Source organism: Methylobacterium longum, assembly GCF_022179385.1.
In the GTDB taxonomy this organism is placed as follows: Bacteria; Pseudomonadota; Alphaproteobacteria; order Rhizobiales; family Beijerinckiaceae; genus Methylobacterium; species Methylobacterium longum.
Genome location: NZ_BPQS01000003.1, coordinates 167,326 through 224,159 on the forward strand (window position 1 = coordinate 167,326; position 56,834 = coordinate 224,159).

Genomic DNA, 56,834 nt, shown 5'->3' on the forward strand with positions numbered 1-56,834 from the left:
GTCGCGCCAGCACCCCGCCGGTCAATTCCTCGCGCACCCCGGTGGTCGACGGAAGGGTGATCGGGAGACCTTTCAGCGAGCGCACCGCGAGATACGCGAAGGCCTGCGCCTCCAGGTAGGCGGAGGACCAGCCGATCGCGTCGGCGGTCGTGATCTCGGCGCGCAGGTGATAGTTCAGCAGCCGCACCAGCTCGCCGTTGCGGGCGCCGCCACCGGCCACGATCCAGCGGGTCGGGACCTCGGGGGCGTGGTCGAGGGCGCGGGCTACCGCGCGCGCCGTGAAGGCCGTCAGCGTCGCGGCGCCGTCCTCGGTGGAGAGCTGGCCGGCGAGCTTGTGGGAGAACCAGTTCCGGTCCAGCGATTTCGGCGGCTTGCGGAAGAAGAACGGGTGGGTCAGCAGCCAGGCCAGCAGCTGCTCGTCGGGACGGCCACGGGCCGCGGTCCGGCCGCCGTCGTCGAGGTTCTTGCCCTCGCGCTCCTGCATCCACTCGTCGATCAGGGCGTTGCCAGGTCCAGTGTCGAAGGCGATGACGCCGCCCTTCGAGTCGATCAGCGTGGCGTTGGCGACACCGCCGATATTCAGGATGCCGAAGGGGCCGTCGAAGCCCGACGCCTCGGCCAGGGCCTTGTGGAAGACCGGCACCAGCGGCGCGCCCTGCCCGCCCGCCTCGATATCCGCCCGGCGCAGGTCCGAGACCACCGGGATGCCGAGCCGGCTCGCCAGCGCCTGCCCATCCCCGATCTGGATCGAGATGCGCTGGTCCGGCCGGTGGATCACGGTCTGCCCATGGAAGCCGATGACGTCGATCTCGGACGCCGCCAGCCCATGCTCCTCCAGGAACCGCTCCACGGCCTCGGCATGGGCGAGGGTGACGAAAGCCTCCGCTTCCGGCAGACGGCCCGGCCTGTCGCCGGGATGGAGGACCGATTCGGCATCCTTGGTGGCCGCGCGCAGCAGCGCCTTCTCGTCGTCGGCATAGCCACGGTAGCCGGTCGGGCCCAGTGGTTCGAGGAAGTTGTTATGGCCCTTGACGACGTGGACCCGCTCGCCGTCGGTCTCGATCAGCGCGATGTCGACGCCGTCCAGCGAGGTGCCGCTCATCAACCCGATCGCGCGCATCATCGCCATCCTCACCTGCCCCGTGCCTTTCCGCGAACGCCCTGCTAAGAGCGCGCCGTATCCTGTACCCAGCGCGAGCTAGCACGCGGAGCCTCGGCCTGTCGCGCGAAGCCCGCGACCCGAGATTGCATCCATGACCGCCGACAGCTTCGCGCCGAAATCCGATTTCCTGCGGATCCTGACCGAGCGCGGCTATATCCACCAGACATCGGACCTCGCCGGCATCGACGCGGCGGCGCTCGAAGGTCGGCTGACGACCTATGTCGGATACGACTGCACGGCGCCCTCGCTCCATGTCGGGCATCTCCTGTCGATCATGATGCTGCACTGGCTGCAGGCGACCGGGGGCAAGCCGATCGCCCTCATGGGCGGCGGCACCACCCGGGTCGGCGATCCGTCCGGCCGCGACGAGACCCGCAAGATCCTCACCGTCGAGCAGATCGACGCCAACAAGGCCGAGATCCGCAAGACCTTCGACCGGTTCCTCCGCTTCGGCGATGCGGACGGCGACGCCGTGATGGTCGACAACGCCGAGTGGCTGACCAAGCTCAACTACATCGAGATGCTGCGCGACGTCGGCCGGCATTTCTCGGTGAACAGGATGCTGTCGATGGACAGCGTGCGCCTGCGCTTGGAGCGCGACCAGGAATTGTCGTTCCTCGAATTCAACTACATGATTCTGCAGTCCTACGACTTCGTGGAGCTGAACCGCCGCTACGGCTGCGTCATGCAGATGGGCGGCTCGGACCAGTGGGGCAACATCGTCAACGGCATCGATCTCGGCCGCCGCATGGGCACCCCGCAGCTCTACGCGCTGACATGCCCGCTGCTGACCACTGCCTCGGGTGCCAAGATGGGCAAGACCGCTGCCGGGGCGGTGTGGCTCAACCCGGACCTGCTCAAGCCCTACGATTACTGGCAATTCTGGCGGAACACCGAGGACGCGGATGTCGCCCGCTTCCTCAAGCTGTTCACGCTGCTGCCCATGACGGAGGTCGAGCGGCTGTCCACGCTGGCCGGCTCCGAGATCAACGCCGCCAAGACGGTTCTGGCCACCGAGGCCACCGCGCTGATGCACGGTCGCGAGGCTGCAGATGCCGCCGCCGAGACCGCGCGCAAGACGTTCGTGGAGGGCACGCTCGCCGCAGACTTGCCGAGCGTCAGCGTCCCGGCGGCGGTGCTGGATGCGGGGCTCGGTGTGCTGACGGCGTTCGGGCCGGAGGTCGCCAAGCTGGTGCCATCGACCAGCGAGGCGCGGCGCCAGATCAAGGGCGGCGGCCTGCGCGTCAACGACGTTCCCGTAACCGACGAGAAAGCGCTGCTCGGCCCGAGCGATCTGATGCAGGACGGTGTGATCAAGCTGTCGTTCGGCAAGAAGCGGCACGTCCTCCTGCGCACGGAATGAGTCGCGCATCGGGGCGAGCGGATCGAGATACCGTCAGGTGAGCACATCGGGCCGCATTCTCGTCATCGACGACGAGCCACCGATCCGCCGCCTGTTGCGGACCGGCCTCGGCACGCAGGACTACACCGTCGTCGAGGCGGGTGATGGCGGGTCGGCGCTCGCGGCGCTGGGCGCGGGCGAGATCGACCTCGCGATCCTTGATCTCGGCTTGCCCGACATGGCGGGCCACACTCTTCTCGCCGCGATCCGGGAGCGCTGGCCGAGCCTGCCGATCGTGGTCCTGTCGAGTCGCGACGACGAGCGCGGCAAGGTCGAGGCGCTGGATCTCGGGGCCGACGACTACGTCACCAAGCCGTTCGGCATGAACGAGCTCCTCGCCCGGATCCGTTCTGCGCTGCGCCATCGCCTCGCGATGCAGGGCGAGCGGCCGGTGTTCCGCATCGACGATCTCTCGGTCGATCTGGTGCGGCGCATCGTGCGCATGGGCGAGCGCGAGGTGAAGCTGTCGCCGCGGGAATACGATTTCCTGCGGGTGCTGGTCCAGCACGCCGGCAAGGTACTGACGCACGCGCAGCTCATGCGCCACGCGCCGTCCTCGTCCGATCCCCAGTACCTGCGGGTCTACATGCGCCAGCTCCGCCAGAAGCTGGAGCCGGACCCGGAGCGACCGCGCTACCTGCTCACCGAAACCGGTGTGGGCTATCGGCTGCGGGCCCCGGATTGACGTCAGGCCGCGCCGACGGTCGCTTGGCCCGTACAGCGCGGCAACCCGGCGGCGCCACATCGGCGGCGCACCCGCTTCACGACGTTTGGCCGGCGACCCGACTGAGGCAGCCGAGCCGGGCCGTCAGGGCTCCAACCCGTCCTCGATCCGCCGCGCGGCGCGCAGCCGCTCCACCCGGGTCACCGAGAATATTGAGGCCTCGTAGAGGAGCAGCATCGGCAGCGCCAACGAGAGCTGCGAGATTACGTCCGGTGGGGTCAGGATGGCGGCGGCCACGAAGACCAGCACGATGGCGTAGCGCCGCTTCTCCCGCAGGAACTTCGCGTCGATGATGCCCACCTGACCCAACAGCGTCAGGATCACCGGCAGCTGGAACGCGATTCCGAACGCGAAGATCAGCGTCATGATCAGCGACAGGTACTCATCGACCTTCGGCAGCAGCTTGATCGTCGGCTCTCCGGCCACGCCCACCTGCTGGAGCGACACCGAGAACTTGATCAGCAGCGGCATCGCCAGGAAGAACACCACCAGCGCGCCGAGCAGGAAGAAGATCGGCGTGGCCACGAGGTAGGGCAGGAACGCCTTGCGCTCGTTGCGGTAGAGGCCGGGCGCCACGAAGGCGTAAATCTGCGTGGCGATGACTGGAAAGGCCAGGAAGGCCGCGCCGAACACGCTGAGCTTGATGTTGGTGAAGATCTGTTCGAGGAAATGCGTCGCGATCAGCTCGGCGTTCTGTGTCCCTACGATGGACGTGTAGGGATAGACCAGGACGTTGTAGATGTCGCGCGAGAAGAAGAAGCAGGCGAAAAACATCAGCACGAAGGCGATGAGCGACTTGATCAGCCGCGCGCGCAGCTCGATCAGGTGTTCGAGCAGAGGTGCCCGGGAGGCTTCGATCTCGGCCTCGTCCGCTTCGGTAATCATCGGACAGCGGCGCCGTTCTTCGGGTCCACAATGGTGTCGTGCGCGGTGGGCGGCTCCGGCGACGGTCCGAAGGGGTCGTCCACCGAGCCGGGCACCGGCAGTGGCATCTCCGCCGTATCGGGCGGGGAACTCGTATGCGACGCGACCAGTGGCGCGGGCTCGGGTAGCGCGGGTTCCGCCACTTGGGACGCGGCTTCCTGCTCGGCTTTCAGCTGCGCCGTCGCATCGGCGAGGGATCGCGTCTCCACGGTAGGCAGCTCAGGGCCGAGCTTCTCGGGGCCGGTCTTGGCCCGTCCCTCGACCGCGCCTTTCAGCTCGTCGCGGATGGTCTGCACGGGGTTGAAGGTCGAGCTCGCGGTCCGCACGGTGTTGCGGATCCCGTCGACCTCGCGCCGGACGTCATCGAGCTCGGCCTCGCGGATCGCCTCGTTGAACTGCATCTGAAACTCGCCGGCCATGCGGCGCAGCTTCGACGTGACCTGGCCGACGGTGCGCAGCGCCTTCGGCAGATCCTTCGGCCCGATGACGATGAGGGCGACGCCGCCGATCAGCATCACCTCGCCCCAGCTCATATCCAGCATGTCGTCGACGGTCCTGCTGCCCTGCGGCCCGGACCTCAGTCCGGACCCCGTCAGGCTCTACACGAGCACGCGTCCCCTGACAGTCCTTAAGACCGCCCTCTTCCTCAAACCGGCTTGCGCTCGCCGCCGGGCAGGTGGCTCGCCGGGATGGCGGTGCCGGGGCTGGTCTCGGCCGCGTGCGGGATGGTGCGGACGGGCTCGCTCGGCGGGGTCACCGTCTGGCTCGCCTGGGGAGTCTCATCCTCGGCCATGCCCTTCTTGAAGGCCTTGATGCCCTTGGCCACGTCGCCCATCAGGTCCGAGACTTTGCCGCGTCCGAAGAGCAGCATCACGATGACTGCAACGATGACCCAGTGCCAGATACTCATGCTGCCCATGGCAACCTCCTGCGGGCGCCCCGAGAAAGCGGGAGCGTAACGCCACGTCCGGTTGAGGATTTCGGGGCGAACCTAGGGATCGCGCGGCCCGAACACAAGCAGAGGCGACTTCGGCACCGGTGGAAGGCCGCGATGGAAAGCCGCGGGTCAGGCGGCCGCGAGGGCGGCGGCGAAGCGCGCCCGGGCTTCCGGGACGTCGAGCGGGTCGCCGGCGGGATCGAGCCGTGCCAGCGCGGCGGCCGCCCTGGCGGCGGCCCGGCCATCGAGGAGAGGCGCAGCCGTCGCGACATCCTGCATCTCGTGCATCGCGCCGTTGCAGTGCAGCCCGACATCGACGCCCGCCGCGAAGGCGCGTTCGGTCCGCTCGCGGAACGTGCCGGTCAGCGCGTGCATCGACAAATCGTCAGTCATCAACAGGCCGTCGAAGCCGATCGCTCCGCGGATCACGTCACGGATGACGGTGGCCGATTGTGTCGCGGGCCGCTCGGGATCGATGGCCGTGAAGACCACGTGCGCGCTCATCGCCATCGGAAGGTCGGCGAGTGCGCGGAACGGCCCGAAATCCTGTGTCGCCAAGTCGTCGCGGGTCGCATCCACGACGGGCAGGCCGTGATGGCTGTCGCAGGCGGCGCGCCCGTGGCCGGGGATGTGCTTCATCACGGGCAGGACGCCGCCGGCCATCAGGCCTTCGGCGATAGCCCGGCCGATCTCCGCGACCGACGCCGGGTGGGTCCCGTAGGCCCGGTCGCCGATGATGTCGTGAGACCCGGGCGCCGGCACGTCGAGGACCGGCGCGCAATCGACATTGATCCCGACCTCGGCCAGATCGTGGGCCATCAGGCGTGCGCCGAGGTGAGCGATCGCCGCGGCACGGCCTTCGAGCCGGCCGTAACGCCCCCCCGCCGGATAGGCCGGCCAGTGCGGCGGTCCCATGCGCTGAACGCGGCCCCCTTCCTGATCGATCAGGATCGGCGTTCTGTCGGAGCCGACGCAATCCCGGAGCGCATCCGTCAGGGCACGCACCTCCTGCGGTGTGCCGATGTTGCGCTTGAACAGGATGAAGCCCCACGGCCGCGCGTCGCGGAAGAAGGCCGCCTCGTCGGCGGAGAGCGACTTGCCGGCGCAGCCGAGGATCAGGGCACGGGATGTCATCGGGACGTCTCGGGGACTCGTCAGTGGCGGCGCGGGGATGAGAAACGCCCGTTGACTCGGATCGGTGACCGCAGACTCGGGCGGGAACAGGGACGCTGCAAGACGAAACCACGATTCCGGGGGTTTCGACCGCTCTGCGATGGCTCGGGTGTTGCGGGCGGGACTCGGAGCCGGCGGACACATCCGGATGGGTGGTTCGCCCGCCGTCTTGCCCCGCGCAGCGGTAGGGTACCGCGCGGGGGCGTCTCCTCAGACGCTCCTCCTAGGCGTGACGGCCCGGCTTCCGGCCTATCAGTTCTTTGCCACGAAGCACTGGCCGCCGGCGCCCTGCAGGGCGCTGCACAGGCTCGACGCCGCGCCCTTCTCAAGCGGCCCGACGCGGACGCGGAAGATGGTCTTGCCGTTCACCTCAGCCTGCCGGATCAGCTCCGGCTTGCCGGCAAGCTGCGTGTACTTGGCCTGCATCTGGCGGAGGGCGGCCTTCGCCTCGGCAGCGGAACTCCGCACGCCGAGCTGTACCGAGAACCCGCTCACGGGACCGCTCCGGACGGCGTCATCGTCGGAGATCGCCGTGCTCGATGTCGTATCCGGCGCCGCAGGCGCCACGGTCGCGACCCGCTGCGCCGCCTTCGGGGGCGGCTTGACCGCGACGGGCTTGGGCGCGGCCGCCTCCACCGGGGTAGCCTCCGGCGGAGGCGTCATGGGGGCGGGCGTGGCGGTGGCAAGGCCGGCCGCAGCCTGACGCATCGGCGGCGCCTTGGCCGGCGGCTCATCCGTGGGCAGCACCATGGTGGGGATCGGCGCGGGACCCGCATCGGCCTGGGCCTCCCGGGCCGGCGGTGCCGGCGGTGCATCGGGTTTCACCGCCACCGTCCGGACGCGCCGGGGCTCTCCGAAGGCCTCGAATGGACCGTTGCCGGGTGTCGTGCCGCTCTGGGCACCGCCGGCCGGCCCCGTTCCCTGAGCGGTGCGCGCGGCTTCCGCCACGTCGAGGGGCTGTTCCTCGCGGTTGACGATCTTGATCTGCCCGTCCTTCTTGCCCTTTGGGTCGTAGATCTGCCGGTTCTGATCCGGGATCTCCACGCCGTCGGCCACCTTCGGCGCCACCTTGAGCGGCGTCGAATCGGCTTGCACCACCGGCACGCCACCGTGATCGGAGTGGCTCAGGCCTTTGTAGGTGAGCGCACCGGTCACCGCGACGGCCACGACGGCGATGCCGGCGCCGACCGAAACCAGCCGGCGGCGCGGGCTGACCCGCCGCAGCGGCCGGTCGGTGTCGTAGGCGCCGTCCGCGTCGTTCTGCGCCGCACCCAGGTCGGCGCCGTAGGCCGCGCCCTCGGGATGCGTATCCTGTTCCACCGAGGCGAGATACTGGTCGAAGGCGTCGGCGGGGGTCGCTTTCTGAGCCTCCGGAACGAAGCTGGGCTCGATCCGCGCGGACCAGCCGGCCTGCGGCGACGCGGCTGCGACGTTGCGCATCTCGTCGCGGGCCGCCAGCAGGGCACGGAACGGGTCGTCCTGGCCGACGATCCGGGCCAGTTCGGCAAGCGGGTCGGACTTCGCGGCCGCCTGCGGCGCACGGGTACCGTCCTGACGCAGATCGCGCGCAAGGGCGTCGAGATCGACCTGAGCGCGCGAAGCGTTCGTCATGGCAAGATCCTCACATCAACGCCGGTCACCCGCCCGATGCGGACAGGCTTATCGCATCTCGTCCGGCGCGGTCACACCGAGCACCGCAAGGCCGGCGGCAAGCGTGCTCCGAAGAGCCTCGACGAGCGCCAGCCGGGCCCACGTCGACTTTCGATCGCTTGCATTAACAAACCGTAATTGCGGCAAGTCTTTGCCCTTGTTCCAGAAACTATGAAGCGCGGACGCGAGCTCATAGAGGTGGAATGCGATCCGGTGCGGCTCGTGCGCCACGGCGGCCGATTCGAGGACCCGCGGGTATTGCGCGATGAGGCGCATCATCTCGATCTCACCCACATCGGTGAGCAGGCCGAAATCCGCTTCTTTCAGCAACGCCGGAGCCGATAGGTCCGCATCGGGAAAGGCCTCGCGCGCCTGCCGCTGCACCGAGCGGACACGGGCATGGGCGTACTGGACGTAGAAGACCGGGTTGTCCTTCGACTGCTCGACCACCTTGGCGAGGTCGAAGTCCAGGGTCGCGTCGTTCTTGCGGTAGAGCATCATGAAGCGGATCGCGTCGCGGCCCACTTCATCGATGACGTCGCGCAGGGTCACGAACTCGCCGGACCGCTTGGACATCTTCACCGGCTCGCCTGCGCGCAGCAGCCGCACGAGTTGGCAGAGCTTGACGTCCAGCGTGGCCTGACCGTCGCTCACCGCCTTCACGGCCGCCTGCATGCGCTTGACGTAGCCGCCATGGTCGGCCCCGAGCACGTCGATCAGTTCGGTGGCGCCCGCGCGGTACTTGGCCCGGTGATAGGCGATGTCCGAAGCGAAGTAGGTGTAGGACCCGTCGGACTTCAGGAGCGGCCGGTCGCTGTCGTCACCGAATTCCCGGGTGCGGAACAGGGTCTGCTCCCGATCCTCCCAGTCGTCCGGCAGCTGGCCCTTGGGAGGTGGCAGCCGGCCCTCGTAGACGAGGCCCCGCTCCCGCAACTCCTGCAGAAGCGTCTTCACGGCCCCGCTCTGCTGCAGCGTGCGCTCGGAGAAGAACACGTCGTGGCGGATCCCGATCGCCGCGAGGTCGGCCCGGATCATGTCCATCATCATGGCAAGCGCGGTTTCACGGACCAACGGAAGCCACTCCGCCTCGGGCCTGTCGAGGAGCACGCGGCCGTGCGTCTCCGCCAGCTTGGCGCCGACAGGCTTGAGGTAATCGCCCGGGTAGAGGCCCTCGGCGATGGCGAAGGGCTCGCCCAGGGCCTCGCGGTAGCGCTCGAAAGCCGAGCGGGCGAGCACGTCGACCTGAACGCCGGCGTCGTTAATGTAATATTCCCGCGTCACCTGCCGGCCGGCGGCGACCAGCAGGTTGCACAGGGCATCGCCGAACACCGCACCGCGGCCGTGGCCAACATGCATCGGGCCGGTGGGGTTGGCCGAGACGTACTCGACGTTGATCGGGCCGCCGGAGAGTTGCGCGCGGCCGAACGCCTCCGGCGCCGCGAGTGCGCTGCGCAGAACCTCGTGGAAAATCGCCGGTACGAGCCGCAGGTTGATGAAGCCGGGCCCGGCAACGCTCACCTCCGCGATCCGCGGATCCGCCCTGAGCTCCGCCGCCAGGGCCTCGCCGAGGGCCTTCGGGTTCGTTCGAGCCTCCTTGGCGAGGACGAGGGCCGCATTGGTGGCGAGGTCGCCGTGCGCCGAATCGCGGGGCGGCTCGACCACCACGCGGGCGAGGTCGAGACCGTCGGGCAACTGGCCGGCGCGTGTCAGGGCCTCGACGGCCTCGCGCACACGCGCCTCGAACAGGGCGAAGATGTTCATCGGTGTCGGTCTCGCTCGCGCGGGGATCTCGTCGCTCGGGCCATCCGGCCTGCGCCCGCCCGGGCCGTCTAGCAAGGGGCCGGAAGGGTGTCACGGCAGGTCCGCGCTTGTGCCGGCCGCCGACGGCTGCGCAGTGGCCCGCTCGCTTACCCGCAACCGGCGCGGTCACGTTATCCAAGGCGACGAATACCGATTTTTCAAAGCGTATCTTGCCTCGGAGCGGACGAGGTCGTGTCGTCGCGGTCGATCGCGACATTCTCGATCCTGGAGAGACCGATGAAAATCTTGACGATTGCCGGTTCAGCGCTCTGCGCCCTCATCCTGGCCGCTCCGGCCGCGGAAGCCGGCGGTTTCCGGGGCGGCGGCTTCCACGGCGGCTACCGGGCCGGTGGTTTCGGCTATCGGGCCGGTGGTTTTGGCTATCGGGCAGGCGGATACGGCTACCGCGGCGGCTATTACGGGCGCGGCTACGGGTACGGCCGTGGCCTCGGCTACGGGCTGGCGGGAGCCGGTCTCGGCCTGGGCCTCGGGCTCGCCGCCGGCAGCCTCTACGGCGGGTACGGCTACGGCGGATACGGCTACGGCTACGGCTACCCGGCCGCCTACGGTGCCTATGGCTACGGCTACCCGGCCGCCTATGGCGGTTATGGCTACGGTTACGGCTGCGGCTGCTGATCGCCGATGCGCCCCGTCCGCCGATGAAGCGCGGCGGGGAGCACGTTCGTCACCGGGCGGCGCAACGTGGTTGTCGACGGCGTCCCCGGTGGGAAGTAGCGGTGCGCTTCACGGCCCGCCGCCCACCTAAGGAAGCGTCGGTGTCGTCCGCGTCACGGCTCAGCGAGTGGCAAGCCCCGGCTCGGCAACTCCCAATGGAGATCCGGCGTCGCGGCGTGGAGCTTGCGGTGGGCCAGCACCGCGTAGGTGTCGGTCATGCCGGCGATGTAGTCTGCGACCCGCCGGGCGACGCGCGCCTGCGGGGCGCCGTCGAGACCGGTGCGCCACTCCTCCGGCATCCGCGACGGATCCGCCGAGAAGGCCGCGAACAGATCGTTGACGATCGCGTCGGCCTTCTTCCGGACCGCCACGACGCCCGGATGCCTGTACATCCGCTTCCACAGGAAGCCCATGATGTCCGCGTCCGCCGCCGCGATCGACGGTGAGAAGGCGATCACCGGCGCTTCCGCTCGTCGGATGTCCTCGACGGTCCGGGGATCGAGGGCAGCGATCCGACGGCTCCCCTCGCGGATCACGTCTTCCACGAACCGCGTGATCACGCGCCGCGCCAGTTCGTGCACCACGCGGGACGCTTCGAGGCCAGGGTGCAACCGGTCGATCTCGTCCAGGATCTCGGCCAGGAACGGCACGGCGCGCAGCTCCGGGATATCGAACAGGCCGGCGCGCAGTCCGTCGTCGAGGTCGTGAGCCGCGTAGGCGATGTCGTCGGCGAGCGACGCGGCCTGCGCTTCCGGGCCGGCCTGGCTCCAGAGATCCAGGGAATTCAGCGTGTCGTACTCGAGGATCGCGGCCGGAATGCCGCGGGCTGCGTAACGCGGTGTCGGCTGCCCGTCCGCCGTCAGCAGCGGCCCGTTGTGCTTGACGAGGCCCTCCAGCGTTTCCCAGGCCAGGTTGAGGCCGTCGAAGCCGGCATAGCGCCGCTCCAGACGCGTGACGATCCGGAGGGCCTGCGCGTTGTGGTCGAAGCCGCCATGAGCGGCCATGCAGGCGTCCAGCGCGTCCTCGCCGGTATGGCCGAAACAGGTGTGGCCGAGATCGTGGCTGAGTGCCAGCGCCTCGGCGAGATCCTCGTCGAGGCCCAGCGCGCGGGCCAGCGCGCGACCGATCTGGCTGACTTCGAGGGTATGGGTCAGGCGCGTTCGATAGTGGTCGCCCTCGTGATGCACGAAGACCTGAGTCTTGTGCTTCAGCCGCCGGAACGCCGTCGAGTGGATGATCCGGTCACGGTCGCGCTGGAAGTCGCTGCGCGTCGGTGAGGCGGATTCGGGGATCAGCCGCCCGCGGGTCCGGCCGGGATCGGTGGCGAAGGGCGCGCGCCAGCGCTCACCGTTAGGCCGCACGAACGTCTCTCGCCATCGCCTGCACCCTGGTCATGAGCCCTTCCCGGTCCGGCGCGTTGCGGCGCGGGCCGGTGCCCCATATCTTGTGAACCGTGGCGCCCGGGACAACGGCCCGGCGGCGCCGTCCACCGAACACTGCGTGGCCAGAAACAGATGGCTGACATCACCCTGACCGACCGCGCCGCCAAGCGCATCAACGAGATCATGGGTTCCGAACCGCCGGGCTCATCCCTGCGCATCAGCGTCAACGGCGGCGGCTGCTCGGGCTTCTCCTACGCGTTCGACATCACCCGCAGCCGCGAGGCGCAGGATGTCGCGATCGAGCGGAACGGCGCGACCGTGATCGTCGATCCGGTTTCGCTGGAATACATGAGCGGCTCGACCATCGATTTCGTGAACGACCTGATCGGGCAGTCCTTCAAGATCGAGAATCCGCTTGCCACCGCGTCCTGCGGCTGCGGAACGTCCTTCTCCCTGTAGGCCCCGCCTCGCGCGCCGTTGCACCCGTACGACACCCGGACCGGCATGGAGTCTCGCTCCCGCCGGCACGATTGCCTCGCCCGGCAAAACGCGGCACGCCTGCGGGATACCTGACAAGAGCCCTGGTTCGGACCCCGCCATGATCCACCCGAAGGCCCGCGCCCGCCTCCGGTCGGCCCTGGCGGCAGCCGGAGCGATGGCCCTGTTCGGCCTCGTTGCGCCGTCGCCCCTCCTCGCCCAGGAGGGCGCGGCGGCCGTCCAGGACGTCACGGTCACGGATGTGGTGCTGCCCCTGGGCGGCACGCTGCTCAGGGCGCCCAGATTGACCGCGAGCGGGACTCGCCTGTCGAAGGAGGATCTCGCCGGGATCCTGCGGCCCGATTCCGCCGTCCCGTGGGAAACCCGGCTGGCCCGGCTGGACGCCGGCAGCCTGACGATCCCGGTGCTCACCTCGGAGAATGTCGGCAGCGGCGACAATCGGCAGACCGTCACGTACCGGGACGTCGTCGCCCGCGACGTCCGGGCGGGCCGCGTCGGCGAGCTGACGGCCGCGGGTGCGACGGTGAGTGCCGTCGCGGGTCCGAACCGGGGCTCCGGCACCTACGGTGCGGTGCGGGCGACGGACCTCGACCTCGCGGCGCTCAGCCGCCTTTATACGGTCCCGGGCGACGGCAAGGGTCCGATCCAGCGGGTCTACGGGACCATCCAGGTCTCGGACGTGACCTACGCGGATGCGCGGGGAACCACGGTGAAGATCGCCCGGCTCAGCGGGCGCGAACTCGGCGGCCGCCAGGTGCCCGACGGGTGGAACGGCGCCTTCGCGATTTTGGCTGCGGGTTTCCAGGACGGAACGGATCGCCGCGTCTTCGCGGCTGCGGCGGCCGACCTGATCGAGGCGAGCGCCCTCGGAAGCCTGGAGATGCAGGGTTTCAGCGTGAGCGACACCGATCCCAAGGGGCCGGCGCTGTTCGAGATCGGCCGCGCCGCCTACGCCTCCGCGGGGGCGGATGCCGGCACGTTCCTGGACGACGTCTCGCTCTCGCGGGGCAGCCTGCGCGCGCGGGTCGCGCGGCTTGCGCTGACCGGAACATCGCTCGCCCCGACGATCGCCGGGCTCCAGGGGATCGCCGCAGAACCCACGTCGGGTTCCGGGCTGTCCGACGTCGAGATGCGCCGCCTCGCACCGAATCTCGGCAATCTCACCGTGAGCGACCTGTCGATCGAGCTTCCGCCGGACTCCGGCACCGAGAAGCTGCCGCTCCGGGATGGGCGCGTCCCGACCCGGGCCACCGGTCCCGAGCCGGTCCGGCCGGGTCCCGGCAGGACTCCGGAGGCTAAGGGTCCGGATGCCAGAACTCCGGATGCCAGGGCTTCGGATATCAGAACCGCCGATCCCCTCGCCGTCACCGTCTCACCGCAGCCGCCACGCCGAATTGCCCTGCGCGAGGCCGTCCTCGCCCTCGGTCCACCGAGCAACGGCGTACCGAGCACGAGCCGCCTCAGGCTCACGGGTCTGAGCATGCCCGCCGACCTCTTGGCGGGCGCGCCGATCGTCGGCATGCTTCCAGCCTACGGCTACCGGAACCTCGATCTCGACGTCGTGGCGGATGCATCGCTGGACGAGAAGGCCCGCGACCTGTCTCTGCGCGAGATCACCGTAACGGGACGCGATATCGGCTCCGTGCGGCTGGAAGGCACGCTGGGCGGGATCGGGCCGGAGCTGTTCTCCGGCACGTTGCCGGCGGCGACGATGCTGATGTTCTCGGGCAGCGCCAAGACCCTCGACCTGACGGTCGAGAATGCCGGCCTGTTCGAACGCTTCCTCGCCGCACAGTCGAAGGATCTCAGCCTCAAGCCGGACGAGCTGCGCAAGGAATACGTCACCGCCAGCCTGCTGGGCGTGCCGGTCATCCTCGGCAACAGCGCAGCCGCGAAGGGCATCGGCGCCGCCATGGGTCAGTTCGTGATAAAGCCCGGCAAGCTGGCGGTCCGCGCGAAAGCCAAGGAGCCGTTCGGCATCGGGTTCATCGACCTCGGCGCGGCGCGCTCGCCGGCCGCCGTGCTCGACCGGCTGGATGTCGAGGCCAAGGCAAACTGAGGGCCCCGATCCCGGCCTCCAAAGGGCAGGCGGCCGGGATTTCAGGAGGGTGGTTCCCCATGATGGCTGCCCGCCTCTCGAAGATCGTGCTCGTGGCGGCCCTGGCGCTGACCTGCACGCTCGCGGTGTTCGGGAACGTCGTCGACCCGACGACCAATTATAGTTTCGTCCAGCACGTCCTCTCGATGGATACCGTGATGCCGGGGTCCGGGATCACGGATCGCTCGATCACGGACCCCGCGGTCCAGCATGCGGCGTTCATCGTGATCGTCGCCGGTGAGGCCGTAACGGCCCTGCTCCTCTGGCTCGGCGTCTCGTTGATGCTCAGCCGGCTGAGGGCACCGGCGGCGCGATTCGCGCGGGCGAAAACCTGGGCGATTGCCGGCCTCAGCGTCGGCTTCCTGGTTTGGCAGGCCGGCTTCCTGGGCATCGGCGGCGAGTGGTTCGGCATGTGGATGTCGAAAACCTGGAACGGCCAGGAAGCCGCCTTCCGGTTCGCCATGACGGTTCTGGGTGTTCTGATCTACGTGGCGATGCCGGATCCCGAGGAGCCGGTCGCGTGATCCCGACAGCAGCACCTCACTGGTGAAGGTCGGCCGTCACGCCTCGGTCCGTTCCACCGGTGGGCCAGTCGGTCCGCGTCGTCGCGGTCGGCGAGTGTCTGCGGCCGCTAGACCGCGATGATCTCTGGGTATAGCGCGGCGAGCGTTGCCCGGGTCGCCTCCGCCCAGGCCCGATCCCGCGCCCCGCGCTCCCGGTCGAGGGGTACGTCGGCGACGAGGCTGGCCGGACGTCGGGAGAGCAGCAGCAGCCGGTCGGCGATCCCGATCGCCTCGGCGACGTTGTGGGTCACCATCAGGACGCTCATGCCGGCCCCGTCGACGGTGTCGACCACGAGCCCGCGCAACTCGGCGGCGGCGGCATCGTCGAGCGAGACGAAAGGCTCGTCGAGCACCAGCACGCGGGGATCGTCGGCGAGCGCCCGCGCCAGCGCCACCCGCCGCTGCATCCCGAGGGACAGCGCCTTCGGGTAGCTGGCGCGCCATGGGGCCAGCCCGAGACGCCCGAACAAGCCGTCGAGGTCGCGCCCGCGCCGCGCGCGCGGCAGACCAAGGCGGATATTGTGCTCGACGCTGCGCCAGGGCAGCAGCCGCGGCTCCTGGAAAACCATCCCGGCCTGTTCCGCGCCGGAAACCTGGCCGGTGTAATCGGTGTCGAGACCGAGCAGGATCCGTAGCGATGTGGTCTTGCCGGCGCCGGACGGGCCGATCAGGCAGACGATCTCGCCGGCCTCGACTCCGAACGCGAGGTCGCGGACCGCCTCGACCGGCTCGGCACCACGCGACCGGTACCATTTCGAGTCGATCGAAACCCGGAGGACGGGATCAGCGCCAGCGGCGGACATGAGCTTCGAGCCGCTGCAGGAGGAGAACGTCGATTCCGATCATCACGGCCATGAACACGAGGCTATAGCCGATGATCGCGGCGACGTCGGTGCTCTGGACGAAGTAGTAGTTGATCGCGAAGCCGACCCCGTCCGGGCGGCCGAGCAGTTCCACCACCAGCACGATCTTCCAGGCGAGCGACAGGCCTGAGCGCGACGCAGTCACCACGTAGGGCTGGAGCTGCGGGATCAACACGTCGCGGGCCCAGGTCAGCCGGTCGAACCGATACGCCCGGGCCATCTCGTCGAGTTGCGGGTCGAGGTTGCGGGCGCCCTCGCGCACGATCACGGCGACGTTAGGAAGCTTGTTCAGCACCACCGCGAGGATCGCGGCCGCCTCGGTCAATCCGACCCAGACATAGGCCAGCACGGTGATCACCAGGGCTGGGGTGTTGAGCAGGACGAGGAGCGGGGTGTCGAGGGTGAGATCCGCGGCCTTCGAGCGACCCAGCGCGACGCCGAGCGCCACGCCGAGGACCATCGCGATCCCAAAGGAGATCGCGACTCGCAGCAACGTCACGCCGACATTGTGGATGAGGTCGCCGCGTTCCGCCTCCTGGATGATGAAACGCAGCACCGCCATGGGCGCCGGCAGCAGGCGCGAACCGGCCTCCAGCGCGGCGGCCTGCCACGCGGCGACGAGCACCAGAAGGGATGCGATGCGGGTCAGCGCACCCATGCGGATCCGGTTGTCGGCATCACCCGCGTGAATGCCCCCCGCGCCGGCGCCTCAACCATTGCGGCCCGTGTCGTAGTAAAGGTCGGGAGGAAGGGCGCTCCCCTTGCCGACGAGGCGCGCCCCGCCGAGGCGGGACATCACCGTGTAGAGCTTCTCGGCGTCGGCGCGCTCCTCCGCCACGGATCGGCGCGGGATGCCCGCCAGGAAATCCCGCTTCAGCGCCTCGAAGGTGGCGTCGTCCTCGGCGGCCATGAGGGGGCGCACTATCTGCCACGTGGCGGGATCCTGCGCGAGCATGTCCTTGGCCGCCCGCGAAGCCCGCACGAAGCCGGCTACGGCGGCCGGCTTCTCCTTCACGACCGTATCCTGGAACAGGTAGCCGATCAGCGCCACGTCGCCGGCGACGCCCAACGCGTGCATGATGTCCTCCGCGCCGACGAGGCGGCGGTATTTCTTGGCCTCCAGCCGCGCGCAATAGGTCCAGTAGGTCAGCGCCGCGTCGAGGGCGCCCTGCTCCAGCTTCAGGGTAATCAGCGGCGGCGCGCCGTAGGCGATCTCGGCGGCGCGCTCAAGGTCGATCCCGGCCGCATCCTTGGCCTGCGCCTTGAGCAGCAGCCAGTTCTTGTCGAGGGGGCCGCCGGCGACACCGAGACGCTTGCCGTCCAAGTCCTTGAGGGTCTTCACAGGACTGTCGGCCGGCACCATCACGGCGCCCTCAGACGTCGAGTACGGGATGAACCGCACCGCCTGCCCGTCATTGCCGAGGCGGGCCGCCCAGAGCAGGTCCCCGATGATGGTGTCGACTTGCCCGCCGATGAAGCTGATCCGCGCCGCGTCGTTACCCGCGAGCTTGACGGCGTCGAGCGTGAAGCCGTTGGCCACGTCGAGACCCCGGGCCTTGATCACCGCCGCTTCCCAGGTGGACGTGCCGAAGGGCAGGCTCCCAAGGCGGATCGTCGGTCCGTCGGCGCGCGCCGCTCGAAGCCCGAGGCCGCCGAGCACGCTTCCGGCGAGCATCGCGCGCCGTGACAGCATCACGCCTTCTCCCATCGTCTTGCGCAGTCCTCGGTGGCGCGAGACTGGGGTAAGGACCCGGCCCATTGCCATTGGAAACAGGTCATAGGGCTCGCACCGGCCTCCGTCCATCGTGCGGAACACGCTTGCGCGCAACCTGCCACAGCGGCACCTTCGATCCAGGCACGTTTACGGGAGGGACCGGACCATGAGTGAGCGACGTGAAGAGGCCTTGGACCACGCCACCGTCGAGGCGCGGCTGAAGGCCGAGCTGCCCGCGTGGCGGCTGGAGGAGGGTTGGATCCGCCGGACCTACAAGACCGCGGGCTGGAAGAGCACGCTCATGGTGATCAATACCGTCGGCCACCTCGCCGAGGCCGCGTGGCACCATCCCGACATCACCGCCTCCTATGCCTGGGTCGAGGTCCGGCTGATGAACCACGCCGCGAAGGGCATCACCGACAAGGACTTCGCCCTCGCCCGCAAGATCGAGGAGGTGGTGGCCTGGCAGCCCGGCCAGGAGGGACAGGGTCTGGAGGGGACGCCCACCGATCCGCGATTCGCCTACATCAAGTACGACAAGTAGCGCCGAGGGAGCCGTCACCGCGGCTCCTTCACCCGACGGCATTCGGTCTTGAGGTAGGCGCTCCTGCCGATCTCGTCGCGCCGCTCGGTCCGCGCGATGATCTCCTGCCAACCCGTGGCGCAGCCGAGCTCGTTGGCGACCCGGATCTTGCGGACCTCGAGGGCCTGATCGTCGGTGCAGGCCTCCTGGGCCAGGCCGTTGGCGCAGACCAGAACGACGGCGATGAAGGCATTCATGGGCGCTCGGATCCTCGTTCCAGCCCAGCCCTACGCGCCAGACCATCGCAAAGTTTCCGCCCACGCGACACTGCGCGCAGGGATACCCTCCACGGTCGACCCGTCCTGAGGGGGCGAAAGGACGGGTCGACCGCTTGTCGCGGCGCTGGAGGGCGCCGCGATCTCGTCCGCCTGACGATCGGTCAGGCGCTGTGCGTCGCTCCGCCGCCGCTCGCCGGCCGGATCCGGTAGCAGCCAACATAGAGGGCGGGCAGGAACAGCAGCGTCAGGACGGTCGCCGCCAGGATGCCGCCGATCATGGCGAAGGCCATCGGCCCCCAGAACACCTCCCGGGCGATCGGGATCAGGCCGAGACTCGCCGCCGCCGCGGTGAGCAGGATCGGGCGCATCCGGTGGTGCGTCGCCTCGAACACGGCATCCCAGGGCGCCAGCCCGTCGGCCCGGAATTCCTCGATCTGGCTCACGAGGATCACGGCGTTTCGGATGATGATGCCGATGAGCGCGAGGATGCCCAGGATGGCGACGAACCCCATGGGTTTCTCGAACAGCAGCAGCGCCGGCACCACGCCGATCAGTCCCAGCGGCGCCACGGCGAAGACCAGCAGCACCCGGCCGAAGCTCTGGAGCTGCATCATCAGCAGCACCGCCATGGCGAGCAGCATGACCGGCACGACGGCCGCGATCGGACCCTGACCCTTGGCGGATTCCTCGACCGCACCGCCGGTCTGCAGGGTGTAGCCCTCCGGCAGCGCCTTCGCGAAGGCGTCGATTCCGGGCTGCAGGGCGGTCACGATGGTGGCCGGCTGCGTCATATCGTGGATGGTCGCCCGTACCGTCACGGTGGGGAGCCGGTCGCGGCGCCAGACGATCGGCTGCTCCAGGTCGTAGCCGATCCGCGCGAAGGCGAGGAGCGGCACCACCGACCCGCTGGCGAGGCCAACCTGAAGCGATTGCAGCGTGTCGAGCGAGGATCGTTCGGCGGCGCCCGCTCGGCCGACGACGTTCACGAGGTAGATCGAATCCCGCACCTGGGTGATCGCCTGACCGCCCTCGATCCCGTTCAGGATGCCGGCCACGTCCTGGCTGGTGACGCCGAGCTGCCGGGCCTTGTCCTGAAGGATCTCGACCCGCAGCACCTTGCCGGGCTCGTTCCAGTCGAAGGTCGGCACGTCGAGCCGCTTGTCGCCGGCCACGACGTTGGCGAGGTCCAGGGCGAGACGGCGCACCGTCTCCATCCGGGGTCCGCTCAGCCGGTACTGGACGGGCCGGCCGACCGGGGGACCGAGGCTCAGCGGCTGCACCAGGACGTCGGTGCCGACGAAGTCCTGCCGCGCCACGTCCTGGAGGCGGGTCATCACCCGATCGCGGACCTCCAGAGACTTGGTGACGATCACGATCTGTCCGAAGAACGCGTTGGCGAGCTGCTGGTCGAGGGGCAGGTAGAAGCGTACCGCCCCCTGCCCGACATAGGACGACCAGCTCGACACATCGGGATCGTCCTTCAGCCGCGTTTCGAACCGATCCATCTGCGCGCGGGTCTCGGCGATGGTGGCGTTTTGCGGCAGGGTGAGGTCGACCAGCACCTCGGACCGGTCCGAGGACGGGAAGAATTGCTGCTGCACGTGGCCTATCCCGACGATCGCGGCGACCATCAGCGCGAGGCAGACCACCACCGTCGTCCAGTGCCAGCGCATGGCGATCCGCAGCGCCCCGACGAACAGGCGCGTGAAGATTCCCTCCTTCTCGGTGTGGTGCTTCATGGTCTTCGGGAGGAGCGTGACGCCGACGAGCGGTGCGAACAGGACCGCCACGACCCAGGAGACCAGCAGGGCGGCCGCGATCACCACGAACAGCGAATAGGTGTATTCGCCCGCGCCGGAGCCGTTGAACCCGATCGGCAGGAAGCCCGCAACGGTCACGAGCGTCCCCGTCAGCATGGGGAACGCCGTCGACGTGTAGGCGAAAGTCGCGGCCTTGCGGAGCGTGTCGCCCCGCTCCAGGCGGGCCACCATCATCTCGACAGTGATCATGGCATCGTCGACCAGCAGGCCCAGCGCGATGATCAGCGCGCCGAGGGAGATGCGCTGCAGCGTCACGTCCATGATCTGCATGACCACGAAGACGATCGCCAGCACGAGCGGGATCGACACGGAGACCACGAGGCCGGCCCGGACGCCGAGGCTGACGAAGCTCACCGCCAGGACGATGATCACGGCCTCGACCAGCGCCTCGGTGAAGCCGCCGATTGCGTGCTCGACCTGGCGGGGCTGGTCGGAGACGAGGTGGACGCCGACACCGACCGGGAGGGTCGCCTCGATGCGGCGCATGCGCTCCTTCAGCGCCTCGCCGAAATGGAGCAGGTTAGCGCCCGGCCGCATCGCGATGGCGAAGCCGATCGCGGGCTTGCCGTCCACCCGGAACAGCGGCGCGGGCGGATCCTCGTAGCCGCGGCTGATCTCGGCGATGTCGGCGAGGCGGAAGAAGCGGTCATTGACGCGCAGGTTGAAGTCCTGAAGGGAGGCCTCCGAGGCGAAGGACCCGCTGACCCGCAGCGAGACGCGCTCGGGACCGGCCTGGACCACGCCGGAGGCCGAGACGGCGTTCTGCGTCTGCAGAGCCTTGATCAGCGCCTGGAAGTCGATGCCGTAGCCCGCGAGCTTGCGGGTTGAGAAATCGAGATAGATCGTCTCGGCCTGCGTGCCGATCAGCTGGGTCTTGCCGATGTCGGGCACCCGCAGAACCTCGGTGCGGATGGTCTCGACGTAGTCGCGCAATTGCCGGTGCGTCAGGCCATCCGCCGTGAAGGCGTAGATGTTGCCGAAGACGTCGCCGAACTCGTCGTTGAAGAACGGCCCCTGCACGCCCTGCGGAAATTGGCCCTTGATGTCGCCGAGGCGCTTGCGGACCTGATAGAAGGCCGGCTGCACCTCGCCCTTCTTCAGCGTGTCGCGGAACTGCACGAACACGGTGGACGAGCCCGGCGTCGTGTAGCTCCGGACGTAGTCGAGGCCGTTGAGCTGCTGAAGCTCCTTCTCGACGCGGTCCGTGACCTGGTCGAGGGTGTCCTTGATGGTCGCGCCCGGCCACGTGGTCTGGACGACCATGGTCTTGATCGTGAAGGGCGGATCCTCCTCGCGGCCGAGGCGGGTATAGGCCATCACGCCCGCGATCAGCGAGACGAGCATCAGGAACCAGACGAACGAGCGGTGCTCGAGCGCCCAGTCGGAGAGGTTGAAATCCTTCACTGGGGAACCCCGTGCGGTCAGCTCAGACGGCGCCGTCGGTCAGGCGCACGGCTTGGCCTTCTGCGAGTGCGTGGACACCGGCGATCACGACCCTGTCGCCCGGCTGGAGCCCCGCGGTGACGGCGATCCGGCCCGCCTCCGCCGCGCGCCGGTGCTCCGCCAGCGTGACGTCGCGGCGCATCACCGTCTTGCCATCCCTGGCGACCACCCAGACCGAGGGGCGGCCACCCTCGTCGAGCAGAGCCGAGGCGGGCAGCAGAATGTGGGGCGGCACCGCCCGGGCCAGCGAGACGTTGATGGTCGAACCCAGGCGGAACGCCGCGTTCGGATCCTCGAGGGTAATCCGGATGCGCTTCGAGCGAGTCCCTGATTCCGCGAGGGGCGACACCTCCCGCACGCGCCCGCGCGCGGTCACGTCCGGCGCGCTCTGGAGGGCGATTGTGAAGACGCCTTCCGCCGGCATCGCGCCCACGTAGGCCTCCGGGATATCGACCACGGCCTCGCGAACGTCCGGTCGTGCCACGGTCACGACGCCCTGCCCTGCGCTCAGCACCTGCCCGACTTCGGCGAGGCGCTGCGTGACCACGCCGTCGAACTCGGCCTTCAGCGCGGTGTAGCCCAGCTGGTCGCGGGCTTTCTGCAGACTCGCCAGGGCCTGATCGACCCGCGCCCGGGCGGTCTCACGCTTGGCCACCGCCTGATCGAGGGTGGCTTGCGCGACGCTGTTGCCGGTCATCAACCGGCGGGTTCGCGCCTCCGCGGCCTCGGCGTTCTCGGCCTGGGCGCGGGCATCGGCGAGATCGGCCTCGGCGCGGGTCAGATCGAAGCGCGTGACGATGACGTCGAGGGCCGCGAGACGCTGGCCCTTCTTGACGATGTCGCCGACCGTCACGTCGCGCCCGACCATCCGGCCAGGAATCTGGAAGCCGAGCTGAGCTTGGTAGCGCGGCTCGATCGTTCCGGCGAACGGGCCGAAGGTGATCGTATCGATCGGCTCGGCGACCTGGGTGAGCACCGGTCGAACCGGGCCGGACGAGGGATCGCGCGCCTCATCGCCGCGCCCATCACAGCCGCACAGAAATCCCGCGCTAAGGCCGATGGCCAGGATGGACCGCACGATCATGGTCGCCCCCCCAAATCGGTGGCGCGGACGACCTGCCCGGGCCGCAGGAACTGGATGCCGGCGACCACGACACGCTCACCCGGCTCGACACCCGATCTCAGCGCGATGATGTCGGGGCCGAAGCGATCGATCTCGACTATGCGGACCGCGACGGTGTTCCGGGCCGGGTCGTAGATCCAGACAGCGGGATGGCCGTCGTAGCGGTACAGTGCGGACCAGGGCAGTTCCACGGCGTCGTGGGGTGCGAAGCGACCGCGCCCGACCACAACGGCGCCGAGACCCATGGCGGGCGGCGTCTTGGTGAGTCCGATCTTGACGCGGACCGTGCCGGTCGATGCGTCGACGGTCGGCGAGATCTCGCGGACAATCCCGGTCGTGGCGATCGTCGGGTCGGCCTGCAGGGTGATCACGACGGCGTCGCCGGACGGGGGCTTGGTGGTCAGTGATTCGTACACGTTGAAGACCGCGTCCCGCGGACCGTCCTGGGCGACGGCCAGGACGGTCTGGCCCGATTGCACCACCTGACCGACCTCGAAGCTGCGGCTCGTGACGATCCCCGCGACCCCCGCACGCAATTCCGTGTAGGAGAACTGCTCCTGCGCGGTCCCGAGGGCGGCCTTGGCGGACTCGACCGAAGCCTGCGTGGTGCGCAGTTCCTGCTCCGCGTTGTCGTAGGTGGAGCGCGTCGTGAAGCCGCCGGCCAGAAGCTGCTTCTGCCGCTCGAAGGACATCTTGGCCTGGGTCTGAAGGGCTTCTGCCGACGTGAGTGCAGCCTTGGCGTTGTCGAGATTGGCCTGCTGGGTCAGGGGCTCCAGGCTGGCGAGGACCTGATCGGCCTCGACGTGGTCGCCGATTTCCACCCGACGCTCGGCCACCTTTCCGCTCGTCCGAAACGACACGTTGACCTGTGCCTGAGCCTGGATGTCACCCGTCAGCACCACGTCGAGCGCCACGGGCGTACGCCGGGCCTCCACGACCCGGACGCGCACCACGGTTGGGTCGACGGTTGCCGTCTCACCCTGCGCGCACCCAATACCGCCGAAGGCGGTTATCGCAAGAATATACGCGACAGGACGTAGATTGGCTTTGCGGATCATGCGGTCGACCATCCCGGCCGGGCTCGTGCAGATTGCGTGGCGTCGTCCTAGCCGATCCACTACATACCGTCCAGTCGGTTTTTAACGCAGGTGAGTGATGGAAGCGAAGCGCAGGCGGCTCGTCGAGCGTCCGGAGATCATCCTCGAAGCGGCAGCCGCAGTCCTCTTGAAGGCCGGCGCGCGCGGGCTGACCATCGATGCGGTCGCGGCGGAAGCCGGCCTGAGCAAGGGCGGGGTGCTGCATCACTACGCGTCGAAGGAGGCCCTCATCCTGGCCCTGGTCACGCGGAAGCTGACGCAGCTACGCGCGGAACTGGCCGCCTGCGAGGCCGAGATTCCACCCGGACCGTCGCAACTTCCCCGGGCGCTGGTGGCCCATGTCCGTGGGCATTACTGCGACGACGACGAGTCCTCGCACGCGCTGCTGCTGGCCTCGATGGAATCTCCGGAGGCGCAAAAGGATTACAAGGCTTTCGTGGCCGAGCAGCTGGGGCGCCTCGAAGCCGTCGCGGGTGCCAGTCCCGGAGAGGGCTCGGTGCTCTTCTTCGCGATCCTGGGCCTGTTCATGGGCCGTGCGCTCGGCTTCCATCAGCTCCGCGACGCGGACGTCGCGCCGATGCTCGACGCCTTGGAGCGGATCGCGCAGCGGTCAGACCGCTGAGATCCGCCGTCAGGCCTGGAACGCCAGCACCGCGCGGGTCCCCGGGCGCCCGGGGACGTAGGAAAGCGCCGAGCGCAGGTTGGTCGCCATGGCCCGCACGATCCGCGATCCGAGCCCCGTTCCGCGGACGGGTCCCTCCCCGGTCCACCCGATGCCGTCGTCCTCGACGGCGAGCAGGATCGTGTCGGCGGCATCCCGCGCCACCTCGACGCGGATCTCGCCCGACGTGCCCAGCGGATAGGCGTACTTGTACGCGTTGGTCACCAATTCGGTGACGACCACACCCACCGACACCGCCTTGTCGGTGGACAGCCGAACCGGTGCGGCCCGCAGACGGATCGGGTGATCCCGGCCGCTCGCCCGCATCGCGGCCTGCAGCTCTTCCACGAGGCTACCGAGATAGGCGTCCAACTCCACGCTCTCGACGTCGTCCGAGGTGTAGAGCCGACGGTGGATGCCGGCGATCGCCGAGATCCGCGCCTGCATCTCGTCGAGCGCCGCCTTGGCGGCCGGATCGGTCACCGCGTTGCGCTGCATATGCGCCAGCGCCGCCACCAGGGCGAGCGAGTTGGCGACCCGGTGGTTGACCTCGCGCAGCAGCAGCTCGGCCCGGTCGCGGGCCTCCCGCATCTCGGCCTCCGCCCGCTCCTTGTCCCGCCGCAGGGTCTCCTGCCGCAGCGCCGTGGCGACCGCCTCGCCCAGAAGCTCGCGAAACTGGCCCTGGACATCCTTCCAGACGTAGTCGACCGCTCCGGCCTTCAGCGCGGCGACGGCGACGCGACTGTCTTCAGATCCGGTCACGTAGATGACGGGCGGCGCCTGCGGCAAGGCGCGGATCTCGGGCAGGAGGTCGAGCCCGGTCTGGCCGGGCATGTGATGATCGAGCGCCACCGCGTCGATCCCGCCCGCGGCCAAGCGTGCCAGACCGTCGGCGCCGCTCTCGCAGAGCTCGACCGCGTAGCCCCGCGCCTCGAGCGAGCGCTTGACCAGGCGGCCGAGGCCGGGATCGTCGTCGATGTACAGGATGCGCGCCGCGGCGGTCGGGGCATCCGCGTCGGGGCGCTCGCGGCTCATGGGTTCTGGGGGACCTGCATGACCGAGAAGAACAGCCCGAGCTGCCGGATCGCGTTGGCGAAGCCCTCGTAGTTGACCGGCTTCGTGATGTAGACGTTCGCTCCGAGATCGTAGCACCGCTGGATCTCGCGGCTGTCGTCCGTCGTCGTAAGCACCACCACGGGGGAGCGCCGAGTGTGCGGGTTCGCCTTGACCGTCTCGAGGATATCGAGACCGGTCATGTCGGGCAGGTTGAGGTCGAGAAGGATGAGCAGGTGGCGCTTCGCGCTCGCCTCTCCGGACCCGTCCGCCCCCAGCAGGTATGCGAGCGCCGAGGTGCCGTCCCGGAATGGCACGATCTCGTTGTTGACGCCGGCCCGTCGGATGTTGCGCTCGATGAGCCGGGCGTGGCCCTCGTCATCTTCGATCATCACGATACTGACGGGATGCACGGGGCGCTCCATGCTCATTCGGCGGCCATGGGCGTCGGCTCCACGGCCTCCAGGTCCGCATTAGCCGCCCGGGACGGCAAGGTCACGTCGAACGTGGTTCCCTTCCCCAGCGTCGAGCTGACGTCGATCCGTCCGCCGAGGGAGCGCACGAGTGCCTTGACGTGGGCGAGGCCGATGCCTTCGCCGGGGCGATCCTGAGCGCCCGAGCGCCGGAACAGCTCGAAGACCCGGGCGTGATCCCGCTCCGCGATCCCGCGGCCATTGTCGGTGACGGAAAAGCAGATGCCGCGGGGGCCGGTCGAGCGGGCCGTGACGGCGATCCGTCCCGGGCGAGACGGGTCGAGGTACTTGATCGCGTTGTCCAGCAGGTTGCCGAAGATCTGCTCGACCGCGAGGCGATCGGCGACGATGCCCGGCAGAGTTGCCGGGATGATCACGTGGGCACCGGCGGCTTCGGCCTGGTGCCGGAGCGCGTCCGCAACGGCCTGGAGCACGGCCGCCATGTCGAGGTGTTCCGGCGTGAACTGCCGACGGCCCTCGCGGGACAGCTTCAGGATGGCGGCGATCAGCGCCTCCATTCGGTTCACGGCAGCCTTGATGAAACCCAGCGCCTCCGCGAAATCCGCGTCGAGCCGCGCAGCATCCGGGTGGTCACCCAGTGCCGCACCGATCTCGAGCCGCGCGGAGTCCAACTCGCTCGTGAACCCCATCACGTTGACCAGGGGCGCGCGCAGATCGTGGCTGACGATGTAGGCGTAGCGCTGGATCTCCTCGTTTGATTCCCTCAGCTCCGCTTCGGCCTCGCGCTGCTCTGTGATGTCGGTATGGACCCCGACCCACTCCCGGATGGCGCCGCGTCGGTCGAGGACCGGGACCGCACGGATCGCGTAGTGCCGCCACGTCCCGTCGCGCGATCGGACCCGATGCTCGTGAACGTAGGTTCGCCGGGCGCTGACGGTGGCGTTCCAGGTCTCGACCGACGACTTCACGTCGTCGGGATGGACCGCGTCGGCCCAGCCGAACCCCTCGTACTGCGCGCGCGTCTGCCCGGTGATGGCGCTCCAGCCGGGCTGCTCGCCCACCATCCGGCCCTCGGCATCGTTGGTCCAGAGGACTCCGCGCACGGCCTGCACGGCCGCACGGAAGCGCGCCTCGCTCGCCTGCAGATCCTGCTGGACCCGCTGCTGATCGAGGGAGGAGGCGAGCATTGCGAGGAACAGGATGAGGAAGGTCGTGCCGGCGACGTAGACGGCGAGGCTCTCCTGACCCGCCTTCGCCATCCCGGCATGCGCGGCGGCGTCGGACGCCGTAACGGTCGCCGCGGCCATTCCGGTATAGTGCATCCCGGCCACCGCGATGCCCATGATGCAGGCAGCCACCAGTTTCTGCGCGACGCCGTGCTGGCGGAAGGCGAGCCACAGGGCGGCGGTCGCGGCTGTCACGGCGATCACGATCGAGACGGCGACGATGGAAGGGCTGTAGGAAAGGTGTCCCGGTATCCGGAGCGCCGCCATGCCGGTGTAGTGCATCCCGGCGACACCGAGGCCCATCAGCGGGCCAGCGACCAGCACGCCGTCGGGACTGCCGCCCGTCCGGGCTACCCAGGCGAAACCCGCTCCGGTCGCAGCCACCGCGATGACGAGGGAGAGGAGCGTGACGCCGAGATCGTAATCCGCCGGCAGACCCATCTCGAAGGCGAGCATGCCGACGAAGTGCATCGACCAGATGCCGCCCCCCATGGCCACGGCGGCACCGGCCACCCACGGCCAACGCGGACCCGCGACGGGCCCGCGGACCCGGGCCCCGAGGTCCAGCGCGGTGTACGAGGCGAAGACCGCGAGGCCGATCGACAGGGCGACGAGCGCCGGATTGAAGCCGGTATGGACCATTCTGAAGGCATCGACGCGCGATCTGCGTGGATCCGCATGTAGCCGGTGTTATTCGCGACCGCCATCCGGGTTGAACCGCCCCTGGGCGTCGCCGATGCGGTCAACAAGACCGCCACGTTGCAGCCGGTCCCATGACCGGTCCGTATTCACCCCGCGCACCAGCGTCGGAAAGGCATTCGCCTCGGTCAACGGCGCCGAAGCCAGCGCCGCGCAATGACCTTCCAGCATTGCGCCAGGTGTTCAGCTCGATCTTCCCCTGGGGGAACGACAACGATGAAGTTCTAGCGAGCCGTATCTGGATTATGAACCGGTATAGGAAAAGCTGATGGTTTCATCGCTCTCCTGCCGTGACGCTGCGATGGACGCTGGATGACCGCGCAGAAATCTCGATCCGGCAACGGCGCGAAATAAAAATTCCGGTTCGTCGCAGCGGCATGGCCTCTCCTGCGGTTCTCGCGCGTTGTAGGCTTCGTCGCTCCTCATCGACCATGCAGCTTCATGAACGAACACCCCGCGACGCCGTCCCCGGACCAGCTGCGTACGACCCTCGCACGGGCTCTGTACGATTCCGATCAGAGCGTCGCGGAATATCCCCCCTGGGACGACGAATCCCTCGACGGAGCGAGGTCCGACCTTCGGGAGCGCTTCCTTCACCGCGCCGACGTCGTCTTGGCGGGCCCCCTCGCGGCGTTCCTGGTCGACGCGGCGGCGCGGTCGGCCGACGACGAGGAATTACGGGTGTTGCGTCGCCAGCGGATGGCACCCGACCGGGAACGCGAGCTTCTCGAGGCCAACAACCGGATGCTCGCGCGGGCCGAGGCGGCGGAGGCCGCGCGTGACGCAGCCGATGCCGCGCATCATGCAGCCGAGGCTGCCTGCGCTGCCGCAGAAGAGGCGCTCGCCACGATGCGGCGTGAGCGGGATGTCGCGCGCGAAGCGGAGGCGTTCTGGCAGCACTTCGCTTTCGACGCGGATGATCTGGCGACGCGCCGGTTGGTCGAGCATGCGGATGCCCGAGCCTCCGCCGAGCGCGAGGCGATCCAGGAGCGAGCCCGCCGGGAGCGGGCCGAAAGCGCGCTTCGCCTGTTCGCCGACCGGGCCGACGTGATGCCCAAGGAAGGTTGGGCCTCGGATCTTGCCAAAGCCAACCGCGATATTCCGCTCTGGTGGTTCCACGCGGCCCGGGTCGCGCTGGAACCTCCGGATACGTCCGGCAAGGCTTAGGCGGCGTCGCGGTCCCGGACCGGATTCATCGGCTTCAGCGATCCCGCGGCTTCGCGACGGGCCGGCGCGCCGGCCTGAATGGCCTCGTCCCACGCGCAGGGTGCGGGCTTGTCGCGCGCATTGTGGCCGGCGGCTCACCCGCCCCGTCGACGCGGAACTCCCGAGACGCTTCCGCGCGCGGCTCCGGACGATGGACTTCACGACCCCCTCCCCGAAAGAAGAGGACCGCGGAGTTTCGCCCCCCTCAGGCCGCCGCCGGTTGCTTGGCCGATGCGGGCGGATCACGGAACAGGGCCGTGCAGCCGGAGCCGCGGTGCATGCTCAGGATCGAGGCGCGGTCGATCTCCGGATGGGTTTTGAGGACGTTCTGCACGCAGGCCAGCACGCGCTCGTACTGCGCGGCGTCGAAATTCGGCTCCAGCGGGCTGACGGCAATGTACGTTTCGACCACGAGCACGCGCTCTGCGCGATCATGGTCCACATCGACGGCGATCCAGGACGATTTGATAAGGCTGGTGCTGGCGAGCATGGGCGTTCCTCGTTCAGCGTTGCATCGTTTCGCCACCCCTGCGGGTCGGCAATTTTGACGAAATCATGGACCGCGTACGGACGAAAGCCAAGGGCTGCGGCACATAGCAGAGGTCCGAGACATGCGGACTTGTTGAGGTAGCTGGATTGTCAGCCTACGGTTGCGCGTTGAGCGGGCGTGGGCCGCACACAATAGGCACTCGCTTCCGAATGATGGCATGTGGTATACAAATCGCCGGACTCGTCACGCCGGGTCCAAACGACGGTGTCGCGACACGACGAGACCGCGCTTTGACAGGGAGTGCAGACATGATCCCTCGAAGGATGGGCCGCGCATACCGTCGCGGCGCCCGTTGCCGGTCGCAGCCTCCCGAGGGCATCCTGGAACCAGTCTGAGCGGCCTGATCCGTTCCCCCGCAATCCCGAACCGCTTCCAACTCCGAGACCGATCATGACCAAGGCCCTCGAAGGCGTCCGCATCCTGGACTTCACCCACGTCCAATCGGGTCCGACCTGCACCCAGCTGCTGGCTTGGTTCGGCGCGGACGTGATCAAGGTCGAGCGGCCGGGCGTCGGCGACGCGACGCGACAGCAGCTCCAGGATCTTCCTGAAGTGGACAGTCTCTATTTCACGATGCTGAACCACAACAAGCGTTCGATCACGCTCGATTCGAAGAACGCGAAGGGCAAGGAGGTGCTCTGGCGCCTCATCAAGGAATGCGACGTTCTGGTCGAGAACTTCGCGCCGGGGGCGCTGGCCCGCATGGGTCTGACCTGGGAGAAGATCCACGAAGCGAACCCGCGGATGATTTTGGCCTCCGTGAAGGGCTTCGGCCCCGGTCGCTATGAAGACTGCAAGGTCTACGAGAACGTCGCCCAGTGCGCCGGCGGATCCGCCTCGACGACCGGCTTCCGGGACGGCATCCCGATGGTGACGGGAGCGCAGATCGGCGATTCCGGCACCGGCCTGCACCTCGCCCTCGGCATCGTCACCGCCCTCTACCACCGCACCCAGTCGGGCCTCGGTCAGAAGGTCGACTGCGCCATGCAGGACGGCGTGCTCAACCTGTGCCGCGTGAAGCTGCGCGACCAGCAGCGCCTGGAGCACGGCCCGCTAAAGGAATACAGCCAGTTCGGCGAGGGCATCCCGTTCGGCGAGGCCACCCCCCGTGCCGGCAACGATTCCGGCGGCGGTCAGCCGGGACGCATCCTGCGGTGCAAGGGCTGGGAGCAGGATCCCAACGCCTACATCTACGTGATCACGCAGGCGGCGGTGTGGGACCCGATCTGCGACATCATCGGCGAGCCCGACTGGAAGACCGATCCCAACTACGCGACCCCGAAGGCCCGCCTGCCGCACCTCAACGAGATCTTCACGCGGATCGAAGCGTGGACGATGAAGGTCTCCAAGTTCGAGGCGATGGATACCTTGAACAAGCACGACATCCCGTGCGGCCCGATCCTGTCGATGAAGGAAATCGCCGAGGACGAGGCCCTGAGGAAGACCGGCACCATCGTGGAAGTCGATCATCCGACGCGCGGCAAGTACCTGACCGTAGGTAATCCCATCAAGCTTTCGGCGAGCCCGAGCGAGGTCAAGCGGTCGCCGCTTCTGGGCGAGCACACCGACGAGATCCTGCGTGACGTGCTCGGATACTCGGAGACGGAAGTCGGCGAAATCGCCGAGTCCGGGGCCATCGGCGCGGTGCAGAAGATCGCCGCGGAGTGACGCTGTCCTGCGGGGGCGGCGCGAGGTCACCGGACCTTCGCCGCTCGCGCGTTCATCGCCGGCCGCCAAGCTGCAACGGTCGACGCTCCGGCATACGTCGACCTTCCTCGATCCCGCCTTTCAGATCGCTGCCCGCGCCACGCGGGAGTGACGCCCAGGAGATCGCATGCGCATCGCCTTCATCGGACAGCAGGATTTCGGAAAGGCCGTCCTCGAGGCGTTCCTCAAGCGGGGCGACGAGGTGGCCGGGGTGTTCTGCGCTCCGGAGAAGCCCGGCGCCAAGCCGGATGTCCTGAGGTTGGCCGCCGAGGAGAAGGGCCTGAAGGTCTTCCAGTTTCCGAGCCTCAAGAGCGCGGAGGCGGAGGCGGCGATGGGCGGATTGAGCGCCGATATCGGCATCATGGCCTACGTGCTGCAATTCGCACCGCAGAGCTTCGTGAACATCCCGAAGCACGGCACCATCCAATACCATCCGAGCCTGCTGCCGCGTTTCCGCGGGCCGTCCTCGATCAACTGGCCGATCGCCAGGGGCGAGCTGCAGACGGGGCTCACGATCTTCCGGCCCACCGACGGCCTCGACGAGGGGCCGGTGATCCTGCAGAAATCCTGCCCGATCGGGGCCCATGCGACCCTCGGCGACATCTACTTCGAGAACCTGTTCCCGATGGGCGTCGAGGCGATGCTGGAGGCGGCCGACCTCGTCGTCGCCGGCCAGCACGTCGAGATCGATCAGGAGGAGGACGCCGCCACCTACGAAGGCTGGTTCCGCGCCGCGGAGGCCGAGATCCGTTGGTCGTCCCACGCCGAGCAGATCTACAACCTGATCCGGGCCGCCAATCCCGCTCCCGGTGCCTGGACGACCGTGGATGGCAAGAAGCTGCAGATCTTCGATTCCAGACTGCAGCCGGTGCGCCGCCTCTCCGAGGTGAAGGGCAAGCCCGGCGAGGTGATCGCCGTCGACGACGACGGATTCAGCGTGTGTGCCCAGGGCGGCCAGATCCGGGTGAGCAAGGTGAAGGCCGAGGGCGGCAAAAAAGTTTCGGCAGCCGATTACGCCCGCGAGGTTGGGCTCTCCGTCGGTCAGGTTCTCGGCCGTTAAATCGCCGCCGGGTCAGCCCGTGATCGGCGCGCCTGCATGCGCCGATCGTGCAGGCTCGGACCCTTTTCGTGCGCTCCACGGCAGCCTTGCCCGAAGGTCCGAGAGCTTCAGGCGTGCCGCAGGGGGGGTCCCTCGATCCCCGACGTGCAGGGGCGCCCCAGTGAAGAGACGAACGCGCGCGACCGCGGATCCCGCGTGCCTCACGGTTTCGACGCGTTGAGCCCGTAACCGCGGAATCGTTCGACGATCTGACCGATCTCATGGTCGGACAGGATCATCGGCGCGCCCACCTGAAGCGCCACGGCGTATTGCTGGCACAGCGTTTCCAGCTCGACCGCGAGCCAGAGTGCCTTCTCCAGGCTCTCCCCGGCCGCAATCATTCCATGATTGGCCAGGAGGCAGACGTTTCTTCCGGCGAGCGCGGCCAGGGCCAGCTCGGAGAGCTCCGCCGTGCCATAGGCCGCATAGGGCGCGCACCGCACGTTCGGACCGCCGAAAGCCGCGATCATGTAGTGCACCGCCGGGATCTCCCGCCCGCACATGGCGAAGGCGGTGCTGTGGATCGGGTGCGCGTGGACGACGGCGGCGAGTTCTGGTCGGGACGCCAGGATGTCCCGGTGGAAGCGCCATTCGGAAGACGGCCTCTGGTCCGGCGGGTGCGTGCCGTCGAATTTGAGCGGGACCACGTCGTCCGGACCCATCCGGGCGGTGGGAAGACCGGAGGGCGTGATCAGGAGGCGATCACGGAAGCGCAGCGAGACGTTGCCCGAGGTACCCCGGTTCAAGCCCTGCGCGTCCATCGCCCGCGCCGCCGCCACGACGCTCTCCCGTGCGCTGCGCTCGTCCGTTTCCATGCCCGATCTCCGGTGCGTCGGAGTCCCGGTTATGCAGGAAGCCCGGCGCCGTAAAGACGGCGCCGGGCTCTTTGGCGGATCGCGGTGGAGGTTCGAAGGCCGGACTACTGCGCCAGGGCCGGCGCGAGGCTCACATCGGGCTTCTTGGTGTAGGCCGCTCGCATCGGTTTGAGGACGAAGAGGGCGAGCAGGGCCGCGAAGATGTTGAGGGCCGCAGCCGCCAGGAACACCGCGTGCCAACTCCCCGTCATGGTCGTCAGGACGCTGGTGTAGGGCACGATGAGCGCCGCCGTGCCCTTGGCGGTATAGAGGAGGCCGGCATTCGTGGCGGCGTATTTAGATCCGAAGGTGTCGCCGCACGTTGCCGGGAACAGGGAGTAGATCTCGCCCCAGGCGAAGAACACGAGGCCGGTCAGCAGGACGAAGGCGATCGGGTTGTCGCCGAACTGGCTCAGCGCATAGATGCCCACGCCCTCGATCGCGAAGGAGATGAACATCGTATTCTCGCGACCGATATGGTCGGAGACCCAGCCGAAGAAGGGCCGCGTGACGCCGTTGAGCACCCGGTCGAGGGTCGCCGCGAAGGTCAGCGCCGGCAGGGTGATGCCCAGCAGCGAGACCGGCACGTCGGCGATCTTGAAGTCCTTCGCGATCGGGCCGAGCTGCGCAGTCGCCATCAGGCCGCCGGCGGCCATCATGACGAACATGGCGTACATCACCCAGAAGATCGGGGTGCGCACCATCTCGGCGGGCTTGTAATCGCGCTTCGACTGGCTGACGCGCGCGACTTCCGGGACCTGTCCCTTGATCGGAGAGCGCAGGAACAGGGCGATCAGCATGACGATCACGCCCTGCCCGATGCCGAAGTAGAAGAACGCCGCCTCGTAGCCCTGCGACTTGATCATCGCCTGGATCGGCACGACGGTCAGGGCCGAGCCGGCGCCGAAGCCCATGGCGGTGATGCCGGCGGCGAGCCCGCGGCGATCCGGGAACCACTTCAGCGAGTTGCCGACGCAGGTGCCGTACACCGCGCCCGCGCCCGTCCCGCCGATCGCCGCGGCGATGTAGAGGACGGTGAGCGTTTCGGCGTAGGAATTGATCACCCAGGCGATGCCGCACAGCAGGCCGCCGAACAGGGTGACAATGCGCGGACCGTACTTATCGACGAACCAGCCCTCGATCGGCACCAGCCAAGTCTCGGTGACGACAAAGAGCGTGAAGGCCACCTGGATGGCGGCTCGGTCCCAGCCGTGACGCTCCTGCATCGGGTTGACGAAGAACGTCCAGCCGTACTGCATGTTGGCGATCATGCACATGCAGATCACGCCGAAGGCGAGTTGCAGCCATCGGCCGCTTCCCACCGGTTTGTGGATCTCGGACATAACCATCCCTCCTTGGCAGTGTTCTTGTTGCCGTTCCTGATGACGGCTTCCTATGCCCTGCCGAGGCGTGCTGTGGCAGAACAATCCGAAAGCCGTTCGTATAAAAATTCTTGGCTCGCGACCAAATAATCTCTGAACTACTCCGGCACGCGCCACGCTCAATATCAACGAATACCGGGTGGTCGACGGTATGCCAGCAGGATGGTGCTGATCCCGCTGCCGCGTGTCAATCGAACCTGCAGAAAAATACCGGAATGTCGGGCTGGATTAAACCCTCTCGCCGGACGTGGCCGAATTTCGCCGCGCGGTGGACCGCGCTTCGGCGGCTCGCGCCGGGATCAGGTGCGGTCTCCTTCACAGGTCTGTGGGGCCGGGCTGCAATTGACTAGGATCTGGTCAAGGTTTGCGGTAGTTCGCTTTAGAGCGCACGACAGAGAATGCGTGCGGGAAATCATACGCGTGGGGCGACTGGACGAGGGATGTCGAACTCTGAACCGTTGAGCGTGAAGCCGATCGTCGCCAGTTCCAGTCTCCGGACGTTGGCCTACGAGGCGCTCAAGACGGCCATCACCAACATGGATATCTACGGGCGTCCGGATGAGGTGCGGCTCGACGAGCGGAAGCTGTCGCAGGATCTCGGCGTGAGCCGTACACCCGTGCGGGAGGCGTTGACCGTTCTTGAGCAGGAGGGCTTCGTGCGTTCCGAGGCGCGGCGCGGCGTCTTCGTCATCAAGAAGAATAAGCGCGAGATCGTCAGCATGATCCACGCCTGGACGGCGCTGGAGAGCATGGCGGCCCGCCTCGCTTGCAGCCGCGCCACGGACTCGCAGCTGCGGTCGCTGCGCGAATCGTTCCCGGAATTCTACGAAGGCCAGCCCTCCGAGCACATCGACGAATACTCCGACGCGAATATCCGCTTCCACCAGCGGATCATCGCGCTCGGTCACTGCGACGCGATCGCGGATCTGACCAGCAACCTGTTGATGCATGTTCGCGGCATCCGGAGCACGGCACTCCGTCAGGGCGACCGGGCCGAACGATCGATCCGGGAACATGTGGCGATCATCGCCGCGCTGGAGGCGCGCGATGCCGACCTCGCCGAGCGCCTCGTCCGCGAGCACGGTCTTGGCCTTGCCCACCACGTCGACACGTATGGGGATTACCTGGACTGATTCGAGCGCCGGCGCGCGGTCGTTGACCGCGTGCCCAACGGCTCCTGCCCCCGATTGCGGCCGCGGCCTCTCACGACCGTGTGGGATGCGGAGGCACAGATGGAGCGACCGGCGGCCTTCGGTGCTTGGGTGACCTTTCGTAGGCCCAGCCGAACAGGATTCACGACAGCCGGTTTTCACGGCTGGGCTTCGGCTCCGGAAACCCAGTTAACGGGATGCAGGCAGTTGCGGGGCAATCCGCATGTGGCTGTCGCTGCCTCTAAGGCATGCGTACAGAAGCAACGCTGTCGAGTCCCCAGGGGCTGTTGAACGGTGCCCCACGGCTCGCCGTCCACGCAGCGACGACGGTCGAGGTCGCGCCCCCCACAGCCTCGCAAGACGGCGGACAAATACGCCGAGGAACCCTGGTGATGACGCCGCGTCGTTCGCGTCGCACCATCGCATCGTGGACGCTGGAGCAGTTTCAAGCGCCTCAACCCAACCGTGCAGCGCATGTTGGGACCCGGCTTGAGACAATCAGCGCGGCGCGCATGCACGGTTCGCATGCGCGGTATTCGTTATCTGGCATACCAGTTTGCAGAGCGGCATGGCATTTGTCGCATCGCAACATCAAGAGGCGACGCGCCTCAGACGGAGTGCCCCGATGATCGCCAGCTTCCTCGTCATCTTCGCTGCGTTCGCCGCCTGCCAGGCGCTGCTGACTGTGAAGTACGCCGACTTCCTGAGCCCGGCTTCCGACACGGGCTCGACCTCCGTCGCAGCCGCCCGCGACGTCGGAACGGCGAAGCTGGCCTGACACTCGACTGCGGAACCGAGTGGATCTCCCGAGGAATGCGTAGGGTTAACGCTTTCCTTAAGAAATCAGGCTAATGTCGGTGCATCGTTGACCATGCGGGCCAGGGAGCGACCGCGTTGGCTCTCGGCGTTGCATCACAGTCGTCGGACGGCCCCTTCGTTCTGCTGATCTCCGATCGGCCCTCGGAGCGCACGGCGCTCCAACGGGCCATCGCCCTGGTCATGGATTGCAGGGCCATGGCGGCGGACAAACCCGTTCCGAAGGAACGGCCGCACCTCGTCATCCTCGATTTGCCACCGACCCAGGCTGCGAGGCTGGATCTGGCTCTGAGCCATCGCGGGCTCCCCCTTCCCCGGCTGGTGCTCGTCCGGGGGGAACCCGCGCCGGCCGCGCCCCATCTCCGTCAGCTTCCGGCTGCGGCACCCCGTCAGGTCGTGCTGGCGAACGTGTTCGCGATGATCGAGGAGGCGACCCGCTCCGGTGAGCTGCGCAAGCGTCGGCTCGTCGAGCGCGTAACGGGCGCCACCGCGATCGTCTCGGAACTGTTCGACAGTGCAGCCCTGGGTGCCGGGCTCCAGCAGGCCGACGTCGAGCGGGGAACCGAGCTCGTGCTCGCGTCCGTCTCGGAGGTCGGCATCATGACGTGGCTCACGGAAGTCTGGCGCCACGATATCGGTGTCTATCAGCACACCCTGGGCGTCGCCGGCCACGCCGCCACCTTCGGCGCGCAGATCGGTTTGAGCCGCGCCGACCTGCGGCTGCTCGTTCGCGCAGCCCTCCTGCACGACATCGGCAAATCGCGGATCCCGGTCGAGATCCTCAACAAGCCGGGTCCGCTCACGCCGGAAGAGTTCCGCCTGATGCAGCGTCACCCCGAGATCGGCGCCGAGCTGCTGCGGGTCCAGGGCGATTTCGAGGAGACGGTGATCGACGTGGTGCGGCACCATCACGAGCGCCTCGACGGCAAGGGCTACCCGGATCGGTTGGCCGGCCCGGCGATCCGGGATCTGGTGCGCATCGTCTCGATCTGCGACGTCTTCTCGGCGCTCACCGAACGTCGGACATATCGGCAGCCGGCCAGCGCTGCCGAGGCGCTGGCAATCATGCTCGACAATTCCGGGCACCTGGATCCCGACCTTCTGCGCGTCTTCGCGCCCGTAATGCTCGGCGGCGAGGCGCTGGCGGCCTGACCGCGCGCCGGCGTTGCACCGCCGTCACGCCGCTTCGGGAACGGATGGAGCGGCGCGACGCCGCCGCGTTTCCGCCGCAACCGGCCGCGACGGAGGCCGACCATTCCTGACAGCGCGCAAACCGAACCGTGCAGAAGCATTCCCTCGCCCTCGCCCTCACGATGACACTAGCCCTCACGGGATGTGGCGGCCTCTCCGTCGGACCGGAAACGTCCGTCGAGAACGCCACCCACACGGCGGTGCTCGATGAAGTGGCGGCTGCGGCAGCAATCTCGGCCTACCGTGTCCAGCATGGCCTGAGTCCGGTGATCGTCGATTCCACCCTGGTGAAGGCGGCCGCCTTTCAGGCCGGCAACAATGCCCGCCACGGGCAGCTCAGTCACGAGATTGGCGGCAGCTTCACGTCACGCATGAATTCGATCGGCTTGGCCAAGTCGTATGCGGCCGAGAACCTGAGTGCGGGCTCCGAGACGCTCGAGCAGGTCCTGGCCCGGTGGAGAGCCAGCCCCGAGCATAACAAGAACATGCTGCTCCCCCAGATTCGCCGGATCGGCATCGCCCGCGTGGACGCGCCGGGAACGCGCTACAAGCGATTCTGGGCCCTGGTGATGGCCGGCACCTGAGACTTCGGCGATCAGCCGTCCGCGGGCGCCATATCCACGATGCGGAGTTGCGCCCGCTCGGCACCGCGCCAACGGTCGCACGACAGCGTCCCGGCCACGTGCATCTCGCGACCGATTCCGTTGAGCAGCGCGCGGCCGAGGGGCCTCTCCGCAGCCCGGAAGCAGATGGCGCCGACCGCCTGCCCGTCACGGCTGCGCAGCCGCGCCCGGACGTGACTTGAACCGACGATCCCGGCATCGACGAGCCGGTGACGGCCGAGGGCGAAGATCGGCTCAGGGGATCCCTGTCCGAACGGGCCGGCCCGTCCCAGCAGCCGAACCGTCTCGGCGGTGGCTCCGCCCGCGCTGAGACCGCCGTCGATCAGCAGCGCGTCGGCCGCGCGGGAGACGGCGACGCTCGCGGCGAGCAGCATGGAGAGATGGGCCTCGAACCGCGGAATGTCGTCGGCGCGGACGGTCACGCCCGCCGCCATGGCGTGTCCGCCGCCCTTGCTGGCGAGCCCGGCCTCGACGCAGGCCCGGACCGCGAATCCGAGATCGGCACCGGGAATCGATCGGCCCGAACCGGTTGCGCTGCCGTCCGGCCGGATCGCGAAGGCGAAAGCCGGGCGGTTGAAGCGCTCCTTCAGCCGCGACGCGATGAGCCCGACCACGCCCGGGTGCCACGCCGCGTCGCCGGTGACCAGAACCGACCGGGCCGGATCGGAGGTCAGAATGCGGTCCATCTCCGCCTCGGCCTCCATTACGGCCTGTGCCTCGATAGCTTGGCGCTCCCGGTTCAGGCGGTCGAGATCGGCGGCGATCCGAACGGCCTCGGCGGGATCCGCCGTCGTGAGCAGGCGGGCACCGAGGGCTGAGTCGCCGATACGCCCACCGGCGTTGATGCGCGGGCCGAGCACGAAGCCGAGATGCCACGCTTCGGGCGGCTCACTGAGGGACGCGGCGTCGAGAAGCGCCGCCAGCCCGGTGCGACCGCGATGCCGCATCACGGTCAGGCCCTGGGTGACGAAGGCGCGGTTCAGGCCGGCCAGCGGCACCACGTCGGCGATGGTCGCCAGCGCCACGAGATCGAGGAAATCGGTCAGTGCCGGCTCCGGCCGGTTCGGTTCGAAGAATCCTTCCAGCCGCAGGACGCGGCTGAGAGCGACCAAGGTCAGGAACACCACCCCGGCCGCGCAGAGATGGCCGAGGCCGGACAGATCGTCGAGCCGGTTGGGATTCACCACGGCACGGGCGGGTGGCAGGATCTCGCTGGCGGCGTGGTGATCGAGGACGATGACGTCGAGACCTAATTTCTCGGCTCCCGCCAGCGGTCCATGACCGCTGGTGCCGCAATCGACGCAGACCAGAAGGGTCGCCCCGTCGGCGGCAAGGGCCTCGATCGCCCCGATGTTCGGACCGTACCCCTCCGTAATCCGGTCGGGGATGTGGATGGGCGCGTGGAGACCGAGCCCGCGCAGGTAGCCCGCCAGCATCGCCGCGCTCGCGGCGCCGTCCACGTCGTAGTCGCCAAAAACCGCCACGGTCTCGCCGCGTCGCACCGCGTCAGCGAGGCGCCGGGCAGCCGCATCCATGTCGAGCAGCACGTGCGGATCGGGCATCAGATCGCGCAGGCGCGGAGCCAGGAAACGATCCACGTCGTCCGGGACGACGCCGCGGCCGGCCAACACCCGGGCCAGCAGCTCCGGCAGCCCATAGGCCTGGACCATCTTGGCGATGTGGTTCTGACCGACGCCCCCGGCGCAGCGCTCCTGCCAGCGCCGTCCGGTCACGGACGCGGCGACACCCAGGTAAGGCGGGAGTTCGGTGAGGGACGGGGCGCAGGACACGGACGCCACCCTACACCGGGTTGATCACCAAATCCCGCGCAGGTCCGCAACACCGCATCACCGAAACCGCCACAGCTGCAACGCAAAAGGGCGGACCTTGCGGCCCGCCCCGTCGCGGCTGCCGGGATGCGATCTGTCAGAGGGACTTCAGGATGGTGTCGACGACCTTCTTGGCGTCACCGAACAGCATCATCGTGTTGTCGCGGAAGAACACTTCGTTCTCGACGCCCGCATAGCCCGACCCCATGCCGCGCTTGATGAACAGAACGGTCTTGGCCCGCTCCACGTCGAGGATCGGCATGCCGTAGATCGGCGACGTCTTGTCGGTCTTCGCCGCCGGGTTGGTGACGTCGTTGGCGCCGATCACGAAGGCCACATCCGCCTGCGGGAACTCGCCGTTGATGTCCTCCAGCTCGAACACCTCGTCGTAGGGCACGTTCGCCTCGGCGAGCAGCACGTTCATGTGGCCCGGCATACGGCCTGCCACCGGGTGGATGGCGTACTTCACGTCGACGCCTTCCTTCTTCAGCATGTCGCCCATCTCGCGCAGGGAGTGCTGCGCCTGGGCGACCGCCATGCCGTAGCCCGGGACGATGATGACCCGCTCGGCGTTCTTCATGATGTAGGCCGCGTCATCGGCCGACCCCTGCTTGACGGGCCGCGTCTCGACTTGGCCCGAGCCGGCCACGGCGGTGTCGCCGCCGAAGCCGCCGAGGATCACCGAGATGAATGACCGGTTCATCGCGTGGCACATGATGTAGGAGAGGATCGCGCCCGAGGAGCCCACCAGCGAGCCGGTGATGATCAGCGCGAGGTTGCCCAGGGTGAAGCCGATGCCGGCGGCCGCCCAGCCCGAGTAGGAGTTGAGCATCGACACGACCACCGGCATGTCGGCGCCGCCGATCGGGATGATGATCAGGCCGCCCAGCACCAGCGAGGCGAGAACGATCAGCCAGAAGATCGCCTTCGACTCGGTGCCGATGAACAGGGCGATCAGCAGGACGAGGCCCGCCGCCAGCAGCGCGTTGATGAGGTGACGCTGAGGCAGCATGATCGGCTTGCCGGACATCCGCCCGTCGAGCTTGGCGAAGGCGATCACCGATCCGGTGAACGTGATCGCGCCGATGGCGACGCCGAGCCCCATCTCGAACAGCGACTGCTTGTGGAAGTGGCCGTTCTCGATGATGCCGAAGGCCTGCGGTGCGTAGAGCGCGCCGGCCGCCACGAAGACGGCCGCGAGGCCGACCAGGGAGTGAAACGCCGCCACGAGCTGGGGCATGGCGGTCATCGGCACCCGCTTGGCGATCACCGCGCCCGCACCGCCACCGATGCCGAGGCCGAGGAGCACCAGGATCCAGGCGCCGAAGCCGGCCGGCGGATGGCCGACCAGCGTGGTCAGGATCGCGAGACCCATGCCGATCATGCCGTACAGGTTGCCCTGCCGGGAGGTGGTGGGGTGCGAAAGCCCCCGCAGCGCCATGATGAACAGGACGCCGGCGACGATGTAGAGAAGGGAGGAGACGTTCTCTGACACGAGCTCAGCCCTTCTTCTTGTACATGCCGAGCATGCGCTGCGTGACGAGGAAGCCGCCGAAGATGTTCACGCTGGCGAGCACGATGCCGATGAAGCCGAAGAACCGGGCCAGCCCAGTGCCCTTCTCGATGAGCGGCACACCGACGGCGAGGATGGCGCCGACGATGATCACCGACGAGATCGCGTTCGTGACCGACATGAGCGGCGTGTGGAGGGCCGGCGTCACCGACCAGACCACGTAGTAGCCGACGAAGATCGCCAGCACGAAGATCGCCAGCCGGAATACGGTGGGATCGACCGCACCGCCGGTGGCGGCGCTGAGTCCGTGACCCATGCCGTCGGCGATGGCCTGCGCCTGATCGGCGGCGTTGCGCGCCACCGCGGCCGCGGCGCGGGCGGCATCAGCCAGCACGCGCGCCTGATCGGCCGCCTGATCCGGAGGGACGATGACGTTTGCCATTCTGCTACTCCTCTCGGCCGGGCTTCACTGCGCACCCGCCGGGGCGGCCGTGCCGGAAGCCTTGTTGGCCTCCGACTTGGCCAGACCCACGGAAGCGGCTTCCGAGGCGGCGCCATCGGTCTTGGACTGGAAGGATGCGTGGACGACCGAGCCGTCCCGGGTCAGGTTCGTGGCCTTCACCAACTCGTCGTCCCAGTTGATGGCCAGGGCTTTCGTCTCCTTGTCGATCAGCGTCTCGACGAAAGCATAGAGGTTGCGCGCATAGAGGCTCGACGCCGTTGCGGCGAGGCGCCCCGGCACGTTGACGTGCCCGACGATCTTCACGCCGCGGTCGTTGGTGACGACCTCGCCGGCCTTCGCACCGGCGACGTTGCCGCCGCGCTCGACCGCGAGATCCACGAGGACCGAGCCCGGCTTCATCGATGCCACCATCTCCTCGGAGACGAGTTTCGGCGCCGGTCGGCCGGGGATCAGTGCGGTGGTGATGACGATGTCCTGCTTGGCGATGTGGCCCTTGACCAGTTCCGCCTGCTTGGCCTGGTAGCCGGCCGACATCTCCTTGGCGTACCCGCCCGCAGTCTCGGCCTGCTTGAACTCGTCGTCCTCGACGGCGACGAATTTCGCGCCGAGCGATTCGACCTGCTCCTTGGTGGCCGGCCGCACGTCGGTGGCGGTCACGACCGCGCCGAGCCGGCGGGCCGTCGCGATGGCCTGGAGGCCGGCGACGCCGACGCCCATGACGAAGACGCGGGCTGCCGGAACCGTGCCGGCGGCCGTCATCATCATCGGCATGGCCCGCCCGTACTCTGCGGCGCCGTCGACCACCGCGCGATAGCCGGCGAGGTTGGCCTGGGACGAGAGGACGTCCATGACCTGAGCGCGGGTGATTCGCGGCATCAGCTCCATGGCGAAGCCATCGACGCCCGAATCGGCCATGGCCCTGAGCGCGTCCTCGTTGCCGTAGGGATCCATGATCGCCACCACCGCGGTGCCGCGCTTCAGCTGCGGCAGCTCCTCGGCGCTCGGACGGCGGACCTTCAGGACGAGATCGGCATCGCCCGCGGCGTCCGCCGCGCTCCCGGCGATGAGGGCGCCGGCGGCCTCGTACTCGTCATCCAGGATGCCGGCCTTCCGGCCCGCACCCGCCTGCACCACCACGTCGGCGCCGAGAGCCTTGAATTTCTTGACGGTCTCGGGGACCGCGGCCACGCGCGGCTCCGCGGAATCGGTCTCGGACAGCACAGCGATGCGCATGCGCAGATTCCCCTCGGTAAGCTCGGCTTCTCGAATGCGCGAACCGGCGCCGCTTTTCGAGAGGCGGACCTAAATTATGTTGGTGGAACCGGGCCGAATGTAACTTGCGCCCAATCTAATCGATATCAAAGCATTTGACCCCGCTGCACCGGAATGCGCGGGGTCGATCAGCAGGACCGGGCGGCCGAGCGGCCGCCACATCTGCATCAGGCAAAGAACAGGTACAGCAGCAGCAGGATGGCCACGACGAGGGGGCCGCGCCAGCCGACAGCCGGGGCCAGGGCGCCGACCGCTCCCGCCGCACCGGACACAATCACGCCCAGGATGGCCAGAAGCCAAGCTTCGCGGATCCCGCCGATCGCGAGGGCGAGGACCCAGCAGATCACGACGCCGGTACCGATCTCGACGAAGCGGACGAAGCCGCGATAAGTCTGCTCGTGGGTCTTCGCGTCCATCGCCGGGCTGTAAGTGTGCCCGGCCACCGTGTCACTCTCAGCCATCGTGCGCTCGTATCCCTAAGACGCGACTTCTTGCGGTCAGGGTGGGATGTAGCTCAAGCGTTTACCTGCCGCAATCGGACGCACGCAAGTTGATTGGCCTCTCGGTGGATCCCGGGGTGGCGTCAGGCGGGCTCCGGCAGGCGGGCCTCGGCGAGTGCCCTGCCCTGCCGCGCAGTCAACTCATCGAGGGAGAAATGCTCGATCTCCGCCTCGAACAACCGGTGGTAGTTAAGCTCCGACTTCAGATGGAGGAAGACGGCGCCGAGACCCACCGCCGCGCGATCCATGAACACGAATTCCTGCGGCACGGTCACGGGCCCGCGCTCCTTGAGCGCTTGATGCACCTCGAAGGCCTGACGACGGCCATACTCGCCGGGCTTGACGCCGTCCGCGACGGTTCGGGTGCGATCCTCCAGCAGCGGACCGTAGATGAAGCGCGCCCAGATGTTCAGGATCTCGATCTTCTCTCGATCCAAGTCGCGGAAGCCCCACACCTCGTAGGCGTGGACGATGCGAGCCTCGTCGTTCTCCAGCAGGCCGCGATAGAGATCCACCACGCCGCCGACGAAGCGCGGATGGAAGATGCGCACGCAGCCGTAGTCGAGAAGATTGATGCCGGCCGCTTCCCCGCCGTCCGAGAAGACCGTGTAGTTGCCGAGATGCGGATCTCCGTGGATCACCGCGGCGCGGCTGAACGGATGCCACCACGCCTTGAACATCGCCTGGGCGATCCGGTTGCGCACCTCCACCGGTTCCTCGGCAAAGCCCAGGATCTTGTCCCCATCGAGCCATCCGAGCGTCAGGAGGCGCTTGGTCGACAGTTCGGGGAACACCCGCGGCACGCGCACGACGTCGATGTCCTTCAGCACGGCAGCGTAGAGGTCGGCGTGCTTGGCTTCACGTTCGTAATCGAGTTCCTCGCGGACGCGCGCACCGATCTCCTTGGCGATCTCCCGCGTGTCGAGCCAGGAGTTCATCCGGCGGTGCAGCGCGAAGGCGACTTCCAGCTGCTTCAGGTCTGCCTCGACCGCGGATTGCATGTCCGGATATTGGAGCTTGCAGGCGAGCCGCACGCCATCCTTCGTGCTGGCACGGTGCACCTGCCCCAGCGAGGCCGCCGCGGCAGGCTTCAGGTCGAAGCTGCCGAACCGGGCCTGCCAGCCGGCCCCCAGCTCGGACTGCATCCGGCGCCGGACGAAGGCGGCCCCCATCGGGGGGGCGTCGGCCTGGAGCTTCTGGAGTTCGGCGGCGTATTCGGGCGGCAGCAGGTCCGGCACGGTGGCGAGTAGCTGCGCCACCTTCATGATCGGGCCCTTCAGGCCGCCCAGCGCCTGGGCCAGAGCCGCCGCGTTGGTTGTGCCCTCCTTCCCGAACAGGCGCGACATCGCCATGCGGGCGGCGACGCCGCCGACATTGGCTCCCACGCTGGCGTAGCGCCCCGCGCGGGCGGTGAACCGGTTGGCTTCGCGGTCGGTCTCGGCCATCGCTCGATCTGCTTATCTGCTGCTGAGCGGGAGATATGCCGCGCCAGCGCAGGCGCCAGGGGCGTGGGTCCCTGCGCCGCGGGCGCTCAAACGGGCCAGGGCCCCCGGATCCGGCGGCTCTCGCCACCGCGGTCGATCACGTCCGGCCCGCGGCCGCAAATCGGCAGCACAACGATCGCCTGGGAGCGGGCTCGAAGACACGCTCCTCGCGGTGGATCATCCCCGGGAAGGTGGACGTCCGGTCCCACAACCCGGGGACCGGGCGCGACGCGTCAGTCAGGCCTGGCTCTCCATTCCCTCCAGCTCCACGATCATGCCTTCGATCATCCCGAGCCCGATCTGCCAGAAGCCCGGATCCTTCGCGTCGAGACCGAAGGGCGCGAGCAGTTCGCCGTAGGGTTTCGATCCGCCGGCCGAGAGGAGCGCGAAGTAGCGTTCGACGAAGCCCGCCTCAGCCTGGGCGTAGACGCCGTAGAGCGAGTTCACGAGGCAGTCGCCGAAGGCGTAGGCGTAGACGTAGAAGGGCGAGTGGATGAAGTGCGGGATGTAGGCCCAGAACGGCTCGTAGCCCGCGTCCAGCGTGATCGCCGGCCCGAGCGACTCGGCCTGCACCGACAGCCACAAAGCGTTGATCTGGTCGATCGTCAGCTCGCCCTTGGCGCGGGCAAGATGCACCTTCCTCTCGAAGGAATAAAAGGCGATCTGCCGGACCACCGTGTTGATCATGTCCTCGACCTTCGCGGCGAGCATCGCCCGGCGCTGGGTCGTGTCGCTGGTGGCCGCGAGTAGCTTCCGGAAAGTGAGCATCTCGCCGAAGACGCTCGCCGTCTCGGCCAAGGTCAGGGGCGTGGGCGCCATCAGGGCGCCGTTCGGGCCGGCGAGCACCTGATGGACGCCGTGGCCGAGTTCGTGGGCCAGGGTCATCACGTCCCGCGGCTTGCCCTGATAATTGACCAGCACGTAGGGGTGCACGGATGGCACGGTCGGATGTGCGAACGCACCCGGAGCCTTGCCGGGACGGGTCGGCGCGTCGATCCAGCGGCCATCGAAGAAGCGCTTCGCGATGCCGGCCATCTCGGGTGAGAAGGCGTCGTAGGCCGACAGCACCGTGTCGCGGGCCTCCGACCATGGGATCGTGCGCTGCTCGACCCTGGGCAGCGGCGCGTTGCGATCCCAGTAGGGCAGCGAATCCTGCCCGAACCATCTGGCCTTGAGCCTGTAGTACCGATGCGACAGGCGCGGATACGCGGCCCGAACAGCATCCACGAGGGCCTCGACGACCTCGGGCTCGACGCGGTTGGCGAGGTGGCGGGCCTCGGCCACGTCCTTGAAGCCCCGCCACCGGTCGGAGATCTCCTTATCCTTGGCCAGGGTGTTGGTGATCAAAGTGAACACGCGCAAGTTGCTGCGCAGCACCGTGCTGATCGCGCCGGCGGCCTCCTTGCGGACGGCTCCGTCCGGATCCTGAAGCTTGTTCAGGGTCGGCTCCAGCGGCATCTCCTCGCCCTGGACGGTGAATCGCAGCGAGGCGATCGTCTCGTTGAACAGGCGGTCCCACGCGGCGTTCGACGTGACGGATTTCTCCAGGAACAGCTTCTCGGTACGGTCGTCGAGCTGGTGCGGCTTCTCCCGCCGCAGATCCTCGATCCACGGCGCGTAGCGGGCGAGCGGCCCGTCCGCCATCGCGGCGTTCATTACGGCGTCGTCGACGCGATTCAATTCCAGGGCGAAGAATAACAGGTCGGCAGAGGCGTTCGTCAGACGCTCGCGGGTGTCCCCATAGAACTTGGCCCGCGCCTCGTCGGTGGTGTCACCGGAATAGATTAAGCCGGCGAAGGACATCAGCTTGCCCAGCAGATCCTCGATGCCCTCGTAGGCACGCACCGCCTCGGCGAGGCGCGTCGAAGCATCCGGAGCGCCCGCCATCTCGGCGACGCGACCGGCATAGGATTCGGAGAAGCGGCGGCATTCCTCCTCGGCGCGGGTCATGTCGGCGGAGAACTCGGGAGCGTCGAGGCCGGAATAGAGATCCGACAGGTCCCATTCCGGAAGGTGGCCGAGGTCGGCGGCCTTCGCGGCGGCGCGCGCGGCGCTCACGCCCTCGGGCAGGCGGACGTTCACCGGCGAGGCGGTGGGGCTCGGCATCATGTCGCGCGTTCCTCTCGAGAGGCGAAGGCAGGGGCAGAGGCCCCGTACCCTGATATCGATCGCGTCGCCATGCGTTCAACGCGGCCCGTTGGCTCGTGGACGGGCGTTCCCTGACGAAGCGGCGCAAACGTCGTTAAGCGGCACTTTACGTCTGTCGGTCACCCTCCGGCTCGAAACGAAACACACGCCGATTCGATGCCTGCGCCCGGGGTGAAGCCGGCGTCGCATGCCCGGTTCTCGTGTGCCGTGCAGGGAGCCTTCATGTCCACAACCGTGCTGATCGTGGACGACGATCCGGTCCAACGCCGCCTCGCCGAGGCGGCGGTGCGCCGCTTCGGCTTCGAGCCGCGCATCGCCGAGACGGGGATGGACGCCCTCACCCTCCTCAGATCCGAGGGTGCCGACGTCGTGCTCCTCGACTTGGTGATGCCAGGGCTCGACGGCCTGGGCGTGCTGGCCGAGATGCGCAAGAGCGGCCTCGCCACGCCAGTCATCGTGCAGACCTCCAACGGATCCATCGACACGGTCGTCACCGCCATGCGGGCCGGCGCCGTCGATTTCGTGGTCAAGCCGGCCGGCGCCGAGCGGCTGCAGGTCTCGATCAAGAACGCCCTGCGGGTGGATACGCTCGAGGAGGAGGTCCGCCGCATGCGGCGGAGGGCGTCCGGCGCCCTGTCGTTCAAGGACCTCACCTCCAAGAGCCCCGATATGGAACGGGTGATCCGCCTCGCCGAGCGGGCGGCGAAATCCAGCATCCCGGTCCTCATCGAGGGCGAGTCCGGCGTCGGCAAGGAAGTGCTGGCGCGGGCGATCCAGGGTTCCGGCGACCGACGCGGCAAGGCGTTCGTGACGGTGAACTGCGGCGCGATCCCCGACAACCTGGTCGAGTCCACCTTGTTCGGGCACGAGAAGGGCGCCTTCACCGGCGCCACCGAGAAGCACGCGGGCAAGTTCGTGGAAGCCTCCGGCGGTACGCTGTTCCTGGACGAGATCGGCGAACTGCCGCTGGACGCGCAGGTGAAGCTGCTGCGCGCGCTGCAGGAGGGCGAGGTCGATCCGGTCGGCGGCAAGCGGGCGGTGCGGGTGGATATCCGTCTCGTCTCGGCCACCAACCGTTCGCTCCTCGACCTCGTCAAGCAGGGCAAGTTCCGCGAAGACCTCTATTACCGCCTCAACGTCTTCCCCATGACGCTGCCGCCGCTGCGGGCGCGCCGGGAGGACATCCCCGACCTCGTGCGCTCGTTCTGCGCGCGGTTCGCGGCGGAGGAAGGCAAGCGGGTCCGGGCGATCACCCCGGAGGCGATGGCGCTACTCACGCGCTATCCCTGGCCCGGCAATGTCCGGCAACTGGAGAACGCAGTGTTCCGCGCCGTGGTGCTCGCGGACGCCGACGAGCTGACGGTCGCCGAATTTCCGCAGATCGCCGCGCAGGTCGAGGGTTTCGACGTTCGGATTCCCGCCGCGCCACACCAGCAGACCCTGCCGGCCTATGCGCCCGAGCCGGTGCGCGAGATCGTGCGGGTCGAGGTCCGTGATCCGCACGCCATGTCGCTCGTGGCCGAGGAGACCGGCGAGATGAAGCCGATGGATGTGCTGGAGGCTGAAATCATCCGGTACGCGCTGCAGTTCTACCGCCAGCGCATGTCGGAGGTCTCGCGTCGCCTCGGTATCGGCCGATCCACGCTCTACCGGAAGCTCAAGGATCTGGGCCTCGAAGGTGAGGACAAGTCGGAGGATGCGGCCTGACCGTGGTCCGCGTGCGCTAGCGCACCGGACAAAACCGCGAGCGGCGGCTGCGCTGGACCTCGGACGGCGCTCTCGACCCGCAACGATGACTGGCCGGACCGAGCGATCTGAAGCATTGACCGAAGTGCAACACCGGCAGATCTATCGGTTTATCTTCGAAGACTACGGTTGATGAAAGCCACGCTTGGGCGGATAATCAAGGTATGAGCGTGCGGTTCGGCCGCCGCACCCTGGGAGAACACGATGCGCGTCCCGCGCTCCAGCCTCATGGCGCTGGCCGCCCTGATGACCGGCACGCTGGCTTCCGCCGGTGCGCTCGGCGCCGAGACGGCGGCCCTCGATCTGCCGCCGGCCGAGTCTCCCGCCTCAACGCCGGCCACGCCGCCGCCGACGACGGAACCGGCTGCGACCTCGCTTCCCGACTACAAACCCGAGCCCCCCGCCCCCGAACCGGCGGCCCCCGTGGCTGCAGCCCCGGTCGCCCCCGTCGATCCGCTCGGCGCCGCCGTCTTCGCCCGCCTGGGGGAGACGGCGCCCCTCCTGCTGCGCCTGACCGGCAAGGAACGCGACGCGATCCGAAGCTTCTACGAAGCGCGCGCCTACAAGCCGCTCTGGGTGGTCGACGGGGCATGGACTGAGCCCGCCAAGGCTGTCGCGGCGCGCCTGGCCGCGTCGGCCGAGGACGGCCTCGATGCGCGCGCCTACCCGGTGCCGACCCTGGCCGAGAAGCCGGACGAGAAGGCGGTGGCCGACGCCGACCTCCGCCTGTCCGCGGCCGTCATCCTCTACGCCCGCGATGCGCGCGGCGGACGGGTCAACCTGACCGCGATCTCGCGTCTGATCACACCCAAGCTCGACCTTCCGTCCGGCGCCGAGGTGCTGGGCAAGCTGAACGAGGCCGGCGGGAAGGCCGGCGACGCGTTGCAGGCCTACAATCCCGCCACGCCGGGTTACGTGGCGCTGAAGACGCGTCTGGCTGCCCTGCGGGGACCGGCGCCTACGTCCGTGAAGGCCCTGCGGCTTCCCGCCGGTCCGGTCCTGCGTCTGGGGATGCGCGACCCACGGGTGCCCCTGCTGCGAACCCATTTCGGCCTCGAATCGCGACCGGCCGCCACGCTCGACCACGGGCCCGGCGAGCCGGAGGAGTACGATGCCGTCGTGGCCGAGGCCGTCACCAAGTTCCAGCGCGGTCGCGGAGTACCGGCGAACGGGGTGCTGAATGTCCAGACGGTCCTCGCGCTGGCCGATGCCGGGCGGTCCAGCCGGCCGACCGGGAGCGAGGCCGAGCTCATCGTCAACATGGAGCGTTGGCGCTGGCTGCCGGGCGATCTCGGGCCGGACTACATCCTCGTCAACGTCCCGGAATACCGCCTGCGCGCCTATCGCGGCGGGACGCTGCGCGACGAGGCGCGCGTCATCGTCGGCAAGCCGGAATCACGCACGCCGCTGTTCTCGGGTCTGATGGAGTACGCGGTCGTCAACCCATCCTGGTACGTGCCACCCTCGATCCTGAAGACCATGGCACCCAAGCTGGCGGGCTACGGCGGGAAAACCTGGGGTGGGTACGAGGTCGTCCGCCGCGGTGGCCACGTCTCGTTGCGCCAGCCCCCGGGGGAGCGCAATGCGCTCGGCTTCATCAAGTTCATGTTCCCAAACCAGCACGCGGTCTACCTGCACGACACGCCGAACCGCTCCCTGTTCTCCGCCGCGAAGCGTGATTTCAGCCACGGCTGCGTGCGCGTGGACGATCCGTTCCGCCTCGCCGACGCGGTTCTGCCGGACTGGTCGCAGGAGCGCCTGAAGAAGCTGATTGGCAAGGGGGAGCGCACCATCCGGCTTCCCGAGAAGCTGCCGGTGCACCTCGCCTACTTCACCGCCTACGTCGACGACTCGGGCGCCTACCGCACCTTGCCCGACCTCTACGGCTACGATGCGCCGATGCGCGCGGCGCTCGGCCTGCCGGGCGGCGGCGGCCCGGCGATCGCCCGTCTGCCCGACGAGGCCCCCCGCAAGGCGGAACGCGCCGCGGCGCCGGCGAAACCACGGGTCGTGCAGCGATCCGCAACGCGCCACCACGCGTCCGACGATTGGGCGAACCGTCGGTACGAGGAGGTGGATACGCCCCGCCGCGCCGTCCGCCGCGCCGCCCGCGCGGACGCCGCTCCGGAATACGGCGAGCCGGGGCTGTGGACCCCGGCACCGCAGCAGCCAGTCTCGCGCGGTTGGTGGTAGCGCCCCCGCCAAACCGCAACTTTCAGGTGCGCATGCGCACAGCCGGGCACGATTTCGCCACGGTGCAGCCTTAGCCGTTTCGATTGAGACGCCCGCCTGACTTCCGCCACGCGCGGCCGCCGGGAGAGGATCAGGACAACCGTGCCGTATCTCCCGCGCGCCTTTCGCCACCTCGTGCTGGCCTTGTCCGGCATCGCTGTCGGCCTGATCGCCGGAACGGTCGAGACCGAGGATGCGGTCGCCAACGGCGACACACGCTCCCTGACGATCCTCCACACGCACACGCAGGAGAGCGCGACCATCACGTTCAAGCGCGACGGTCGTTACGACCGCGCGGCGCTCGACCAGCTGAACTGGCTCCTGCGCGATTGGCGCGTCAACGAGCCTACCAAGATGGATCCACGGCTCTTCGACACGGTCTGGGAAGCCTACCGGCAGGTCGGCTCGAATCAGGCGATCCATATCGTCTCGGCCTACCGGTCGCCGGGCACGAACGCGATGCTGCGGCGGCGTTCCAAGATGGTGGCCGAGTTCAGCCAGCACATGCTCGGCAAGGCGATGGACTTCTATCTGCCGGACGTGCCGATCGACCGGATCCGCGAGGTCGGGCTCCAGATGCAGCGCGGCGGCGTCGGTTGGTATCCGCATGCCGGGACACCCTTCATCCACCTCGATGTTGGGTCGGTGCGGATGTGGCCGCGCATGACGCACGACCAGCTCGCGCGCCTGTTCCCGGATGGCAAGACGGTGCACTTGGCCAGCGATAATCGCCCGTTCCCCCGCTACGAGGAGGCCAAGGCCGAGATCCTCTCGCGGGGCGGAACGGTGGCGGGCATCACGACCCAGATGGCCGGCGGCGAGGAGGAGGACGGCCCCGGCCTGTTCGGCTTCCTGGCAAGCCTCTTCGGCGGCGGCTCCTCCGCGCCGCCACCGGAGCCGGCGCAGCCGGCACCGGTCGCAAAGAAATCCCGCCCGGCACCCGTCGTGGCCGTCGCGAGCGCCGATCCGCAGGATCCCGTCGGCGGCCGCGTTGCCCTCGCCTATGCGGCACCGGTCACGGACACCGTGCTGCGCGGATCCCTCCTGGAACGCGAGCAGGCCAAGGGATCCGATCTCCGCGCGGCGGACGCCAAGGCATTGCTGACAGCCGCCAAGCCGAACCCAGCCTTCGACGAGGCCGCGTCAGTGATGGATGCGCCCTTGCCGCCGCGCCGGCCCTCGGATTTCGCCGCCGTGACCGCCGCGATCAACATGCCGTTGCCGCCGCCGCGCCCGATCCAGTTCGCCGCGCTCGGCGGAGGCATGGCCGTCCTGTCAGGGTCCACCGAGACCCGGGCGCTCGCCAAGACCATCCTGCCCGAACCTGCGCGCTCGCGCCCCGGCGCTGCGCCGGACGCCGATCCGAAGGTTCAATTGCGCGCGCTCTTCGAGGCGGTTTCGACCGGGCCGGTAGCGGCACCGGCGAGCCGGAACGCGCCTGTGCGCGTCGCCACAACCCGCGTTCGCGACGCAGCGCCCGAGGCCGTCGTGGCGGCCGCCCCCGATCGTGTATCGACGCGATTCAGCACCCGTAGCCCGGGTGACGACCTGACCGCGGCCCGATTCACGGGCTCCGCGACGCGGGCAGTACCCGCCGGACGCTGAGCCTCGACGCTTCCCGAACAATCTTCGAACACGCGGGACAGCGACGCGCCACGCGACGGGCCGATCCCTCGATCGCTCATCGCCGGCGGCGCGGGGTGCTGGTGTTCCCTCAGCGCTGCGGCTTGGACAGGTTCACCGCCAACGCCGCGACCAGCGTCGCCGCGTAGCTGTCGTCCTGCGTGGCCGTGATGCGATCCGCCTCGCCCCCGCTGTTGGCGGCCACCGACATCATCAGCATGACGGCCGTGGTCAGACCGCCGAGGGCAGCAACCAGAGCCAGGTAGGCGCGCACGGCAGCGCGGGGCGCGACGACCACCGCGGGCGTCTCACCGAGGCACAGCGACGAGGAACTGTGTGGCAGCATGGCGGACGAAACTGCGCTGGGAACGGACCGAACACGCGCATGCACCGAGCGCGTATTCAACAGTTCAACGTGCCGCGTTGAGCCGGGTTCTTGCGGAACGGCGGATTTTTCAACCGCCGATTAGTCCGTTGGTTGACGAGTGATGAGAGGGCGCCGAACCGGCGCCCCCTCGAACGCCCGTCAGCCCTCCTTGCCGGCCACCTTGCCCAAGGCTGCCTGAGCCGCAGCGAGGCGGGCGATCGGCACCCGGTAGGGCGAGCAGGACACGTAATCGAGCCCGACGTCCTGGCAGAACCCGATCGAAGCCGGGTCGCCGCCGTGCTCGCCACAGATGCCGAGCTTGATGTCGGGCCGTGTCTTACGGCCACGCTCGACGCCGATGCGGACGAGTTCGCCGACGCCTTCCTGATCGATCGTGATGAAGGGATCGGCTGGCAGGATACCCTTCTGGGTGTAAGGGCCCAGGAAGGTCGCGGCGTCGTCGCGGGAAATGCCCAGCGCGGTCTGCGTGAGGTCGTTCGTGCCGAAGGAGAAGAACTCCGCGGTCTCGGCGATCTCACCGGCCTTCAGTGCGGCGCGGGGCAGTTCGATCATCGTGCCGACCTGATAATCGAGGGTCGCACCCTTCTCCTCGGCGACCGCCTTCGCCATGGCGTCGATGTGCGCCTTGACGATGTCGAACTCGGCGCGGGTGAAGACCAGAGGCACCATGACTTCGGACGTCACCGGGCTGCCGGTATCCGCCGCAGCCTGAACTGCCGCTTCGAAGATCGCCCGGGCCTGCATCTCGGCGATTTCCGGGAAGGCGATCGCCAAGCGGCAACCGCGGAAGCCGAGCATCGGATTGTGCTCGGACAGTTCGCGGGTCCGGTGCCGGATCTTCTCCTCGGAGACTCCGGTCGCCTTCACGACCTCGGCGACCTCGGCGTCGGTGTGCGGCAGGAACTCGTGGAGGGGCGGATCGAGCAGACGGATCGTGACCGGCAGGCCGGACATGATCGTGAACAGCTCCACGAAGTCCTGCCGCTGGTAGGGAAGGATCTTGGCAAGGGCGGCGCGCCGGCCCTCGGCATCGTCCGCCAGGATCATCTCCCGCACCGCGATGATGCGGTCGCCCTCGAAGAACATGTGCTCGGTGCGGCAGAGGCCGATGCCCTCGGCGCCGAAGTTCCGGGCCGTGCGGGCGTCCGTGGGGGTGTCGGCATTCGCCCGCACCTTCATCCCACGAAAATCGTCGGCCCAGGTCATGAGGGTCGCGAAGTCACCGGACAGCTCCGGCTCCAGCATCTTCACCTCACCCCGGATGACTTGGCCAGTGGATCCGTCGATCGTGACCCGGTCGCCCGCCTTGAGCGTGAGGCCGCCGACCGTCAGCGTCTGGGCCTTGTAGTCGATGCGGATGGATCCGACGCCCGAGACGCAGGGCTTGCCCATGCCGCGGGCGACCACGGCCGCGTGGCTGGTCATGCCGCCGCGGGTCGTCAGGATGCCCTCGGCGGCGTGCATGCCGTGGATGTCCTCGGGCGACGTCTCGATGCGGACGAGAATGCACTTGCGCTCGGCCTTGCGGTGCGCCTCCGCGTCCTCGGAATTGAACACGATCTCGCCCGTGGCCGCCCCCGGCGAGGCCGGCAGGCCCGAGGCGATGACCTTGCGCTCGGCCTTGGGGTCGATGGTCGGGTGCAGGAGCTGGTCGAGGGCCCCGGGCTCCACGCGGCCGATCGCCTCCTCGCGGGAGATCAGCCCTTCGCCCGCCAGATCGACGGCGATGCGCAGGGCGGCCTTGGCCGTGCGCTTGCCGTTGCGGGTCTGGAGCATCCAGAGTTTCCCCCTCTCGATGGTGAACTCCATGTCCTGCATGTCGCGGTAGTGGCTCTCCAGGATACCGTAGATCCGGGTCAGCTCCGCGAAGCTCTCGGGCATGGCCTTCTCCATCGAAGGCTTGTCGCTCTCCGCCTCTTTCCGCGCCTTCTCGGTGATGTTCTGCGGGGTGCGGATGCCCGCCACCACGTCCTCGCCCTGGGCGTTGATCAGGAACTCGCCGTAGAGCGCCTTCTCGCCGGTGGACGGGTTGCGGGTGAAGGCCACCCCGGTGGCCGAAGTGTCGCCCATGTTGCCGAACACCATGGCCTGAACGTTCACGGCCGTGCCCCAGCTCTCCGGGATGCTGTTCAACTCCCGGTATTTCTTGGCCCGTGGGATCATCCAGGAATTGAAGACAGCGCCAATCGCCCCCCACAGCTGATCGTCGGCGCCCTGCGGGAAGTCCGAGCCGTGCTCGTCGCGCACGATCTTCTTGTAGGTCTGGATCAGGGTCTTCCAGTCGCCGGCGCCGAGTTCGGTGTCGAGGTCGAAGCCCTTGCTCTCCTTGTACTGCTCCAGCGCCTCCTCGAAGGCGTGGTGCTCCACGTTCAGCACAACGTTCGAGTACATGGTGATGAAGCGGCGATAGGAATCGTAGGCGAAGCGCTCGTCGTCGGCTTCCTTGGCCAGCGCCAGCACGGTCTCGTCGTTCAGGCCGAGGTTCAGGACCGTGTCCATCATGCCGGGCATGGAGGCCCGGGCGCCCGAGCGGACCGAGACGAGGAGCGGGTTCGTGGCATCGCCGAACTGGCGACCGGTGAGCTTGCCGACCTGCCCGAGTGCGGCAGCGACCTGATCCTTCAGCTCCGGGGGATAGGCCTTCCCGTGATCGTAGAAGTAGGTGCAGACTTCTGTGGTGATGGTGAAGCCGGGCGGTACCGGCAGGCCGAGGTTCGACATCTCGGCGAGATTGGCGCCCTTGCCGCCGAGCAGGTCGCGCATCTGCGACTTGCCTTCTGCCTTGCCGTCGCCAAAGGCGTAGACCCACTTCGCGCTGTCGGTCGCCATGTCGAACCCGTCCATTTCCGGTGCCCGGCGGCGGCCGAGCTGATGGCCGGGGTTGGACCATCCCGCACCGCAACGCAAGATGAACGCTTGACAGGGCTGTGCGCGTGAACCTGACGCCGCCAGCACTCTGTCAGGGATGGCGGAGAAGAAAGCTGTCGGCGCCGTCTCTCCGTATCAGTGGAGGATACCGAGACCGATCACGCCGATGACGATGAGGTAGATCGCCACGATGTAATTGAGAAGCCGAGGGGCGATCAGGATCAGGATACCTGCGAGGATCGCGATGACAGGCTGAAGATTCGAGAT

50 protein-coding genes (2 of these 50 only partly in view) are annotated in these 56,834 nt (G+C 68.3%); 18 read left to right on the plus strand and 32 right to left on the minus strand.

What is annotated here, in order from left to right; genetic code table 11:
• Positions 1 to 1,129: the 5' portion of an anhydro-N-acetylmuramic acid kinase gene (locus MFF58_RS04230; RefSeq protein ID WP_238285563.1), read on the minus strand. 5 nt of this gene lie to the left of the window's left edge; the window shows 1,129 of its 1,134 coding nt (coding positions 1-1,129); the start codon lies at positions 1,127 to 1,129; the stop codon falls past the left edge of the window.
• A gap of 124 nt (positions 1,130 to 1,253) precedes the next feature.
• On the opposite strand from MFF58_RS04230, the gene tyrS reads away from it, so the two are divergent.
• Positions 1,254 to 2,525: a tyrosine--tRNA ligase gene (gene tyrS, locus MFF58_RS04235; protein WP_238285564.1), complete on the plus strand. Its 1,272-nt coding sequence runs from the start codon at positions 1,254 to 1,256 to the stop codon at positions 2,523 to 2,525.
• Positions 2,526 to 2,562: 37 nt separating this feature from the next.
• The gene (locus tag MFF58_RS04240) at positions 2,563 to 3,249 is read left to right on the plus strand and encodes a response regulator (protein WP_238285565.1); all 687 of its coding nucleotides are present in this window, start codon (positions 2,563 to 2,565) and stop codon (positions 3,247 to 3,249) included.
• 123 nt (positions 3,250 to 3,372) lie between these two features.
• Here the strand turns inward: MFF58_RS04240 and tatC are convergent, their stop codons facing one another.
• The 6 genes from tatC to argS form a co-directional block, all read right to left on the minus strand.
• Complete coding sequence (gene tatC, locus MFF58_RS04245; protein WP_238285566.1) at positions 3,373 to 4,173, minus strand: twin-arginine translocase subunit TatC; 801 nt, start codon at positions 4,171 to 4,173, stop codon at positions 3,373 to 3,375.
• The gene (tatB, locus tag MFF58_RS04250) at positions 4,170 to 4,754 is read right to left on the minus strand and encodes a Sec-independent protein translocase protein TatB (protein WP_238285567.1); all 585 of its coding nucleotides are present in this window, start codon (positions 4,752 to 4,754) and stop codon (positions 4,170 to 4,172) included. Before tatB ends, tatC begins: the two co-directional genes overlap by 4 nt.
• Before the next feature lie 104 nt (positions 4,755 to 4,858).
• Positions 4,859 to 5,131: a twin-arginine translocase TatA/TatE family subunit gene (locus MFF58_RS04255; RefSeq protein WP_238285568.1), complete on the minus strand. Its 273-nt coding sequence runs from the start codon at positions 5,129 to 5,131 to the stop codon at positions 4,859 to 4,861.
• 147 nt (positions 5,132 to 5,278) lie between these two features.
• Complete coding sequence (gene nagZ, locus MFF58_RS04260) at positions 5,279 to 6,283, minus strand: beta-N-acetylhexosaminidase (protein ID WP_238285570.1); 1,005 nt, start codon at positions 6,281 to 6,283, stop codon at positions 5,279 to 5,281.
• Between the two features lie 291 nt (positions 6,284 to 6,574).
• Entirely contained in the window at positions 6,575 to 7,933 is a 1,359-nt protein-coding gene (locus MFF58_RS04265) for an SPOR domain-containing protein (RefSeq protein WP_238285572.1), read from the minus strand.
• A gap of 48 nt (positions 7,934 to 7,981) precedes the next feature.
• Positions 7,982 to 9,733: an arginine--tRNA ligase gene (gene argS, locus MFF58_RS04270; RefSeq protein WP_238285574.1), complete on the minus strand. Its 1,752-nt coding sequence runs from the start codon at positions 9,731 to 9,733 to the stop codon at positions 7,982 to 7,984.
• A 276-nt stretch (positions 9,734 to 10,009) separates the two neighbouring features.
• Here argS and MFF58_RS04275 point away from each other — a divergent pair, with 276 nt between their 5' ends.
• Entirely contained in the window at positions 10,010 to 10,408 is a 399-nt protein-coding gene (locus MFF58_RS04275) for a hypothetical protein (protein ID WP_238285576.1), read from the plus strand.
• Between the two features lie 152 nt (positions 10,409 to 10,560).
• On the opposite strand, the gene MFF58_RS04280 is transcribed toward MFF58_RS04275, so the two are convergent.
• Positions 10,561 to 11,808 (minus strand): deoxyguanosinetriphosphate triphosphohydrolase, encoded by a 1,248-nt coding sequence (locus MFF58_RS04280; protein ID WP_238285577.1) that lies wholly within the window; start codon positions 11,806 to 11,808, stop codon positions 10,561 to 10,563.
• A gap of 153 nt (positions 11,809 to 11,961) precedes the next feature.
• On the opposite strand from MFF58_RS04280, the gene MFF58_RS04285 reads away from it, so the two are divergent.
• The 3 genes from MFF58_RS04285 to MFF58_RS04295 all read left to right on the plus strand — a co-directional run bounded on the left by MFF58_RS04285 (position 11,962) and on the right by MFF58_RS04295 (position 14,949).
• Complete coding sequence (locus MFF58_RS04285) at positions 11,962 to 12,288, plus strand: HesB/IscA family protein (RefSeq protein ID WP_238285578.1); 327 nt, start codon at positions 11,962 to 11,964, stop codon at positions 12,286 to 12,288.
• Between the two features lie 139 nt (positions 12,289 to 12,427).
• The gene (locus tag MFF58_RS04290) at positions 12,428 to 14,386 is read left to right on the plus strand and encodes an aq_1923 C-terminal domain (protein WP_238285579.1); all 1,959 of its coding nucleotides are present in this window, start codon (positions 12,428 to 12,430) and stop codon (positions 14,384 to 14,386) included.
• Between the two features lie 59 nt (positions 14,387 to 14,445).
• Positions 14,446 to 14,949: a DUF2165 family protein gene (locus MFF58_RS04295; RefSeq protein WP_238285580.1), complete on the plus strand. Its 504-nt coding sequence runs from the start codon at positions 14,446 to 14,448 to the stop codon at positions 14,947 to 14,949.
• A 107-nt stretch (positions 14,950 to 15,056) separates the two neighbouring features.
• Here MFF58_RS04295 and MFF58_RS04300 read toward each other — a convergent pair whose 3' ends face one another.
• The 3 genes from MFF58_RS04300 to MFF58_RS04310 are packed head-to-tail and all read right to left on the minus strand — an operon-like array spanning position 15,057 to position 17,544.
• Positions 15,057 to 15,791 carry an ABC transporter ATP-binding protein gene (locus MFF58_RS04300; protein WP_238285581.1) on the minus strand — a complete coding sequence of 245 codons (735 nt, stop codon included), beginning with the start codon at positions 15,789 to 15,791 and terminating at the stop codon, positions 15,057 to 15,059.
• Positions 15,772 to 16,509: an ABC transporter permease gene (locus MFF58_RS04305; protein ID WP_238285582.1), complete on the minus strand. Its 738-nt coding sequence runs from the start codon at positions 16,507 to 16,509 to the stop codon at positions 15,772 to 15,774. Before MFF58_RS04305 ends, MFF58_RS04300 begins: the two co-directional genes overlap by 20 nt.
• Before the next feature lie 51 nt (positions 16,510 to 16,560).
• Entirely contained in the window at positions 16,561 to 17,544 is a 984-nt protein-coding gene (locus MFF58_RS04310) for an ABC transporter substrate-binding protein (RefSeq protein WP_238285584.1), read from the minus strand.
• Between the two features lie 187 nt (positions 17,545 to 17,731).
• Between MFF58_RS04310 and MFF58_RS04315 the strand changes: the two genes are divergently transcribed.
• Positions 17,732 to 18,109, plus strand: a complete 378-nt coding sequence (locus tag MFF58_RS04315) for a 4a-hydroxytetrahydrobiopterin dehydratase (RefSeq protein WP_238285585.1) — start codon at positions 17,732 to 17,734, stop codon at positions 18,107 to 18,109.
• Positions 18,110 to 18,123: 14 nt separating this feature from the next.
• On the opposite strand, the gene MFF58_RS04320 is transcribed toward MFF58_RS04315, so the two are convergent.
• The 4 genes from MFF58_RS04320 to MFF58_RS04335 form a co-directional block, all read right to left on the minus strand.
• On the minus strand, positions 18,124 to 18,345 hold the full coding sequence (locus tag MFF58_RS04320) for a hypothetical protein (RefSeq protein ID WP_238285586.1): 222 nt from the start codon (positions 18,343 to 18,345) through the stop codon (positions 18,124 to 18,126).
• A 182-nt stretch (positions 18,346 to 18,527) separates the two neighbouring features.
• On the minus strand, positions 18,528 to 21,590 hold the full coding sequence (locus MFF58_RS04325) for an efflux RND transporter permease subunit (RefSeq protein ID WP_238285587.1): 3,063 nt from the start codon (positions 21,588 to 21,590) through the stop codon (positions 18,528 to 18,530).
• 22 nt (positions 21,591 to 21,612) lie between these two features.
• Positions 21,613 to 22,713: an efflux RND transporter periplasmic adaptor subunit gene (locus tag MFF58_RS04330; protein ID WP_238285588.1), complete on the minus strand. Its 1,101-nt coding sequence runs from the start codon at positions 22,711 to 22,713 to the stop codon at positions 21,613 to 21,615.
• A complete protein-coding gene (locus tag MFF58_RS04335; RefSeq protein ID WP_238285589.1) occupies positions 22,710 to 23,810 on the minus strand; it encodes an efflux RND transporter periplasmic adaptor subunit in 1,101 nt (366 codons plus the stop codon). Before MFF58_RS04335 ends, MFF58_RS04330 begins: the two co-directional genes overlap by 4 nt.
• A 97-nt stretch (positions 23,811 to 23,907) precedes the next feature.
• Between MFF58_RS04335 and MFF58_RS04340 the strand changes: the two genes are divergently transcribed.
• Positions 23,908 to 24,471, plus strand: a complete 564-nt coding sequence (locus tag MFF58_RS04340; RefSeq protein ID WP_238285590.1) for a TetR/AcrR family transcriptional regulator — start codon at positions 23,908 to 23,910, stop codon at positions 24,469 to 24,471.
• Positions 24,472 to 24,480: 9 nt separating this feature from the next.
• Here the strand turns inward: MFF58_RS04340 and MFF58_RS04345 are convergent, their stop codons facing one another.
• From MFF58_RS04345 to MFF58_RS04360, 4 genes are read right to left on the minus strand one after another with little or no spacing between them, the layout of a single operon-like run.
• Positions 24,481 to 25,545: a response regulator gene (locus MFF58_RS04345; RefSeq protein ID WP_238285591.1), complete on the minus strand. Its 1,065-nt coding sequence runs from the start codon at positions 25,543 to 25,545 to the stop codon at positions 24,481 to 24,483.
• Entirely contained in the window at positions 25,542 to 25,988 is a 447-nt protein-coding gene (locus tag MFF58_RS04350; protein WP_238285592.1) for a response regulator, read from the minus strand. Before MFF58_RS04350 ends, MFF58_RS04345 begins: the two co-directional genes overlap by 4 nt.
• A 2-nt stretch (positions 25,989 to 25,990) precedes the next feature.
• Complete coding sequence (locus tag MFF58_RS04355) at positions 25,991 to 27,865, minus strand: MHYT domain-containing protein (RefSeq protein WP_238285593.1); 1,875 nt, start codon at positions 27,863 to 27,865, stop codon at positions 25,991 to 25,993.
• Between the two features lie 48 nt (positions 27,866 to 27,913).
• Positions 27,914 to 28,093, minus strand: a complete 180-nt coding sequence (locus MFF58_RS04360; protein WP_238285595.1) for a hypothetical protein — start codon at positions 28,091 to 28,093, stop codon at positions 27,914 to 27,916.
• 441 nt (positions 28,094 to 28,534) lie between these two features.
• Here MFF58_RS04360 and MFF58_RS04365 point away from each other — a divergent pair, with 441 nt between their 5' ends.
• On the plus strand, positions 28,535 to 29,089 hold the full coding sequence (locus MFF58_RS04365; protein WP_238285596.1) for a hypothetical protein: 555 nt from the start codon (positions 28,535 to 28,537) through the stop codon (positions 29,087 to 29,089).
• Positions 29,090 to 29,333: 244 nt separating this feature from the next.
• Here MFF58_RS04365 and MFF58_RS04370 read toward each other — a convergent pair whose 3' ends face one another.
• Positions 29,334 to 29,618, minus strand: a complete 285-nt coding sequence (locus MFF58_RS04370) for a hypothetical protein (protein WP_238285597.1) — start codon at positions 29,616 to 29,618, stop codon at positions 29,334 to 29,336.
• Between the two features lie 450 nt (positions 29,619 to 30,068).
• On the opposite strand from MFF58_RS04370, the gene frc reads away from it, so the two are divergent.
• Positions 30,069 to 31,346: a formyl-CoA transferase gene (gene frc, locus MFF58_RS04375; RefSeq protein WP_238285598.1), complete on the plus strand. Its 1,278-nt coding sequence runs from the start codon at positions 30,069 to 30,071 to the stop codon at positions 31,344 to 31,346.
• Positions 31,347 to 31,512: 166 nt separating this feature from the next.
• Positions 31,513 to 32,445 carry a methionyl-tRNA formyltransferase gene (locus MFF58_RS04380; protein ID WP_238285599.1) on the plus strand — a complete coding sequence of 311 codons (933 nt, stop codon included), beginning with the start codon at positions 31,513 to 31,515 and terminating at the stop codon, positions 32,443 to 32,445.
• 200 nt (positions 32,446 to 32,645) lie between these two features.
• Here the strand turns inward: MFF58_RS04380 and MFF58_RS04385 are convergent, their stop codons facing one another.
• On the minus strand, positions 32,646 to 33,299 hold the full coding sequence (locus MFF58_RS04385) for a class II aldolase/adducin family protein (RefSeq protein WP_238285600.1): 654 nt from the start codon (positions 33,297 to 33,299) through the stop codon (positions 32,646 to 32,648).
• A 104-nt stretch (positions 33,300 to 33,403) separates the two neighbouring features.
• Entirely contained in the window at positions 33,404 to 34,681 is a 1,278-nt protein-coding gene (gene oxlT / locus MFF58_RS04390; RefSeq protein ID WP_238285601.1) for an oxalate/formate MFS antiporter, read from the minus strand.
• Positions 34,682 to 35,160: 479 nt separating this feature from the next.
• Between oxlT and MFF58_RS04395 the strand changes: the two genes are divergently transcribed.
• From MFF58_RS04395 to MFF58_RS04410, 4 genes are all read left to right on the plus strand, one after another.
• Complete coding sequence (locus tag MFF58_RS04395; protein WP_238285603.1) at positions 35,161 to 35,853, plus strand: GntR family transcriptional regulator; 693 nt, start codon at positions 35,161 to 35,163, stop codon at positions 35,851 to 35,853.
• Between the two features lie 643 nt (positions 35,854 to 36,496).
• Positions 36,497 to 36,649, plus strand: coding sequence for a hypothetical protein (locus MFF58_RS04400; protein WP_238285605.1), 153 nt, complete (start codon positions 36,497 to 36,499; stop codon positions 36,647 to 36,649).
• Positions 36,650 to 36,765: 116 nt separating this feature from the next.
• Positions 36,766 to 37,839: an HD-GYP domain-containing protein gene (locus tag MFF58_RS04405; RefSeq protein WP_238285606.1), complete on the plus strand. Its 1,074-nt coding sequence runs from the start codon at positions 36,766 to 36,768 to the stop codon at positions 37,837 to 37,839.
• Between the two features lie 161 nt (positions 37,840 to 38,000).
• Positions 38,001 to 38,462, plus strand: coding sequence for a CAP domain-containing protein (locus MFF58_RS04410; protein ID WP_279603223.1), 462 nt, complete (start codon positions 38,001 to 38,003; stop codon positions 38,460 to 38,462).
• An 11-nt stretch (positions 38,463 to 38,473) separates the two neighbouring features.
• On the opposite strand, the gene recJ is transcribed toward MFF58_RS04410, so the two are convergent.
• The 7 genes from recJ to MFF58_RS04445 all read right to left on the minus strand — a co-directional run bounded on the left by recJ (position 38,474) and on the right by MFF58_RS04445 (position 47,671).
• The gene (gene recJ / locus MFF58_RS04415) at positions 38,474 to 40,291 is read right to left on the minus strand and encodes a single-stranded-DNA-specific exonuclease RecJ (protein WP_238285608.1); all 1,818 of its coding nucleotides are present in this window, start codon (positions 40,289 to 40,291) and stop codon (positions 38,474 to 38,476) included.
• A 136-nt stretch (positions 40,292 to 40,427) separates the two neighbouring features.
• Positions 40,428 to 41,825, minus strand: a complete 1,398-nt coding sequence (locus MFF58_RS04420; RefSeq protein WP_238285609.1) for an NAD(P)(+) transhydrogenase (Re/Si-specific) subunit beta — start codon at positions 41,823 to 41,825, stop codon at positions 40,428 to 40,430.
• Between the two features lie 4 nt (positions 41,826 to 41,829).
• Complete coding sequence (locus tag MFF58_RS04425; RefSeq protein ID WP_238285610.1) at positions 41,830 to 42,285, minus strand: proton-translocating transhydrogenase family protein; 456 nt, start codon at positions 42,283 to 42,285, stop codon at positions 41,830 to 41,832.
• 24 nt (positions 42,286 to 42,309) lie between these two features.
• Entirely contained in the window at positions 42,310 to 43,539 is a 1,230-nt protein-coding gene (locus MFF58_RS04430; RefSeq protein WP_238285611.1) for a Re/Si-specific NAD(P)(+) transhydrogenase subunit alpha, read from the minus strand.
• Between the two features lie 206 nt (positions 43,540 to 43,745).
• Positions 43,746 to 44,039 (minus strand): aa3-type cytochrome c oxidase subunit IV, encoded by a 294-nt coding sequence (locus MFF58_RS04435; RefSeq protein ID WP_238285612.1) that lies wholly within the window; start codon positions 44,037 to 44,039, stop codon positions 43,746 to 43,748.
• A gap of 122 nt (positions 44,040 to 44,161) precedes the next feature.
• Positions 44,162 to 45,523: an ABC1 kinase family protein gene (locus MFF58_RS04440; RefSeq protein WP_238285613.1), complete on the minus strand. Its 1,362-nt coding sequence runs from the start codon at positions 45,521 to 45,523 to the stop codon at positions 44,162 to 44,164.
• A gap of 276 nt (positions 45,524 to 45,799) precedes the next feature.
• Positions 45,800 to 47,671, minus strand: coding sequence for a M3 family oligoendopeptidase (locus MFF58_RS04445; RefSeq protein WP_238285615.1), 1,872 nt, complete (start codon positions 47,669 to 47,671; stop codon positions 45,800 to 45,802).
• Positions 47,672 to 47,932: 261 nt separating this feature from the next.
• Here MFF58_RS04445 and MFF58_RS04450 point away from each other — a divergent pair, with 261 nt between their 5' ends.
• The 3 genes from MFF58_RS04450 (at position 47,933) to MFF58_RS04460 (ending at position 53,293) form a co-directional block, all read left to right on the plus strand.
• A complete protein-coding gene (locus MFF58_RS04450) occupies positions 47,933 to 49,417 on the plus strand; it encodes a sigma-54-dependent transcriptional regulator (RefSeq protein ID WP_238285616.1) in 1,485 nt (494 codons plus the stop codon).
• A 243-nt stretch (positions 49,418 to 49,660) separates the two neighbouring features.
• A complete protein-coding gene (locus MFF58_RS04455) occupies positions 49,661 to 51,649 on the plus strand; it encodes a L,D-transpeptidase family protein (protein ID WP_238285617.1) in 1,989 nt (662 codons plus the stop codon).
• A 141-nt stretch (positions 51,650 to 51,790) separates the two neighbouring features.
• The gene (locus tag MFF58_RS04460; RefSeq protein WP_238285618.1) at positions 51,791 to 53,293 is read left to right on the plus strand and encodes a peptidoglycan L,D-endopeptidase MepK; all 1,503 of its coding nucleotides are present in this window, start codon (positions 51,791 to 51,793) and stop codon (positions 53,291 to 53,293) included.
• 109 nt (positions 53,294 to 53,402) lie between these two features.
• On the opposite strand, the gene MFF58_RS04465 is transcribed toward MFF58_RS04460, so the two are convergent.
• The 3 genes from MFF58_RS04465 to MFF58_RS04475 form a co-directional block, all read right to left on the minus strand.
• Positions 53,403 to 53,657, minus strand: a complete 255-nt coding sequence (locus MFF58_RS04465) for a hypothetical protein (RefSeq protein ID WP_238285619.1) — start codon at positions 53,655 to 53,657, stop codon at positions 53,403 to 53,405.
• Between the two features lie 180 nt (positions 53,658 to 53,837).
• Complete coding sequence (gene ppdK, locus MFF58_RS04470) at positions 53,838 to 56,528, minus strand: pyruvate, phosphate dikinase (RefSeq protein WP_238285620.1); 2,691 nt, start codon at positions 56,526 to 56,528, stop codon at positions 53,838 to 53,840.
• A 174-nt stretch (positions 56,529 to 56,702) separates the two neighbouring features.
• Positions 56,703 to 56,834: the 3' portion of a DUF3096 domain-containing protein gene (locus MFF58_RS04475; RefSeq protein ID WP_238285621.1), read on the minus strand. 12 nt of this gene lie beyond the right edge of the window; 132 of the gene's 144 nt are visible here — the last part of the coding sequence; its start codon lies beyond the right edge, outside the window; the stop codon is at positions 56,703 to 56,705.

Excerpts from the sequence above, each read along its gene's own strand:
- tyrS (WP_238285564.1), top strand. The coding sequence starts at position 1,254 with ATGACCGCCGACAGCTTCGCGCCGAAATCCGATTTCCTGCGGATCCTG.
- tatC (WP_238285566.1), bottom strand. The coding sequence starts at position 4,173 with ATGATTACCGAAGCGGACGAGGCCGAGATCGAAGCCTCCCGGGCACCT.
- tatB (WP_238285567.1), bottom strand. The coding sequence starts at position 4,754 with ATGCTGGATATGAGCTGGGGCGAGGTGATGCTGATCGGCGGCGTCGCC.
- MFF58_RS04255 (WP_238285568.1), bottom strand. The coding sequence starts at position 5,131 with ATGGGCAGCATGAGTATCTGGCACTGGGTCATCGTTGCAGTCATCGTG.
- nagZ (WP_238285570.1), bottom strand. The coding sequence starts at position 6,283 with ATGACATCCCGTGCCCTGATCCTCGGCTGCGCCGGCAAGTCGCTCTCC.
- MFF58_RS04265 (WP_238285572.1), bottom strand. The coding sequence starts at position 7,933 with ATGACGAACGCTTCGCGCGCTCAGGTCGATCTCGACGCCCTTGCGCGC.
- argS (WP_238285574.1), bottom strand. The coding sequence starts at position 9,733 with ATGAACATCTTCGCCCTGTTCGAGGCGCGTGTGCGCGAGGCCGTCGAG.
- MFF58_RS04275 (WP_238285576.1), top strand. The coding sequence starts at position 10,010 with ATGAAAATCTTGACGATTGCCGGTTCAGCGCTCTGCGCCCTCATCCTG.
- MFF58_RS04285 (WP_238285578.1), top strand. The coding sequence starts at position 11,962 with ATGGCTGACATCACCCTGACCGACCGCGCCGCCAAGCGCATCAACGAG.
- MFF58_RS04290 (WP_238285579.1), top strand. The coding sequence starts at position 12,428 with ATGATCCACCCGAAGGCCCGCGCCCGCCTCCGGTCGGCCCTGGCGGCA.
- MFF58_RS04295 (WP_238285580.1), top strand. The coding sequence starts at position 14,446 with ATGATGGCTGCCCGCCTCTCGAAGATCGTGCTCGTGGCGGCCCTGGCG.
- MFF58_RS04300 (WP_238285581.1), bottom strand. The coding sequence starts at position 15,791 with ATGTCCGCCGCTGGCGCTGATCCCGTCCTCCGGGTTTCGATCGACTCG.
- MFF58_RS04305 (WP_238285582.1), bottom strand. The coding sequence starts at position 16,509 with ATGGGTGCGCTGACCCGCATCGCATCCCTTCTGGTGCTCGTCGCCGCG.
- MFF58_RS04310 (WP_238285584.1), bottom strand. The coding sequence starts at position 17,544 with ATGCTGTCACGGCGCGCGATGCTCGCCGGAAGCGTGCTCGGCGGCCTC.
- MFF58_RS04315 (WP_238285585.1), top strand. The coding sequence starts at position 17,732 with ATGAGTGAGCGACGTGAAGAGGCCTTGGACCACGCCACCGTCGAGGCG.
- MFF58_RS04320 (WP_238285586.1), bottom strand. The coding sequence starts at position 18,345 with ATGAATGCCTTCATCGCCGTCGTTCTGGTCTGCGCCAACGGCCTGGCC.
- MFF58_RS04330 (WP_238285588.1), bottom strand. The coding sequence starts at position 22,713 with ATGATCGTGCGGTCCATCCTGGCCATCGGCCTTAGCGCGGGATTTCTG.
- MFF58_RS04335 (WP_238285589.1), bottom strand. The coding sequence starts at position 23,810 with ATGATCCGCAAAGCCAATCTACGTCCTGTCGCGTATATTCTTGCGATA.
- MFF58_RS04340 (WP_238285590.1), top strand. The coding sequence starts at position 23,908 with ATGGAAGCGAAGCGCAGGCGGCTCGTCGAGCGTCCGGAGATCATCCTC.
- MFF58_RS04345 (WP_238285591.1), bottom strand. The coding sequence starts at position 25,545 with ATGAGCCGCGAGCGCCCCGACGCGGATGCCCCGACCGCCGCGGCGCGC.
- MFF58_RS04350 (WP_238285592.1), bottom strand. The coding sequence starts at position 25,988 with ATGGAGCGCCCCGTGCATCCCGTCAGTATCGTGATGATCGAAGATGAC.
- MFF58_RS04355 (WP_238285593.1), bottom strand. The coding sequence starts at position 27,865 with ATGGTCCATACCGGCTTCAATCCGGCGCTCGTCGCCCTGTCGATCGGC.
- MFF58_RS04360 (WP_238285595.1), bottom strand. The coding sequence starts at position 28,093 with ATGCTGGAAGGTCATTGCGCGGCGCTGGCTTCGGCGCCGTTGACCGAG.
- MFF58_RS04370 (WP_238285597.1), bottom strand. The coding sequence starts at position 29,618 with ATGCTCGCCAGCACCAGCCTTATCAAATCGTCCTGGATCGCCGTCGAT.
- frc (WP_238285598.1), top strand. The coding sequence starts at position 30,069 with ATGACCAAGGCCCTCGAAGGCGTCCGCATCCTGGACTTCACCCACGTC.
- MFF58_RS04380 (WP_238285599.1), top strand. The coding sequence starts at position 31,513 with ATGCGCATCGCCTTCATCGGACAGCAGGATTTCGGAAAGGCCGTCCTC.
- MFF58_RS04385 (WP_238285600.1), bottom strand. The coding sequence starts at position 33,299 with ATGGAAACGGACGAGCGCAGCGCACGGGAGAGCGTCGTGGCGGCGGCG.
- oxlT (WP_238285601.1), bottom strand. The coding sequence starts at position 34,681 with ATGTCCGAGATCCACAAACCGGTGGGAAGCGGCCGATGGCTGCAACTC.
- MFF58_RS04395 (WP_238285603.1), top strand. The coding sequence starts at position 35,161 with ATGTCGAACTCTGAACCGTTGAGCGTGAAGCCGATCGTCGCCAGTTCC.
- MFF58_RS04400 (WP_238285605.1), top strand. The coding sequence starts at position 36,497 with ATGATCGCCAGCTTCCTCGTCATCTTCGCTGCGTTCGCCGCCTGCCAG.
- MFF58_RS04410 (WP_279603223.1), top strand. The coding sequence starts at position 38,001 with ATGACACTAGCCCTCACGGGATGTGGCGGCCTCTCCGTCGGACCGGAA.
- MFF58_RS04425 (WP_238285610.1), bottom strand. The coding sequence starts at position 42,285 with ATGGCAAACGTCATCGTCCCTCCGGATCAGGCGGCCGATCAGGCGCGC.
- MFF58_RS04430 (WP_238285611.1), bottom strand. The coding sequence starts at position 43,539 with ATGCGCATCGCTGTGCTGTCCGAGACCGATTCCGCGGAGCCGCGCGTG.
- MFF58_RS04435 (WP_238285612.1), bottom strand. The coding sequence starts at position 44,039 with ATGGCTGAGAGTGACACGGTGGCCGGGCACACTTACAGCCCGGCGATG.
- MFF58_RS04440 (WP_238285613.1), bottom strand. The coding sequence starts at position 45,523 with ATGGCCGAGACCGACCGCGAAGCCAACCGGTTCACCGCCCGCGCGGGG.
- MFF58_RS04445 (WP_238285615.1), bottom strand. The coding sequence starts at position 47,671 with ATGATGCCGAGCCCCACCGCCTCGCCGGTGAACGTCCGCCTGCCCGAG.
- MFF58_RS04450 (WP_238285616.1), top strand. The coding sequence starts at position 47,933 with ATGTCCACAACCGTGCTGATCGTGGACGACGATCCGGTCCAACGCCGC.
- MFF58_RS04455 (WP_238285617.1), top strand. The coding sequence starts at position 49,661 with ATGCGCGTCCCGCGCTCCAGCCTCATGGCGCTGGCCGCCCTGATGACC.
- MFF58_RS04465 (WP_238285619.1), bottom strand. The coding sequence starts at position 53,657 with ATGCTGCCACACAGTTCCTCGTCGCTGTGCCTCGGTGAGACGCCCGCG.
- ppdK (WP_238285620.1), bottom strand. The coding sequence starts at position 56,528 with ATGGCGACCGACAGCGCGAAGTGGGTCTACGCCTTTGGCGACGGCAAG.